Genomic DNA, 57,671 nt, shown 5'->3' on the forward strand with positions numbered 1-57,671 from the left:
GCGAGCGTGTTCCGCACGTCCGTGTCAACCACAATAAGAGTGTGCGCAAGATCCGGCCCAGCGCTCAGTCTGGCGCGGTTTTCCAAGCGGATCAATTCCCTGACGGTGGACCTTCCGTCGGCTGTCACTGAGGAAGGTTTCCGAAGGACTGCATCGAGCAACACACCATCGAAGTAGAGAAGCCTGTAGACGTTGCCGCGTACCTGCTGCTCAACCATAAGATTTCGACCATAGACAGATGCATTTGCCGCCGCACGAACAAGGTCGAATGCCCCGCTAACACCGGTCGTCACGCCTCTTCCACCACCGCCGTTCGCTGGCTTTACGACGCATTTGTTCGCGGAGTTTTCGACAAACGCCGCGGCTTTAGCGATCTCATTGAGCGTGAATTCGCAATAAGGAGGGGTGGGCAATCGAAGTTTAGCCAGTAAACGATGCACCAGCGGCTTGTTGACTGTCACTGCAACATCGATCACACGATCTATGGATGTGGTGTTCTGTTGGACACGCGTGTAGTCCCGGCCAAGCCGAATTTCCAGAATCTCATCTCCCAAGACATTGATGCTGGCTCCATGCCGGGAAGCAGCGTCACGCCATAACTCGGTATAGAAGCGCGATCGATGTTCGAGAGCGAGGCGAGTGTCAGCGCTCCGCACACGGAACGCCTCTCTCAAGCGATATCCAACGTAAAGCATTTTGGCAACACCTGGACGACAGATCAGTTCCATCGAGATCGCTCCTCTTTTTTATGCAGCTACGCTTTCCCCAGCAGGGGTGACGGCACATCCAGCCTGTGTCAGGATTCGATCCACCCAGTCGTTGGAGAAATCTCCACGCTTGACGCTCTCCAGATACGCGGCCTGGTTGATCTTCTGGTTGCGCAGTCTTTTAAGAAGGTTGTCTGTAACTTCCTGCGGAACCACGACTATGCCTGCACCGTCTGCAACGATGACATCACCCGGGTTTACCACAATACCGCCGCAGCAAATGGGGTAATTTATCTCACCAGGTCCGCGATGCAGCGGTCCGATGGACGTGGTACCCCGCGCGAATATTGGAAAGTCCAACTCGAGAATGTCAGGTAAGTCGCGAATAAAACCATCTACGACGAAGCCGGCTATCCCGCGATGCCTAGCCTTGGTTGAAACCAGATCGCCCAACACCGCATTCATGGAAGAAGCGTGGGCATCAATGACCACGATGTCGCCCGGCATGGCCACGTCGAGACTCTTGTGCACCATCAGGTTATCCCCCGGAAACACCTTAACGGTGCAAGCCGCCCCACATAGCTTGTGGTGCGTGCCTGTCAAGCAGGTGATCGCAGAATCCATAGCGTACAGCCGGTTGAGCATGTCAGAGATATCCGGGGTTGGAAACTCTGTGAACTGCTCCATGAAATCGGAGGTTAAGCGACGAAACTCCGCTTTCACGCGAAAGCCCGGCCCGGGAAACATTTCAGCCGAAATTGGTTTTGTGGCTTTGTTTTCCATACTGCCTCCTTGTTGTAAGAAGAAGTTCGATGGTCTTCGATCGCCGCTTGAAACGTGCGGCCCAGCACTCATCGGTGCTCACCAATAAGATGTCATCGTGCGTAGCGTATTCAGCGACACGGCCCTTCATCTCTGAAGCTAGTTGCGTCGCAAGGCGCAGTCGCCGCCGTTCCGCTGCCCATGAACTCTGTTGCTCCAACCACGCCAGGCTGATCAATTCCGTCTCGCCTGATAATCCTCCACATAGTCAGAACAATGATCTTGAAATCAAGCCAAAAGGACTGGTGATCGACATACCAGACGTCCATCACAAATTTGCGATCCCAACTTACAGTGTTTCGACCATTGATCTGAGCCCACCCCGTGATACCAGGAAGCACTTCATGGCGTCGCATCTGAACAGAGGAATAACGATCCAGGTAGCAGGCCAGAAGGGGCCGAGGGCCGACGATGCTCATCTCACCGCGAATGACGTTGATCAGTTCCGGGAGTTCATCCAGACTGCTGCTACGCAGAAGGCGTCCAAACGACGTGATACGGGCACCGTCGCGCACCAATTTATCGCTAACATCGAGAGGCTTCATCATCGTGCGAAATTTCAATAAGGTGAAGAGCTTTCCGTCCAATCCCGGGCGGCGCTGTCGAAAGACAATCGGTTTACCGAGAAATACGAACACGAGCAAACCAATCAACAGCATGAGTGGCGACAAGAGGATGAGCGCAAGGGTCCCAACGCTCAGGTCGAATAGCCGTTTCAGTTTGTAAGTTCGAGCATGTTCTCGTGCGTCCATTGTGATGTGAAGCGTCTTCGTATTGCCGGGCGTCCCTGTTCGAGATCATGCAGCCGTTGACACTGTCGCAGCCACAGCATCGTTCGCGGGTTTCTTGATCAGTTCCTTAGCAGGAATTCCAACCACGGTTGTCCCTGGACTGACATCCTTATTTACTACCGCTCCTGCGCCAATGGTCGCACCGTCGCCAATTTTCACGTACTGCAGAATCTGGGCTCCGGTGCCTACGAGCACGCCGCTTCCCAGTTCAACTCCACCCGATATATTGACCGTTGGGTTGAGCACGCAACCGCGACCGATCACAGCTTCATGTCCGATGGTGCAAGACAGGTTAACCATGCAGAATGGCTCAAACTGAACGTTTACCGTGACGATGTTGCCAGCACAGACGATCACTCCTTCACCGACTTGCATCGTTCGTTGCTGCCATTTCACGTTGGGGTGGACAAGTGCGGGCCATGCGATGTGCGGAAATCTCCGTTTAAGTTCTTCCGCGAGTTTTAGCCTTACGGCCGGAGTGCCAATCCCTATAGCTAGCGCATCGACGCGATTTGATTCAAGCCAGGAGAAGTCTCCTAGGACGGGGCTGTCGTAAGGTCCGATTCGATTTGCGTCGCTCACAAGAAAGCCGACCGTTTCATACCTGGAAGACTCTTGACTGATCGCGGCTGAAATATCTTCCAGCATCCAGGCAAGTTCCCGGGCAAATCCTCCCGCACCTATGATTGCGATACGTTTCATCGAATTTCCTCCAGCCACATTTTGTGCTCTTGCTCAGTTTGCCTTCTTCGCCAGTTGCTCATCAGACTGATATGCGCCGAGATCGGGTGCCAAGCCAGCGGTCCGCGGTCTGCCCTCGAAATCGGTCTCTGGAGCGTCCATAACTCTTCCAGCCTTCAGTGCCGGGCTCGTTCTCTTCAAGTGGTAGTCACCCGTGAAGAAGTTTCCCGTAGGGTTGATAAATCTCGGATTCGCGAAAACAGCCTTGTCGAAGGAGTTACAAGTCGCACCGGATTTTATGCAACCTTGAAGCAAAATATTGCGATCCCGGTTGGCGAAGGACAAATTGTTCGTGTAGACGTTGTGCCGGCCTGCTCTGGAGTACTCCCAGAACCCAATAGTCCTGTTGTGGTACATGATGTTATTGGAGACAACCATATAATCGGCCAAACAGGTTCGATGGCATGGAGAGTCACCAGCTCCAACGAGAATGCCCACATCGTTCTCGAACACGGTGTTGTTGCTGATTGTATTGTTAGTGGCTGCGTGCCATGTGCCGATGCCCTTGGAGGCATTGTGATAGCTGATGTTGTTGACGGCAGTGTCGAACGGCGCTGCTAGATAGATGCCATGATACTTGTTGCAACTTCCGGGGCCGCCTGCACCAACGTTGTGTACCACGTTGGCGATGACCTCCATGTAGCCGCCCTGGTAGTTGCCTTGTTCGATCCCACTGGCGCCATAGCTCGAGCAACCTGTGCGCCCAGGAATATCATGTACATGGTTGCCGATAACGCGCACATGGGTCCCAAGAACCCAGATACCCATGTTGGCGTTACTCGTGACATCGAAATCAACCAGGTCAACATAATTTCCAGCAACGACAATACCCCATCCGAGATGGTTTTCCGGATTTACGTGTCCGACAATTCGCGCTGCCCACTTAGTTTCTGCGACCCATCGTATCCGCGCAGATTCGACTCCGCTCGTGCCAATTCGGATCGTGTTTTGGGCGGTGTAGCCGTTGTACTCTCCTGGCAATACGTGCACCGTGTCTCCAGGCTGCACTACGGAATCTGCTTTTTTGAAGCTCGAAAACGGTGCTTCCTTAGTACCAGGGTTCGAATCGTTGCCGGAAGGCGAGAGGTAGAACTCTGTGACCGGCGTCTCTGTCGCATAGGGTTGTTGCTCTGATGAGGCTCGCATAACTATCGCTGCGCAGAGCAGGGCAAATAGGGTTACAGTGCTTGCCCAGTGAGTTCTCGGTATTAGAAGCACCATGTGCATATATCGGATCCAGGAGAATTCTGCTTTCAGTATTTGCACCAGCACGTACCAACACGCAAAGCGTTCAAGGGTAGCTCGCGAGTTGATGCGTGGCAAACCAGCGATCCAGTTCCATGACATTGCGGTGATCGGGATTGTTTTCAGTATCCCCGGAGTTCAGATGCACCATGATCTCCACATCGTCCGGCGTGGCCGCAAGGATCTCCTGTACATCGGTTGCAGAGCCAAAGTATCGGGTTTTCGCCAGGCCGTATATCCGCAGCCTGACGTTGTAGAGGAATTTGTATAGCAAGTGAGTAAAGCCGATTCCGGGGCCACAGTTTCTAGCCAATCGGACGGCCTTTATCCCATACTGGTGCGCAACAGTAATGACCGCTGCCCCGATGGCCCATTCCGTGTGGACATGATGATGTGAATCCAGGTGGGTAGGATACAGCCCACGATCCAGACATGCCTTGACTTGTGCAGCAATCTCCGTTTCGACCGCAAGCCTCTCCTCCTTCGACAACCGAAGCCGTGTTTGCCGGTTCCTGCTCCGCAGCCTCCCAACGTCATCGCAAAAACGCGGACATCGTCGAATGGGAGCAGACAGTGGATAACCCTCTGTCAGGTTCAGGTGTACTCCGATCTTGCCGAGAAGTCGATGGCTGTGTGTCAACGCACAGGCTTCTTCGAAACCTGGCATATTGGCCATCAGGGTGGCACTTGAGATCACATTCTTCTCGAATGCTTCTACGATGGCCCGGTTGACTTCAGCACTCATCCCGAAGTCGTCAGCATTGACTATGATCTTTCGGGATTTATTGAGTGCGAGCATTTTTCACCTGCAACGTGGCGGTACGATCGACGTCCAAGCTCAGAGTTTCATTCTGTACTTGCTCGGGAAAAGCAAGAGCGCTCTGCAAGACTCGTTCGAGGCGGCGGGCAAGCCCGGAGTAATCGTGGTGCTCCTCTATGTAGCGCCGGCCACGTAATCCCATGTTCCATCTTTCCTCGCTCGACATGGCAGCCAACGTTTCGACCGCGGCTGCAATGGCCTTTGGCTCCTCCGGCGCTACAGTAATTCCAGCGACCGCTTCGACGATGGGATTGTTGTGCGAATTTCCAGCGAAGATCGTTGGACGCGCAGCGGCCATATATTCGTGAAGCTTGTTCGGACTTATACCGTAGCGGTATAAGTCGGTCTTCTTCGCTGTGATGATAAAGGCATCAGCGCCTTGTAATAGCGAGAAGACCTCTCGCCTCGGTACCGGATCAACAAACACAACGTTAGCAATGTTTTCTGTTACTACTTTGTGCTGCAATGCCGGTTTATTCGGGCCGTTTCCGATCAAGCGAAAACAAAAGCGGCCAGGTGCTTGCTTATTCAGAATGGCCGCTGCATCAAGCACCGAATCCAAGGCGTCGGATAAGCCGTGAGACCCTGCGTACATGACAGTAAACTGATTGCCTGGCGCAGGGGCGTGCGGAAGCGGCATGAGTTCCATATCCACACCATTAGGAATCCAGGTAATGTCGTTCGGTCGCGCACCTCGTGGCACCATATATTCCGAAGCGTTTGGCAAGAGAGTAACGATCTTGTCCGCATTGCGATACAGATATCGCTCAATCATTCCGAACCCGACAACTGCCGGGTGGTATGGGCGCATACCCATATCAATGAGCGTCTGCGGCCAAAGGTCACGTATTTCCAACACAAAAGGAACACGTATTCGTCTAGCCAACCGCTCTGCGGCCAAAGCTGCAAGTAAGGTCAGCGATGAGCCGATCACTATATCCGGTTTGGGCATTCTCCGGGTACCCAGACCAAGCCACACTTCAAATGCAAAAACAAACATGTTCCAAAGCCGCGCTAAGTTGTTGCGATACGCGGGTACGCGGAATAGCAGAAAAGGAACCTCGTCAAACTGCTCAAAAGTGCACAGCCTTCGGTGTGCGCAGCTCATCTGCATCCCAGTGGCATGATTGAAACTGGATGCGACAACTGTGACCTCATGTCCCCTGCGAATCAGTTCTCGCGCAAGAGTTGAGTGGCGCGTACCGCCAGGCTCCGACGGCGGAAGAGCGTAGTGATTAATTAGCCACACTCGCATGTGAATTGATCCTCAACTACCGATTGATTACGAGTAGCGTGTCCTTCGCTTCGCACTATGGCGCTAACTCAAAGCTGCGCAATCAGTCTTGGCCGGAACCGATACCTAATAGCCGTCTTGTCTCTAAGCAACCACAATTCATCAGGACGTCGACGATAGATAGATTGCCAACGAATTCACCAAACCGTTGGGTATAACGTGGTTGAGAGAAGGAGGAGTACACAGGCGTAATTCCAGCGTCCTCAAATTTAGAGTCTTCCTGGTACGATTTAGCTCCCGTTCCGGCGAGGTATATCTCTGCCCCGACTGCTTGACATATATCCAACAGCAGGTCGGTTTTGTGACCCGATACATTCAATCTGCTTGCACGTATAAACTCTGTTCTTAGGCCGAGGCAGGTGGCGATTGCGTAGATCACCCCGATATTGAAATCTGCCAGCGAGGTCGTCGTGCCGGTGTCGGCAGAGTACAGCGGCTCAAGCAATGCTTGGATCTCTTTGAAGTAGGGCGCCCTGCTATAGTTGCCCCGCAACGTTGCCAGATGCCGTTTCGCCCACGGGTGAGTATTATCGGTTTCTACTTCACCGATGAGTTGGCCGGATCGGCCGCTCGTAAGCACCGGGATCGTTAGCCATGCCGGACCGGTTGGCGTTTTTATGGAATTTCGATTGACGAAGCTGCCAGATGGATAGACTACAGTGTCCAGAAATACGAACTTGTCAGAATTTGCCATCTTGAAGAAATAACCCAACCAAGGTATGTAATTTGGCTGGTGGATAGCCGCAGTCGTATTCGTGTCGCAGAGTTTGGAATACTCGCGTGTCACGTCCATTGCTGGTTTACTTACCACTTGAGCCTCATCACTTCGAAGGCTTCGGCGTAAGGCGCTTTCACTTGCACTCCGCGAACTCTCGCCAACCCCTCGACAAATTCCAAAGAGAAGTAGGGGCGAGAAAGCTCAAACTGCGACTTATACGCCTGGAGCGCATCCCATTTTGCTTGCAAGTCACAGCGTTCCAGAGTGACAAATGCCTGTGCCGGAAACCCGATGTTGTTCCAGGGTAGTTCGTACCCCCAGACCGTCATATCTTTGAAGCAACGCAAACCTTCGACGTTGAGTACCTGGTGATCCTGGTGCAGGTCGCTGGCAGAGGGGAGAAATACCATGCTTGGATTGACTCGGCTCCTCAGTTTCACTAACTCTTCCAATAGCTCCTGCCGGTGGTAGGACAAGCGACGAACCGGATATCCGAATACTAAGGCTCTTTCAGGTGGGATACCGAGCGTCTGCATCGCAGCCAGAAACTCGTCGCGGAGTCGGGTCGGCGCTGTTCCAGGGGGGAGCGATTCTTCCGCCGTGGAAAAGGCAGCAACGAAAACGTCCTCACCCTCCCTGAGCAATCGTGCAATCGTGCCGCCACAGCCTAGTTCGGCGTCGTCCGTATGTGGAGCAAGCACCAAGACTCGCTGCATGGAACTCATCACCTGTTTGACCATGCTTTGACCTGTGAACTCCTAACTGCAATGGCCTGTCATTTATGCTCCCACGTTGAACAAAGGGGGTCTCTCATCCAGAGGGGCAAGGGTTCGACGGAGGAGCGTTTGTCGCTAAGCACGTTCTTGTATACCTGGCTCAGCACTTTGCTCGCCGCCGGCCAGTTATAGGCTCGAAGAACCGCATCGCGACCGTTGGTTCCCATCTGCTGCCGCAGTACCGGCCGATCGAGCAAGTCCGTGATGGCCGCTGCTGCCCGTTCCGCGTTACATGGATCGATGCAGATTCCACACTGCGCCGCGTCAATAATTTTCCTGAGGTTTGGAAAATCGGAAGAGACCAGCGGAAGTGCGCACCACATATATTCGAATAACTTGAGGGTGTTTTCTCCTGCGTATGCGTAAGCCGGCACGGGCTGAAGAAGCAACAGACCCAGATCGGCTTCAGCAATGTGCTGGTACACCGCGCGCAGGTTTTGATTTCCGAGATACCGGACGTTGGGGACTGCACGGATACGCTTCTCATCCTCGGGGAATGGACATGTTCCCATGAGTTCCAGTTCCACATTGTGATCTCGGAGCAACTCTGCGATCTTCAGCATTACCCCAAGGCCGCGCTCCTCGGACAACCCCCCCACGTAGATTAGTGTGCGCTTGCTGTGCTGCTTGCTCGCAACTCGCTCTACCGAGGTGAGCAGGGGATAATTTGGCACTACGCTGATAGGCAGTCCGGTGAACGTTTTGGTTGAGTAGCAATCTGCCACGAGGACATGGTCCCACAGCGCACTTACCATTCGTTCATAAGCTCCGAAGCCCACACTGATCATAGGGCGCAGCTTTGCTGGAATCCATCGCATGGAAAGAATCTTGTCAGGATAGAATTCTCGGGTATCGTAGATTACCTTCTTGCCAGCCAACTTGAGCAGAAGCCCCGCCGGAATAAGGTCGGGATGGTGAAATTGATATATGTCACCATCCTGCCGTTTGGCCTCCCGGTACATCTTCCAGGAGAGGCCAACCATACGCGAGAGACGCCCTTTCGATGGTGGCAGCGCACGTATCCTGACGCCATCGACGATTTCGTCGCGATCGTGGCAAACAATCTGAGTAACCTCGTACCCCTCTGCAACCTCTGATTTGCACGCTTTCTGAAATATCCGAATGTCGTCGGGGGGATACGTGCTCAGATGCACAATGTGTCGCACTTTCATCGGGTAGATATCCTTGTGGTCGAACACCGCTCTGGCCTACGCTGCCGCGTCGGTATTTTCCAGTTGCCGACGTGCGGCGTCAAATGTTTCTGTAGTCGAGCTAGGCTTCTGTCTCTGCCTGAAATGTTCGGCAATAAGGTCAATCGTGCTATCAAGAGACGTTGAAGGTCGCCATCCGATACACCGTTCGATCTTGGCCGTCGACGGTATTCGACGCGGCATATCTTCGAACCCAGCCTCGTAAGCCTGGTCGTAGGGAATGTAGCTGATCGGAGAACTGCTGCTGAGCTTAGCTTTGATTAGCTTGGCGAGACCTTCAATGGAAATCTCTTCCGAACTACCTATGTTGAACACTTGACCGACGGACTCCGGAGCATCCAGCAATTTCAGAATCGCTGCTACCGTATCTCCTACATAGCAGAAACAGCGGCTTTGTTTGCCTGTTCCAAATACTGTGATCGGCCGGCCCTCCAGAGCCTGCCGAACGAAGTTCGGCACGACCATTCCATATTGCCCCGTCTGCCGCGGCCCTATGGTGTTAAAGAACCTTCCGACAACAACCGGGAGCTTTCTCTCTTTCCAATATGCCAAGGCCAGAAACTCATCCAGGGCCTTCGATGCGGCATAACTCCATCGACCCTTATCCGTCGAACCTAGAACCAGATCGTCCTCTTCGCGGAAGGGAAAGTGCGCACTCTTACCGTAAACCTCCGAGGTCGAAGCGATGAACACCTTTTTCTTTTTCTTGCGTGCTGCCTCCAGCACCAATTCCGTTCCCTTGATGTTGGTCTCAATCGTACGGACCGGGCTCTCGACAATAAGACGCACTCCGACTGCAGCTGCAAGATGCACAACAATATCGCTCTCATCAACCAGTTCGGCCAGCAAAGCCTTGTTCATTACGGAATCGATCCAGTAATTGAGCTTTGGAATGTTTTTAAGATGGCGAATATTCTCCGAGCTACCGGTGGAGAGGTCGTCCATAATTAGAACTTCGTCACCTCGGGACAGCAATGCTTCTGTAAGGTGAGAACCTATAAATCCTGCACCGCCCGTAATGAGAACACGCATGTCATTTCCCCCTATCAGGTTTTCTATTTCGTGCTGACCAGAAATGGTCCCGCGGAAGTGGAATCCGGCCTGCGGGATCCGTTCACATGCCCAACCGCAGCGAAACATAGCTCCTCAAGTATTTCTGCACTACAGGACCAGGAGCAGTGAGCTTCGACAAACCGGCGGCCTTCTGCGGAAAGGCGCGCGCATTCCTCGCCGTGAGTCAAAAGTCTGATGATACCGGCGGCAATCTCTTCGGCGTTTGTGCCGATAATCAATTGCGGTTCGATGCCGCTTACGCACAGTCCAGCCGCTACCACAGGAGTCGTGACGACGGGCACTTCCATCGACATGGCTTCAAGCACCTTGTTCTGCACTCCGGAGGCGAAGCGAAGCGGTGCAACAAATACGTCAGCTCGATCCAGATATGGTCTGATGTCACCGACTGCCCCAGTAACCGTCACATCGGAGAAACGCTGGGCGGCATTTACCAACTCCGGTAAAGGATCACGGCCCACAATCAGAACTTCCAGATCTGAAATGGCTCGCCTTACTAGCGGAAGTATCCTATCCAGTAGAAATACGGCCGCGTCTGCGTTAGGGGAATAGCTCATGACTCCTGAAAACACGATGCAGTTTCTTCCGGAGGGTGGGGAGCTACGTTTCCAGTAGTCATAATCAACGCCCTGTGGCACGACTACGCTTTGGTCGGAAGGTCCCAGGAGATTCTCTCTGTCCCGCGCCGAGATGAAAAACCGGTAAGGCGTTTTGCGCGAGAGTCTTTCTTCCAACCGTCGTTCCCTCACATAATGGAAAAATAGTTTCGGCCAATGCAAGAGAGAAGCTTGTCGCATCTGCTGGAGGACCCGCTCGCAATTGGTGTCGCCGCACTCAACTACGATGGGCACTTCGACTCTCTGTAATAGCGGAATAGCCTCTCGACCATGAAAGAGTACAAGATCGAAGTTTTCCTCCCGCAGCAAACTGAGGGCCACCGCCTTCATCTGTTTCACAGCCCACCGCGTGCCCCAGAGCTCCTGTAGTCGTCTACCAAGAGCGGGTACTCGATCGCACATCCTGAGCCATCTGGGTTCGGGAGCATTGCATCGACTGAAGAACGCAATCCGCTCAGCATACGGACTCAGCGCGACGATCGTTTCCGGCGAAACCTGCTTCAAGTTAGTAAGGCAGATAAAAGTAACGGCGTGGCGTTGCCCTAATACGCGTAAGAGGTGGAAACCTCGCAAATAGCCGCTTGTCAGGGGGTAAGGGAGCTCGGGATATAACCAAAGAATTTTCATTGCGCCGTTTTGCAATCGGTGAAAGCCGCGCTATCGCTTCGCCAGAAAGGAAACCGCCTCTATGGAACCCTGCTATAGATCGCCATGCCAGTAGCAGTCTGGACAATGGCGTCGAGGGTTCGCTTGCCCGCCACTTTCGCGCCACTGGTGGGAACGAAGACTATGTCTTCCGATTGCAGATTGATATCGGGCGATTTTGCGGACAGTATCTTCTTGAGAGAGATGAGTTTCTCCTGGGGATCCCTTTCAGGTCCCGTTTTGCGAATCAACTGTGCTCTGTCGAGAGCGGCGGTGGGATTGGCGCCCTGTGCCATTGCGTATGCTTGGAGAATCGTCATCTGCGAGTTCTCCATGACGAACCCGCCAGGCAGACGAACATCCCCAACGACGTAGACAACTCCCGCTTTAGATACCACTACCGTATCGCCCGGATACACATAGATATTGCTTTGGCCGGAAGACTTACCGTCGTAAGACATGGTTACTACTTCCGACTCTTGCGAGCCGGACCGATGCAACACTGATACAGTATTGCCAGCTCGGGGAGTAGTGCCGCCAGCGGCAGAGAGTGCGTCAAACAGTTTTCGGGGCCCGGGCATCTGATAAACCCCAGGCTTCTGAACCTCACCCAAGACAGAAATGCCCTGCGTACTGAATTCCTTTTCGAGAACGGAAACACGCGGATCAGTGAAGAAGTTGCCGTCGCTGAGACGCTTTGCGATGAGCGCTTCGGCCTGGGCCGGGGTGAAGCCGCCGACTTTGACTGTACCCGCCAGAGGCAGTGTTATCTCACCTATCGAATTAACTCTGACATCCTTGACATAGTCCGGCGCACCGTACACGCTGACCTCAATCAAATCGCCTGCCCCAATCAGGATCTCAAAACCGGTCCCCCCGTTTGCGGTAGACGGAGAAGGCGCAAGAATTTTTCGTTGGCCGGTATCTCCGCTGGTGGCGGGAGCAGAATCCATAAAAGCACCACCACCTGAACCCTGTTTCGATATGTCATGCACTGCCGCGCCATTCTGACCAGGTGCGATCAGAGTTGGTAGAGGCGCAACCCTAATCGGTGAAGTGGGCTCTTGCGTCGTTTGGGCAGCCGATGCAAGCGCTCCAAGTAGCAGAAGTGCCAGGCCCATGCGCAAAGCGTTGGTTGTTGTTCCCGCGATATAGGACATAATCACCTCGATCTCTTCGCAGATTCAAAATCGAACGAGCTGCCGAACTCAGCTTTCGCTTTCAGAAAGGTAGAAAATAGGTTGAAGCCAAAACGCGAAATATGGAATTTGCAGTCGATCACGCGAAACTCTGAGCTCTGATTGAATGTGTGTATGCCCCTGCTTCCTGGGACCCAATCAGGAGTAATGCTCGTGAGCAGGCTTTCTTGATAGTCCGTCTCCGAAAGCACATCCACTCGGTGTAATTGGGCGGCATAGCCATACCCTTTTGAACAATCCTGACCAGGCCTGATCAGTTGTCCGTTGTCGAAATACAAACAACCAGCAGGACGGGCGTGGCAAACATCGAAAACGATAGGGTTCTTTGGGTGAGTCGTCCAAGGTCCCAATGGGGAGTCCGCGAAGAACAGGAACAATGCTTTGTCAGGTGAAGCGTGGTCGAGTACGCCTGCGGTAAACATCCACCATTTATCGTTATGGTGCAGCAGAGTGGAGTCGGTCGCTGCTACGTTTGACATCAAAACCGCTTCGTGAACCCACGAATACGGAAAATCACTTGCCCGATACATTTCAACTGTTCCGTTGTCGCGAGTTTCGGGAATCATGTATATCTCCCCTTGCCATGCGAAGAGGAATGGGTACGAGAGATGGTAGTTGCGCTCCAGCACTACCTGTGGCTCGCTGTAGTTGCCATTACTATCCACAACGCAGCACGAAATCACACCCTTTCGGGATGAGAACCAGTAATCTTCAAAAAAGAGATAGCTGCGCCCACTTTTCTCGAACAAGAATGGATCGGCGTAAAAATGATCCCGAGGCGGGCGCATGACTTTGACGCCGTGATCTGCCTTCGGCACGTCAGCTTTCGTCTGCATAACAATTGACCATTGCTCACGTAACAGGAGTTTCGTAAGTTCATTCCGAAGAGCCCACATAACCCAGCGCGCCAGGAAGCGCGCCATGTGTAGATTGCCGAGGGTGCGATGCTTTGCGTGTTGGCTAACATTGGTTCCGGAGCAAATCTGTGCATTCATCCGCACGCGCGCCGTGTCGGAGAGCTGCGCGATCAGAACGTTAGTTATTTCCCAGTAAGCGGCGTTCTGATTCAGTGCCAGGGAGAGGAAATTGGTGGTAACGTACGAGCAATATACGACGCGAGTCGAATTATGTCTTCGCTCAATTATCTGAAGTCCGTGCAACGTGAAACGATTGCCTTCGTACATATCCCAAAATTGACCCGGGACCTCGCCTGCTTCGCAGAAAGTGTCCTGTTGCACCGACCACGCACCTAAACCGACACACCCTGACAAATCGGCTCCAGGAACGCCATGCCCGAGATATAAGAGCAGATCAAGGTTGGCCCCTTTTATGGCTGCAAGATCGTCATCCAGAAAGGGAGTGTCATTGCACGTTCGGAGCAAGACCGGGGTAGCCCGACGGTTCAAGGGCAAGCGCCACTCCCGCAACCGAAGAGCATCGGTCCTAGACCGACGGATCCAACGATCAAATGCAGCCCAGTACCGAAACAGGATAGGACCACGCCTCGGTGTCTCCTTCGAATCGTCATTCAGGACAATAAAGAAAGGTTCGATGGTGCTGCAATCCGTCAGTTTGTAAACAAGATACTGAATCCAGCCGGGCACCCACAAAGAGTCCACAACCAGCCCGAGTCTTAGCGGAACGGACGACGGTGGGCTGTCTGAGGCAACGACGGCAATGTTGGAGAGTGAAGGCACTTCGTGAACTATCCGGAACGTGCTGCGTTGGAAATCAGAGGTATTGCGCTATCGTGAGCCGGGGTCGCAGAGTTCTTCGTTTTCTCGCTGGACGTGCAAGGCTCCAACGGAGAGAGCCCAGGTGAACCAGAATGCCTTCCGCCAAAGGATGTCGAGCCCAAATCCAGCTGCCAGCATTCCCCAGCACGCCGCTTCGAAGGCTACTAGCCGGGATGAAGCGAAGATATTTCGAGTGACTCGCGGAAACGCCCGCATATGTGAGCGCACCGCGCCAAACAGAAACAACGTTCCAAGGATTCCGAATTCGACCGCTACGGTGAGATAGATGTTGTGGGAAGCGCGCTGATCTCCTGCGAAGAAACGCGAGGAGCCAACGTATCTCTCAAACGCGTTGGAAAAATTGTCCAGTCCCGCCCCGAAAATGCCGTAACTTCTCAGAGAATGTATGCCGATTAGCCAGATATCCTGCCGCCCTGCCATTCTGCTAGTGGAAGCTTCCTGCACGCGCTCGAAGAATAATCGCGGCATGAACAGCAGTGCAGTGCCCGCGACAATTACTGGGAGAAACAGTCGCCAGTTCAGACGCAGGCGGAGCAGAAATACAAATGTAATTACCGCCACAGCAGCGAGGGCCCCTCGCGACATCGTCAGAAACACGGCAAATGCAATCGCGCCAGTACTAGCCAAAAAGAGTACACGGTGTGGCCAGGTACGGCTCGACAGCACACCGCCAAAGGACAGCGACAAAGGCAGGAGAAGAGCGACGGCAAAAAAATTCGGATCCGACTGAGTTGATCCTTCCGCGAGAGAGACACGACCGGGGGCACCCCCTGAATGAGAGAACATATAAACGGAATAGATTGATGCACCCGTTCCTCCCAGGACGGTCAATAGAGAAATCCAGGACAACTCCTTGTCCGTGATTCGCAGTGAAACGACAGCCATGTAGAGGAGCCATAAGCCTACTGCCGTTGGAAGGCGCTTGAGAGCCATTGTTTGATCTATGGCCCATAGACTGGATACCCCGCCCCACAGAATGAACAGCGACCAAAATAGCGCCGTTTGTGGCGGTCGAATAATTCGTTCGCGCAACAAACCGGCGCTCAGAATCACAAATAACGCAAGCAAACCCACGTATCTGAGGAGAGTGTCACTTGGATCGGTACTGTTGCCCAAAGTGGTCATGGTCTCGAACGGGATGAGGAAGGCATACAGTCCCAGAGCCACTTCAATCGGGCGTACGAGCAACAACAACAGGCCAAAAACTCCGACGACAAAGAGCCAATTCTCCGAGGCAATCATCCACCCCAGAGAACATGCGGTGACGGCTAGAACAGTCATCGTCACAAGCAGGTGTGAGCTTCTGGATGGGGAGCTCTGGTAGGAACCGCGAATGGTTGTAGAAAACATGGGAGGTCGCTTCACTGCCTCAAGATTCAGCCACAAACATCGGCCTTGAACACTTCTTCACTGACGGTTTGCGCAACGCTCTACTATAGTTGGCGAGGGCAAAAGCATTGATATAACTCCACCATGCTTCTGGCATGACTGTCTGCCGAGTACCGCTGGTGAATCTCATCGTAGGCGACTTGCGTGAGGTATCCCCGCAAACTGGTATTGCTGTAAAGAGACATGCAGGCGTGGGCTAATTCCTCGGGGTTTTCGGTGGACACGAGTATTCCGTTCACTCCATGCCGAATCACTTCGGGGATGCCACCTATCTTTCGAGAAACTACCGCAACTCCAAGGGCCATAGCTTCGAGCATCACCATTGGAATGCCTTCGTGATCGGAGCAAATCAGCAGAATATCCATTGCGCGCAGAATGTCATAGACATCACTACGCTCTCCAAGCAAAGCCACGCGCCCTTGCAAGCCGGATCCGAGAATCAGCCGACGTAACGGCTCCTCTTGACGCCCGCCACCGGCGATAACGAAATTCGACTTCGGGAGTACCTCGGCCAAACGCTTTGCCGTAGCAATGAACAAATCATGCCGCTTAATGCATTCCAGTCGCGCTGCGATCCCAATGACGAAGCTGTCAGCCTGTAGCCCGAGCCGCTGCTTTGCTTCCATAGGACTCAAGCTGGAACTCACGCGCTCAAGGTCCACTGCATTGCGAAGAATAGTAACCCTTCGCGAATCTACATACCTCTTCCAATACTCGCCAAGATCCGAGCTGACGCTGACGATCCTGGCCGCTGTGTACTTCGCTGCAAGGCGGTCGGCAACTAGCACACCCCAGTGTTTCGGATTACGAAGAACGGAATACGGCTCGGGATGTCCATGCTCGGTCCGGACCAGGTGCGGTACATGGCAAGAACAAGAGATCAATAGCGCTATGAGGTTCTCTTTGTAATTGTGAGAGTGCAAGACCTGGATATTCGTGCCATTCACAAAGTCCGAACATTCAGAGACGAGCCGCAGAAAACTCTTCTGTCTTTCACTAACTACCTGTACGACTACTCCAAAGCTGCGCAGCTCTTGAGCTAGCCGGCCCTCGCGAAGCACGATCGCGTATAGCGCAATTTCAGAACATTTTGAGAGTGCGCGCAACAGAGTTGCAACTTGCACCTCGGCCCCAGCCCAAGCCTCGCCCTCACACACATGACAGACAGAAATCCGGCGATCATACAGGTGCCGTTGTGGGCTGAGCAGATCGGAAGATCCGACAGTCTGCTTGTCTTGACGATTCAGCACGGCTTCGAGCATCTCATCAGCCTCATGGTTGAATGTGGGCAATACTGGTGACACCTGTCCTTGCACACCGTGCTTACATTTCAAGCGAATAGCCTGCCAACAATCGGTAGGCGAAGAATTTCCGGAAAGATATTGGCAATCCTTAAATGTTTCTTGACCAGCCACAACACAAATGTCGAAACCGCAAGGGCGAGTGTCAGTGCGACATAGATGTTATGCGGCGTGAAGACCTGGATCAGGTACAAGCCAACGGCGCTCGAACCAAGCACCAGAAAGAATGAGGCATAGCGCTTCTCGAAGAAGCTGATGCCACCGCCCCAATGCCACAAACAGAACTGTCGAAGCAAATTCTGCATAATCAAACCAGCGGATGTTGCAAGCGCCGCGCCGATAGCTCCGTAGTGCGGGATCGTCAATAGGTTCAATACGACAATGAAGAGAGGAGTCACTAGGTTCAGAACGACCATCACCCGAACCTTGCCGAGGACTTTCAACGTTACGCCATTGAAAGCAAAAACAACATTGAAGAAATAGCCAAGTGAGAGTATCGCCAAAATTGGTGCGGAGGGAGCGTAGCGCGCTCCGTATAGAAAGACCGTGAGCGGATGCGCAAAGCAGGCCGTGGCGAGAAAGATCGGAAATGCCAGCACACTCATCCAGAGCGAGGTCTCCCAGAAGAGATGATTGATGCCAATCGTGTCACCTTTAGCAAACAGCCGGGACGCGAATGGCATATAGAGCGGCATGAAATTGCCAGGGATCATGCCGCAGAGAGCTGCGGCAGGCAGCACAACGCGGTAGTAAGCCACAGTTGATATAGGGTGGAAGTAGCCAAGAAGCAATACTGGTATTGAACTCCCAACCATGCCAAGAATGTTCGACGTCATCAGCGGCACGCTGAAGCTGAATATCTCCCGGAGCGGAAGTCGGATGCACTTCAACTCCTGCAATAGCTCTTGACGGTACAACTCGCGAAGAATCAATCCGCCAAATACAGCCACCGTGATTAACTCGGCCAGCAAGTAGCCATACGCGAGAAACGGAAGTTCAGAGCGTCGAAAGACGACCAACGTGATAACGATCACTCGCAGCATCGGTGGAATGATAAATTTTCCCCAGAAGATCTCCCTCGTTTTTCCGAAACACGCGAACAGGTTCATGATCAAGAGGTCCGTAGTTTCTAGCGGGATCAGAAACATCAAGATCAGCAGAAGGCCTGCCGGTTCTCGCCCTTTCGTCAGAAAAGCCAGTATCGGGCCGGACATCACACCAAAAGTCACGATCAGGAAACTGCTGATGAGAAGGGTTACGGCAAACACTAAAAAAATGCTGCCTAGCACCTTCGAAAGATTGTGCCTGGCGTGGTAGATGGGTACGAAACGGCTCATCGCTTCATTGAAGCCCAGGGCATATGTCTTACCAACTGCAACGAGAGACAGTGCATAAGCTAAATGTCCGAACGCTTCAGTCGTCAAGTAGCGTACGAGCACAAGGTGGGGAAGAAACGTAATCGCCAAAGAAAAGACGTTCCCAATCAGGAACAGGCTAGAGCCACGAATGTGGTCGCGGGCGATGCCCACAGAATCGGCTCCCGTCGTTTCGTTGGAAGCCGGTCCGAGGTCTATTAGTTTGGACGCCATACACTTTCTTCAATCAGCGAACATCTCGCGCTCCTCCGCTGCAGCCAGGAGACGCTCGCCGCTTCCACTACAACGCGACGGCAGGTAGCAGAGGGTGTCGATTTGCAGTCCATTGAAGCGATAGCCGTTCTCGAAAAGCTTGCGATAGAGCCTCTCCAACGTTGCTCGGGCCGTGTGGCAATGTTCAAAGTGGATGATAGTCGGCTTGACCCCGCAGGCCAGAAATTGTTCGACTACTTCGGAATCGTAGCCTTGCACGTCTGTCAGGAGCAGATCAATGTTCGTAATCTGGTGTTTGGAAAGTAGTGTCTTCACCGACAGCGCGGGCACATCCAGCGCCTGTACTTGCACCTGCACCCCGGATGCTTTCGGATTTTTGAGACCGCGAATTAGTGCGTCTTTCTTGAGGCTTGCGAATACTGTCAGATTGGCAGTTGCATCCCGATGATCAGCTACGAACAACTGGGCAGTGCCATCTTTGTCCGCGATGGCGGCGTTCTCAAAAGAGAGTTGCTTCTCCTGCTCATAGCTCGTTAGTAGTTGTTGAAAGACCTGCGGCTGCGGCTCGACTAGAACTCCATGCCAATGATATTTGGTCACAAATTGGCGGAGCGGGTCATCAGTCAACCCATCATTCGCCCCAATTTGGACGAAGAAAAAATCTGGCCGGTGGGCCGCGACTTTAGTGAGTACGAGGTCCAGAACGTCAATGGGCGCGCAGACGGGGTCAGTGCATTTTTCAATACGGTAACCAAAAGCGTTAGCGCATCGTTGGACAAGCACTTTCAGTGTTTCTCCGAAGGCCATGTTACTCTCCGCGGTAAATCCACCTTGGAACGTATATCTTTGCTTCGCTCTGAAACGCAGCTGCCACACCAATCTATCTTCAGGATGCGAGTGCCTCAGACATCTGGATAGAGGCAATGCTCAACACCTTTTCAACCGCTTGAGCGGTGTCCAGCATGTCCTGCTCATTGAGCGTCGGGTGGACGAGGAACATCAGGCTTGTCTCGCCTAGTTGACGTGCGACATCCAATCGTTGTGCGGGGCGCATACTTTCGGGAAAGGCCCTTTCAAGATAGACCTCGCTGCAACTTCCGCAAAAGCATGGAATCCCTTCGGCGACGACCGCCTGTAGAAAACGATCCCGGTTCCACCCAGCCTGCAACCATTCCGGGCGAAGGAACACATAGTATTTGTAATATGCGTGATGGATCTCACGGGGGGGAGCCGTGACTCGGAGGGCCGGTAGAGTACGGAACCGCTGGCTCAGAATATCGGCATTTGTGCGACGGCGTTCCAGTTGGCTGGGAAGCTTCGCCAGTAGGCTGCGTCCGATAGCTGCCTGCATTTCGGTAAGGCGCCAATTCGTTCCGAATGAGTCATGTAACCAACGAAACTCTGAGGAATGATGTTGCTCGTAAGCAGCGTCGTGGTCCTTGCCGTGATCCTTGAAACTCCACGCTCGTCTCCACAGATCATCGTCATTGGTGGTCAACATACCGCCTTCCCCTCCGGTGGACATGATCTTGTCCTGGCAGAACGAGAAAGCAGCAGCATCGCCGAGACATCCAACCGGACGCCCCTTGTAAGTTGCACCGTGTGCCTGAGCGCAATCTTCGATGACCCTGAGCCCATGTTTGCGAGCTAAGTCGATGATTGGATCCATGTCACAGGGCCAACCCGCCAAGTGGACCGCAATAATTGCTTTAGTCCTCGGGGACAACACCTCACTGATACTATCTGCCGTAATCGTTTGGCTAATTGGATCTACGTCCGCGAACACCGGCCTTGCGCCTCGCATGATGGCGCAGCTGGCTGATGCAACGAAGGTGCGGCTGGGTACGATAACCTCGTCGCCTGTTCCAATCTCCAACGCATAAAGCGCCAGTTCGAGAGCCACCGTTCCATTTGCGACTGCAATCGCATGCTGACAACCCGCAAAAGAAGCAAACTCGTTCTCGAACTGTCTAACTTCCTCACCTGTCCAGTAGTTGAGTTTTCCAGACCGCAAGACGTTGCTGACTGCTTGGACTTCGTCCTCCGATAGTGATGGCCACGGCGCCAATGTGCGGGTCCGTACACATTGGCCACCATCGATAGCTAAATTGCACTGAGGTTGTTTCTCGTGCATATCGGCATCCGGGAGAATCATTGTCAAAGGTCTTTCCGGCAGACGAGCGGGCTTCCGCTCTCCAGTAACCACTAAGACCTGGTAGTCAGCCTGCAAGACCGTAGCTGCGGTAGTAGTCGTAGTCCATAGCGGGGCATTCAGCGGCGTTGAGAACAAACTCGACTACTGGAGCTGAGCGCACCCTTCTCAACAGGTCGATGGTGCGCTTCAGGTTTTCGCGCGTGGTCAAGCCACACCGTCCAACCACGATGATCCCATCTGCAAGGGTGGAAAGCGCCCGGCCATCGGAGAATAGGAGCATCGGGGGCGAATCGATAACAATATATTCAAATCGCTGTCTCAGCTTCCCCACCAGGTTCGACATTGCGCCGGATGAGATCAGTTCACCGGGTTCGCCTGGCGCGGAACCTACTGCCAGTACTGACAGGTTTGGTAGTCGCACTGCCGAAACGAGTACCTGGTCAACTTCCATGGTTGCTGACAAGACCTCCCTGATGCCGTGATCTGCAGCGATTCCAAGCGCCTGCGCTACGCCTTCTTTGCGCAGGTCAGCATCCACAATGCAAGTTTTCCCATGCCTTGCGAGCGTGAGGGCAAGGTTGATGGAAAGGGTTGTTTTTCCTTCGCCAGCGAGCGGTGAAGCGATCAGCAATACCTGCGGGTTGTGGGCATTCTGACGAGATAGACGCACAGAGACGCTGATGCTTCGAAGCGCTTCTCCCTCAGGGGAGTTTGGCCGATCGATCTGAAATAAATTGGGCTTTTGCTCCGTATGATGCGGCTGCACCAGCCGCCACGGATGACCCTGTCCAGCCGGGACCCCACTACCGATCACTGGGACTACGGAGACTGATTCCGTTCCAAGGCATTTCTTGAAGTCCCCTGGCGTACGGATACGTGTATCCATACGTTCTCGTACGAATGCGAGAATCACCCCGCCCAAGATACCTGCAAGCAGACCAACCCCCATGTCCTGACTGCGATGTGGGCGCGTAGGTTTATCCAGTACGCGCGCCCGATCCACCACACGGACGTTGCTCGATTTCGTTTCCGCCGCGATGGCCGCCTCCTTGATCTTCTGGTAAAGCGCCTCGTAGAGTTGCGTGTTCGCATCGGATTCCTTCTTGAGAGCGTTGTATTGTGCCAGCATGGTCATCTGCTTACTGGCACCCTGCATTTGCGATTGCATCAGATGCTCACGGGTTTGTGCCGCCGTATAGCTCGTCTGCATGTCTCGGAGGATCTCAGCGCGCTGCGCGTTCAACTGCAGTTGAAGTTCGTCCACCTCGTTCTGAAGCTTCTTGGAATTAGGATGATTGGAGCCATAGATCGCGCGTGTTTCCGAAAGCTCCGCCTTGACTTCCACTAGTCTTTTTGTGAGGTCCTGTACGACAGGGTTGTTATTGATCTGGGGCAATGAACCGCCTGGAATACCATCAAGCTCATCCATGAAGGACTGCAACTGAATACGATCGGCCTGAGCCTGCATCAATTGCCGACTCAGTTCCACGATCTGTTCAGTGAACCGATTCTGGTTGTCCCCAATCGTACTAATGCCGTTGTCCTTCTCGAAGTTGCTCAGTGCGAGATTTGACTCACTCATGCGCTGGCGAATGTCATCCAACTGACTCTGCAGCCACTTCGACGACTGCGAGATGGCGTCGTTTCGCAGCTTGTAGTCTCGCTCGATAAACATATTTACCAGCGTGTTCGTAACCGCTGCCGCCACTATTGGATTGTGCGCTGATACGCTAACCGTGATTAGCCGGCTTGCTACGTCACGCGTGATCTTTCTCGACTGCTTGAACACTGACAGAGCCCTGTTTTCCGCGGGCGTCAAGGGCACGGCAACCTCAGTAGCCGGTTTGGATCCGCCGCTAATTGCATTGGTATCCGCCCCGAAATAGGGGCTCTGATCAAGACGAAGTTTCCGGATCACTTCCAGTGTCAACTCATCATTTTGCAGGTTCTGAGCCTGCGTTTCGATATAGTCGGTCGAAGCCCCGCTATTATTATTGCCTTGCAGCGAAAACACCTCAGCTCCCGGAGGGTCAACTTCCACCCGCGCTTGAGGCTCATACACCGGCTTCATCAACAGTGTTATCGCTGCCACGCTTATCGCGACAGAAACGGCGAAGGCCGCCGACAGGGGCCAGTGCTTTTTGAGAATCTCGACAGCGCGGAACCAGTCTGCGCCTTCTGAGGTATTAGGATGGCTTCGCAGAGAGTAATCAGACCCGTTGAACTCCTTCGAGTACTGAGAGCTCGAGCTCTGCTCCGTCGCCGAACCAAAATGCCGGCGCATTGCTTCAGCTCGTCGCGAGACTGTCGCGTCCCATCGTTCAGGTGGCGTCCATAGTTCAGAATTCCTGCTCATTGTCTCTCCGTTCTGCCGCACTCGCGACTGGAAACGGTTGTTTTCACTTTGTTCCCCGATCAACGCTGCTGTTCATAACCTTGCTGCGCCGGTGCGGGAACTTGCGCAGGTACAAGCTGATTAGGCAAGTGGCTCGCCGAGTACCAAAGCTGCCCCCGAGCGCGCCGATACACCAGCGCCATGTCGTGACGATCTACTTCACACAAGGCACGAATCTCCTCTCCCGGCTTATATTCAGGCACAATACGCTGGAAGGTCTGTATCAACCCGTGCACGCTCTTCGCTTCTACGAGCGCCGAAAGTTCATCAAGCCATAGCTGAACCTGATCAAAGCTGACGGGGCCGCCATCGAGTACCCGGATCTTGGGATGAGACGTCGGTTTGAGGCCTTCTCCATCCAACATGAGTTCTTCAGACAACTTCTCGCCAGGACGTAGGCCCGTAAATATGACGGGAATATCCTGGTCTGGCTCCAGACCGGAAAGGCGAATCAAATTTCGAGCCATGTCCGCAATGCGGATCTGCTTACCCATTTCCAGTACGAAAATATCGCTCGCGTCCCCCATGGTCGAAGCCTGTAATACAAGTTGGATCGCTTCTGGGATCGTCATGAAATACCGCCGCGCCTCAGGATGAGTCACAGTGACAGGCCCGCCGGCTGCGATCTGCTGTTGAAAAATTGGTACTACGCTGCCGTTGCTACCGAGGACGTTTCCGAAACGCACCGCAACGTAGCGTGTGTGCTCGTGCTGCAAACCCAGGATGATCAACTCGGCGATCCGCTTCGTTACGCCCATGACATTCGTCGGATTCACAGCTTTATCCGAGGAAATCATGACAAAGGTCTTGCAGCCGAACTGCCGTGCGACAAGCGCTACATTGTAAGTGCCGAAAATATTGTTGGCCACTGCTTGGAAACAGCTCTGTTCCATCAAGGGCACATGCTTATATGCTGCTGCATGGAACACAATATCGGGCCGATGCAAGGCAAATATCTCGCGCATGGCGCCTGCATCCTGGATATCGGCGATCACAGGTACAAAGTGTTGTTGCGGCCGGTTGGTGCTGAGATCCAAACTAAGTTGGAAAAGAAAATTCTCCGAACGATCAACGAGTATCACCTCGCGTGGCGCAAAATCACAAACCTGCCGGCTTAGCTCCGAGCCGATCGACCCGCCGGCACCCGTAATCAGCAACACCTTGCCTTCGAGCTGATCTCGTATCGTTGCCAAATCGGTTTGGACTGGCTGTCGGCCGAGAAGATCTTCCAGTCGCGCATTGCGCAGATTGGCAATGGATGCGCGCCCCCCGTTGATATGGCGACTGAGCGGAGGAAGAATCTTGAAATCGACCTTACATTGACGACACTTCGCGATAATTTGTTCTATTTGACTTCCACTGGCGGAAGGAATGGCGATGAGCACACACCGGATATTCATCCGGCGGTGAATCTTCGGGATGTCGTCGCTTGAGCCCAACACCCTCGAGCCTTGAATGCGAATACCGCGCTTAGTGGGATCGTCGTCAACGAACCCAACCGGCTTTAAATTTAGTTGCGAGTTACGCTTTAGCTCACGTGCAATAGTGCTTCCCGCCCGCCCGGCCCCAACGATCAGGGTGTTGAGCTCAGCCGCTCCGCGCTGCGCGCTCTCCGTGTACGCTCGAACAGCAAAGCGCGTCCCCCCAACAAATAACACGATAAGCACAAGATCAATTGCAAGTATCGACCGAGGATACCCATCCACTTTGAGAATCTGCTCGATCAGCAAATATAAGACAGCCGTACCAATCAACGATGCTTCGCAAATGTCCAACGCATCGCTCATGCCTGCATAACGCCACCATCCGCTGAGAAGACCAAAGGCATAGAAGACGAGGATCTCAATTGCAACAACCAACGGCAACGTTCGTAAGAACAGCAATTGATAAGTATCACTGAGATGAAAATCTAACCGAAGCAGAAAGCTCGCATAGTAGCTCATCGCTAACAGGCATATCTGCGAAGATAGGATGAGCATCCGTCTATAGTTCAACAGGCGATTCACGGTATCCCTCCTATGCTTTTGTAAAGTGATCCAGAACGCACGCCTGGAACGCTATCTACCGGAGTTACTAGCGCTAATTCGATGGTGTCGATATTTTATGTACGGCGGCCAACACATCCCTGCCGCCACAACCTAGCAATGTTCTATGCTGCAATGGTTGAAGTATGTACGCGTTCGTGGACATAGCCGTTCTCAAAGAGATAACTGCGGCCACAACTTCCGCATGCCGTGTTGCTTGCTTCACGCAGGTGTTCTCCGCACACGCACATCCAACCAGCTTGCACCGCGGGAACCCCCATCACAAGCGCGTAGTCTGGAACATCGCTGGTAACTACGGCGCCGGCGGCCACAAAGCAATACTGGCCTAATACCACGCCACAAACTATCGTTGCATTCGCCCCAATGGATGCGCCTCGTCGCACCAGGGTTCGCTTGTATTCGTGCTTTCGTTCGACGTGACTGCGAGGGTTGATCACGTTCGTGAAGACCATGGATGGACCGCAAAATACATCGTCTTCAAGCTCTACTCCGGTAAAAACCGAGACATTATTCTGAATCTTTACGCGGTCGCCGATCATGACCCCAGGACTGATAACCACGTTCTGACCGAGATTGCAGTAGCATCCAATCCGCGAGCCGGACATTACATGGCTGAAATGCCATATCTTGGTGCCAAGCCCAATTTCGCTGCCGGGGTCGATGACTGCCGTTGGATCGGCGAAATACTTCGTCGCCGTTTCGTGAATCTCAACGGATATCGCCTGTCCGTGCAACGACCGCTCGCAAGCATCCAGCACCTCCAGCACTTGCACACCATTTCTGCCATCGGTACGCGGAGTTCTGCGGGTGACGATGCTTTCAATGAAGTGCTCACATTCTTTTCTGAGAGGCTCCTCCGAGGGAAGAGACACTATCTCGCCTTCTCCTTTAAGTGCTATGGGCATCCGGTCGCGCCAATCTATGCTGTGCGAGTAGATGACAAGCTTGTTCTCTCTTTCCACATCGTCGAATACAGCCATTTTCTGGGTGCCGACGATAACCAATCGCTGTTCCTTGAAAGGATGGAGCCAACTTACGAAGATATGTGCCTTAGCGCCACTGTGAAATTCGCAGGCCGTCAGGGTTGTGTCGTAAATTTGAGAATTTATGTAAGATCCGCCGGAGGCATTTACACTGGTTGGCATCTCGTTCAGAAGGTAGAGTATGGCCGAGATATCGTGCGGAGCAAAACTCCACAGGATGTTCTCCTCTGACCGCAGCTTTCCCCAGTTGAGACGTGACGAGTAAATGTACTGAATGCGCCCGAGCGCGCCCGAGCTGATTAGCTCCTTGAGCTTCAAAATTGCCGGGTGATATTGCAAGATGTGGCCGACCATAAGCATGCGTTGTCCCGCTTCCGCGATCTCGACGAGCTCCTGTCCCTCGCCAACCCGCATTGACAGCGGTTTCTCTACATACACATCCTTCCCTGCGAGCAGGCATTCCTTAGCCAGCCGATAGTGCTGTACAGCGGGCGCCGCGATCGCCACTCCCTGGATCTCCGAATCATTCAGGAGTACTTTCAGTGAGGAGCAAGTATCCGCGCCAAACTGATCATGCGCCTCTTGGAGGGCTTCGTTGCGCGAGTCGCAAACGCATTTCAGCACACCAAGTGCATGAAAATTTCTCACCAGGTTTCTTCCCCAGTATCCATTTCCAATTACCGCAATCTTCGGGAGCATCTCTTCTCCTTTTAATTCCAATGCTGGTAGAAACGCGCTATTGTCGCAACGATCCGGCGCTGCTGGTCGAGCGTCAATTCGGGGTAAATCGGGAGTGAAAGCACTTCGTGACACGCCAACTCGGCATTCGGAAAATCGCCGATGCGGTAGCCCAGGTATGCAAACGCCGGCTCGACATGAAGCGGGCTAGGATAATAGACCTCGGTCGCAATTCCCCAGATGCGAAGATATTCCTGCAATTCATCTCGGTGCGGAGCGCGAATCGAAAATTGGTTGTACACATGAAAACTGGTTTCCGGCGCAAACGGTAGCGCCACTCGTTCCGACAGATGATATTCCGCGAATAGTTCGTGGTACGTCTCAGCGTTTCGTCGGCGGCTCGCTGTCCAACTGTTCAGATAGTGGAGTTTTACTCTCAGGATTGCCGCCTGCATGGCGTCGATTCGGCTGTTGATCCCCAACAACTCATATCGGTATTTGTCAGGGGCCCCGTGGACCCGTAGTATGCGCAGACGCTGTGCAAGGTGAGGATCATTCGTGGTGATCATGCCACCGTCGCCCGCCCCGCCCAGATTTTTAGAAGGGAAAAAACTAAAGCAGCCGCAAGTCCCTAGACTTCCGATGTCTTTCTCCTTCCAGCGTGAGCCGATTGCCTGTGCTGCATCTTCAATCACGACAAGATGGTATCTGCGAGCGATCTCCAGAACGCCATCCATCATGGCTGGCAAACCAAACAGATGTACCGGCATAATAGCGCGGCTGCGCCGTGTAATCGCTGCCTCGAGTTGCCGCTCATCAAGGTTGAATGTGTCCGGATGGATGTCCACAAACACTGGACGAGCCTTCAACCGCGCAATGGAACCCGCTGTCGCGCCAAAGGTAAATGGTGAGGTAATAATCTCATCATCCGGTTCAATGCCAATCGCCATTTGGGCCAGCAGAAGCGCATCGGATCCAGACGCGCACCCGATCGCAAACTCTACCCCTGCATACTCGGCTACTTCGTGTTCCAAAGCATCGACTTCAGGGCCAAGAATAAAATGTTGAGATTCAAGAACCCGAGTAACTGCCTCTAGAAGCTCATCGCGGATCTTTCCGAACTGTGCCTTGAGATCCAGAAATGGAATGCTTGCGGCCGAATGTTCAGCAAGGGCTGGCGGCACTGGCGGCGCCGGTCGAACTAACGCACTATGGGGCACACAGATTTCTCCTTCAAATAGCAGCAAGCTGCCTGTAAAGTGAATGCGCGTTCTCGCAGAAGATCGCTTGGACAGCGATCGTTAGGATATGCTTCGCGGATCACTCCAGCAGTGGTGTGAATGGAAACGGAATGAGTGGCCGGGGATCGCTAGCTACGAGATTAGCCGATGACCTACCAGACTACCGGGCGAGCATAGGATCATGACAATTTGTCGCGAGACAAGGCTTCGCCAGCCTTAGCGCATGTGGAATACTCTAATAAAGTCAACAGGATCAATCGCTTACTGGGCTATGCTAGTCACATGCAGACCTTGACTAATATGGCCTCAGATTCCACAAAAGAAGGTTTGAAGGAGCCTATTTCCAGAGCGAACAATTCAGGGTCGCGTGCTCGCCGGAGCCGCAGTATCTCTCGAACCTGGCAAGGCAGAGCGCTAAGTTCAACAAAATGATTCATAACGTCCCTTTACATAACGTTCGGAACAAAAGTCAAATTAGCCAGTCCGTTAAAAGAAGTCGGTACGACAGCACACATAGATGACAATTTAATTACGTGGTCTTGTTACAAGGTCTCAGTCCCTACGTAATTTCATGTGGATTGTAATCCAGTATCCGAATTGAAATTACAAGGTGTAACTATCATCTATGCCAAGAGATATGCCGCTTGGAGAGCGACATCGAAAGGTATTGATGTTACTTCAATAATCGGATGTCTGGACTTTTAGGCATCGTGCTGTGTTACTGAATCCGAGACGCTTCATGCCGTAGAACAGGCAATGGTCGCCGGTCGATAATTTCTCCTAGCATACGGTTGGCTATTTGGATTAGAGTGTCGGTTTCGGTATTGGATTAATCACTAGACTGTTCCTCACAGCCATTACTGCGATTGGAGCTAGCACGAAAACACTACTAAGCCGAGCTTGGCGTTGGAGTCATCGATGCTCAAAGCCTTGGGGACACAAGAGTATTCCGAAAACCGTCTTTTACGGTCTCTCTCTGCGGAAGAGCGCGTTCGCCTTTGTTCGAGTATAAAACGCGTCACTCTTGCCCTTGGACAGGTGGTATATGAATGCGGTGAACGAATAGATTATGTCTATTTTCCTACGACTTGTGTTGTGTCACTTCTCTACACGACACGCGACGGCGCGACGGCCGAAATTGCTCTCACGGGGAATGATGGAATTATCGGCGTCGCCTTGTTTCTCGGAGGCGGCAATATTCCACATCGGGCCGTGGCGCAGATTGGCGGACACGCTCTGAAAATGCCAGCCAGGGTACTGCAAGAGGAGTTCATGCGTGGCGGTCCACTCCAGCACATCCTGCTGCGCTACACGCAGGCGCTTATTACACAGATTTCACAAACGGCTGTCTGCAACCGTCTCCACCCGCTGGAACAGCGGCTATGCCGATGGCTGCTTTTGTGCCATGACCGATTGGACGGCTCCGAAATTCTGATGACGCAAGAGTTTATTGCCAACATGCTGGGCGGCAGGCGAGAGAGCGTAACCGTAGCGGCTGGACGCCTGCAAGACGCAGGCCTAATTCATTATTCCCGAGGACATATTAGAGTTCTTGATCGGGAGGGCTTGGAAACTATGGCTTGTGAATGCTACAAGATCGTCAGCGACGAGTTGAATCGATTGGTTGGTGCACCTCAACGAAACGAGATCAAGAAGAAGGCACTCTACAGAGAAGCCGATGGAGAAGCACTCTAAGCTGGTTAAAGTTGTCAGGCCGTGTTACGTAGACATTCTTGCTCACCTCCATCACGGTGCCTTGTGGGATCGTCGGAATACAAAAGATTACAATCGCAACGTCTTGTCTGAGCTCCGCTTGTCGGCGTATTCGATGGGCGACTGCAAGAAGTCGCTCGGGGCCGAGGCCTAAGCTCATCAGAATCAAGTCTGGAGATTGAGAGCGGCCCCTCGCGATCGCATCTTCTTCAGTCCTCGCCAGAGATACGCAGTAGCCGTTTCCTTGCAGCATCTTCTTGGTCAGGTACGCTGTCTCCTCGATGTCGTCCAACACCAAGATGATCTGACGTTGCTGCTGTTCTGGGACCATAATGATTTTAACCGGCACTGCAATGTGGTCACTGCATTTGACATGGGTTCTGCTCGGATATCTTGCTATATACCGATGCACCGGCCATCGCGTCTGTGCTCTGAACCACACAAATAGAAGTTGGTGGCGTCATGACGCGAAATACCCTTAGTTCGTAGATGGTTGTCATCGTGTGCATGGGGCTAGCGCCACAGCTAACTCTGCTCTGGAGAAAACTTTCTTGCATATGTGCGCCACCACACTGATGTATCTGTGCGAAATCATTAACTTTGTGTATCCCAGTTCGCTGAGAAGTAATCTGGCGGGTTCGACAACTAACACCCTGGCGAGCGTGCTCTTTCGGTATTTCGAGGCTGGCGGGTAAGTTTCTGGGCTAAATGAGTAAGATGCTGTTACGCATAAGTAAACTGCGACTGTTTACGAAAGCGCTAACTTCAGATCATATTATTTCTACATCCGCATGGAAGATGTGCGGACGACCGTCGATCGAGTGCCTATTCCGGCTAGAAAGGAGAGGCCATGGAAACAATAGACATCGGAAGAAATATTGATGGGCCACGCTGGTATGCAGCCTATACGTTGCCGAGGCACGAAAAAGCTGTCGCAGGTCGGCTTACCCAGCAAAAAGTAGAGTCGTACCTGCCTCTCTACTCTGCCGTGCGCAGTTGGAATCATCGCAGAATCGAAGTCGAGCTTCCTCTATTTCCCGGATATGTATTCGTCAAGATGCGTCTCGCAGATAGGGCTCGCGTACTCTCACGCCCCGGAATCATCCGTCTCGTGAGCTTTAATGGCAACCCTGCCGTGCTACCCGACGAGGAAATGAAAAGGCTACAGTTATCGTTGGTGCTTTGGAAGGCAAAGCCCTATCCATTCTTAATTGCCGGTAAGCAAGTACGGATCAAGTCTGGACCTTTTGCGGGGTTGGAGGGCCGAATCCTTCGCCGGAAGGGCGCCATGCGACTGCTTATCACTTTGGATCTTATCCAAAGTGCAATGCTCCTTGAGCTGGATGCTGCCGAAGCGCAGTTAGCCGGCTGATCCAGCGTTCTGCCGTTCGACGAACAAGGCGGATGGATCTTGCGTTTCCTAGAAACCGGATGCAATATCACTCCTACGAATTTGGGCCCTTCAACTCACCACACATCTAACGTGAAGAATAAGGACACAATATGCAAACTGCTATATCAACACGTCCATCCCTTCCACGAAGTGCAACGCTCTTGAAAGAAGAGGCTGTCGCCCGGTTCAGGTCGAAAACGGCAAACATAGGCGTGATTGGATTGGGATATGTTGGCCTTCCTCTATCACTATTGTTTAGTGAAGAAGGATTTCGGGTGACGGGGTTTGACATCGATAGCTCCAAGATCGACATGCTTACTTCTTCACGGTCCTACATCTGTCGCATTCCCGAAACTGAGATAGCTCTTGCCAGAGATCAAGGATTTCAAGCAACTACAGATTTCAGGCGCATCTCTGAGATGGATGCCATCGTGATCTGTGTGCCGACGCCTTTAACTGAATATCACGAACCTGATCTTAGCTTCGTAACCGAGACCGCGAAATCGATAGCGCCGCACCTGAAAGCCGGTCAACTCGTCGTGCTCGAGAGCACGACGTACCCTGGGACGACGGATCAGGTGGTGCTGCCATTGCTGGAGAATGGAAATCCACTGAAGCTATCGGTTTCGCATAACAATTCTCAAGCCGAAAGCGTTTTCTTCCTGGCGTTTTCTCCAGAGCGCGAAGACCCGGGAAATAACACCATCGCACGCAGCGATATTCCAAAGATAGTCGGGGGTGTCGATGGTTATGCCAGCGAAATTGCAACAGCGCTTTATTCATCGATTTTCCGCCGGGCGATATCGGTATCAAGCCCGACTGTCGCAGAGATGACAAAACTGCTCGAGAATATCTACCGTTGCGTAAACATTGCGCTGGTTAATGAATTGAAACTACTCTGCCTGCGAATGGATATTGACATTTGGGAGGTCATTGCAGCCGCGGCAACTAAACCATTCGGATTCAAGCCCTTCTATCCTGGGCCAGGTCTGGGTGGACACTGCATTCCCGTGGATCCTTTCTATCTTTCATGGAAAGCCAGGGAATTTGATTTCGCTACGCGCTTTATCGAACTCGCTGGCGAAATCAACATGGCCATGCCTTACCACATCGTCGAATTCATAGCGGAGGCCCTGAACGCTCGAAGAAAGGCGCTAAGGGGTTCAAAGATCCTAATACTGGGAGTTTCCTATAAGAAGGATATCGATGACCTCCGGGAATCGCCGGCGATCACGATCATCGAGGCCCTGCGGAAGCAAGGCGCGTTGGTCTATTACAACGATCCCTATTTTCCAAAGATAGGAAAGGGGCGCAAGTACAATCTCCAAATGCAATGCGTGCCGCTGGAGGCTCTCGGCCAATACGACTGCGTTGTTATCGTCACGGATCATTCCGATTACGACTACCAGCAGATCGTCGAGGAAGCCCAACTAATCGTCGACACACGCAACGCAACGGTTGGGATCTGTTCACCACGAATAGTTAGGTGCTAGCTGCCCAGGTTTAGATACTCTGCGCCCGGCATCCAGGCAAACATACGATCTATGCCTGAAAGGGCGAAGTACGGCGGCACTCATGTGAGCGAAGCAGAAGAGGTCAATCATCCGCGCGATGAGAACGCGCGGATGAAGAAGCTAGTCGCGGATCTGAGTCTGTGACCTGCCCCCCCCCGTATCCGCACATCAGCAAGTATGATTTCGGGTTCAGGAGAGGAGGTCAGCAGATCAGTGGGTGGTGTCCAGTTCTTATTGAGTGTTTGGGGCTCATTTAGAAGTAAACACAAATGCAGCTGCTTGATAGTCACCGCTCAGGCTGATGTCAATTCCGTGGTGCATCCAAAAGCTACCGCTTGCCGTGGTGGGAGTGCCCGCGATTGTTGTACCGGAGATGGCTTTGATTGTGTATTCGGCATTTGGATCGAGACCCTGAAGAAAGAGGCGCGGGTAGGGGTAACGGAATTGGCTGGCATGGAGATAAGCAAAGAGCACAGCCTGCTTCTTATTGCGTGAGACATTCATGCTTGACGAGTACGGGCTTCCATTCGCTGGCGAGACAAGGCGGTAGAGGTTTCCATGCTGCACTGTTTCGCGAATCTTCTTGTACTCCGCAACCATTTTTTTGGCCAGGGCAAAGTCGTCCGGTGTCCACCGGTTGAGATTCGCTCCGACGCCGAGGCCCCCCTGCATGGAAGCGAGGAAACGGTAATCAAGCGACTCCGCGCGATGCTTGCCGTCAGACGGGACGTCCGTCACCCAGGCCATCATGACGCCCGGCGTGTACGCCTGGGTGAAGCCGTTCTGTATCGTCAGGCGATCGAACGCATCGGTGTTATCCGAGGTCCAGACTTCTTCGGTATAACGCAGGATGCCGAGATCAACCCTGCCTCCTCCTGAAGAGCACGACTCAATCTCAAGCTTTGGGTGCTTCGCGCGCAGGTCGTGAAGGATGGAATAGAGGTTGTCTACAAAGGCAACATAAACTTTTTTCTGGTCTTCGGTTGCGGCCTGGGGCCAGCCTGGCTCAGACCAGGGTCTGTTGTAGTCCCACTTCAGGAAGGCGATGTCGTTATTCGTAACAAGATCGTCGAGAACGTGAAAGATGTAAGCGCGCACTTCAGGCAAGGCAAGGTTGAGCACAAGCTGATTTCGTCCCTCGGTCTGCGGGCGCCCATTGAAGTGAAGGATCCAATCGGGATGGGCGCGATAGAGATCGCTGTCTTTATTCACCATCTCCGGTTCAACCCAGATGCCGAAGTCCATATTCAACGCGTGAACACGGTCGATCAGCGGCTTCAGCCCATGTGGAAACTTCTGCTTATTGACGTACCAATCGCCAAGCCCGGCATGGTCGTCTTTGCGTTGGCCGAACCATCCGTCATCCATGACGAAACGTTCTACTCCCAGGGACGCCGCCTTTTCTGCAAGCGCAATCTGTCCTGCCTCTGTGACATCGAAGGTCGTTGCTTCCCAGGAGTTATAAAGGACCGGACGCGCCTTTGGTGCTGGGTGTCCGGGAAGAATACTTCCGAGTTGAAAACGATGCAGCAGGCGCGAGGCTTCACCATAGCCGCCGCTCGTATGCCCAGCATAAAAGACGGGTGTCTCCAGCGATTCGCCGGGGGCGAGAACGTAACTGAAGTCGAACGGGTTGTAGCCGCCGGTGATGCGTACCTGCTGCATGCTGTCCTGCTCGACGACGATGCGCCAGGAACCCGACCAGCCAAGTTCGCCGAACCAGACGTCCCCGGACTCTTCGCTTGTGGAAGAAGCGTTGGAGATGGCGAACCATGGGTTCTCCTTGTGTGAGGTCGCCCCTGCACGACTCTCAAGAACAGTTGAGCCAGTTGTGATGGCGCGGGACTGAAGCTGCCACTCTCCTGACCAGCGGCCTGTGAGATAGCGGAGGTTATAGTCTGTGCCGCGAGGAAGATTCCACGTTGCCGCGGCCGCCTGTTCGACGGTCAGCTTTTGCGGCGTGCGGTTGGTGATGGTTGCAGAACGGGCGAGGATACCGCTGACTGCATCGATGCTGTAATGAAGCGTTACGAGGACGTCGCGGTCGATGTCCTTGACCACAATATCGACGCCTGATTCCGTTATGGTGTGTGAGACATAGTGCAGAACGAGGTCGCGGTTGCCATCGGGGAATGTGACCTTAAGAGCAGGCTCGTAATCAAGCCCCTGTCCCCACCCGCCGAACTCCTGTGGCGATTCGCTCTCGGTAGATTCATGAGCGGTGAGTTCATGGATGGCGCGCGCCGGTGCAAACTTGTCTGTCGCGGCCAGGGCTGAACCCCAGTACAGGGGTTGAAGTTCGCTGCGCTCATTGATGCCGAAAACATACGTTGTCGTGGGGCTGTCAATGCGGAATATCCTGGATGAAGCATCGAATGTTGCTGTTTGTGAGAGGGCCGTGATGGGCAGAAATGTAAGGAAGAGCGCTGCTCGAGCAAATGGTTGGAACATTCATTCTCCTGTCGTTAGAAAGAGTAGCAAATGCGAAAGCCGAAAAGACGGGGCTCTTCGGCTTTCGCACTTCACTTTTATGAAGGTGTAGTTGCTAGATGACTTGTGTGGCGTTGGCGTTCTTTCTGGTGACCGGTCGAAGCAGGAGATAAATAGCGAAAGCGACCGCGAAGGAGTAGAAGCTCGCGGGGTTATCCATCTTGACCCAGCTTGCGGGAATAATGGTGATCTTGTCGGCGACTCCGACCAGAAAGCCGATGAGCCACGCGATGCAACCGGCCCAGTTAATTCCTGCAACAGGGCCACTCCATTTTCTTCCCGCAAGCAGATAGTCAGCAGCCATGGCTCCACAGATTGGAGCGAACGATGCCCCGACGATTCCGAAGAAGCCAACCAGGTTATTGGCCACTCCAGTTACCGCCATTACGACGCTGATGGTCAGACCCACAAGCGTCGAGGTCTTTCTCGATACCTGCGGAATCATCGTTGCAAAGCTATTTGACGCAATAAAGGACGAGAAGCAGGTGGGAACAAACGAAGCGAGCGCGAACAGCAGGAACATGAGCGGCGCGAGCGCACCCACGCTGGCTACCGTTGCGGTGTAGTCAAAGCTGCCTGGGCCGCCTCCGCTCCCGAGGTATCCGGCTACAGAAAGCAAGGGAAGTCCACCGGCTATCACGGCTCCAAACACAATGCCGAAGATCCCCCCCAAGGCAATATCCTTGTCGCTGCGATTGCTCATCCCAAAGTCTGTGCCGGCCGCTCCTGCTGTCGCAAAGTATCCGATGACGACGGTGAGCATATTCACAAATGCGGTCATCGGTTGTGAATCTGAAGGCCGATAGTTCGATATACCCGCGCTGTTATGCAGGAATACGACGACAATCATAATCAGCGGAACCCAGTTCAGAATCTTCGCCACCCGAGCAACATGATGGATGCCCTTGATGGCGATCCATCCCAGGCCATAGATCCACACAATCGCGATTGCGATAAACAACCCGTGAGACGTCTGATGAATTCCTTTCATGATGAAATCTGCCGCGACGGAGCCAATGACAGCAACCCATCCGAGTTGCAGCAAACCCATTAGAAGTCCTGGGATAATATATCCGCCTGTTGTTCCGAACGTCGATGTGGCGACGACATAGAGCGGCAGTCCAGTTTTTCTGCCGAGCGAGGCGGGAGCATAGTAGAAGAGCACAAAACAAAGCAATGCCGCAACGATTAATCCTGCAATGCAAACTCCAATGCTGCCGAACCGTAGCGTCGTCCCGGCTATCTGAAGATAGAAGCCGACCCAGAGAAAGATTCCGGCATATGTGGGAAAGGTGCTCTTATACCAAGGGACACGATTGGCTTGAGCGACCGGCACAGCGCGCGTGACATAGTTTGGGAGGGCAGGCTTCATGCAGGACACCGTGCTATCTATATGGATTGGAATGCGTGGACTTTGTAGCCGGTACAACAAGCCTCAATCTGAGGCCAAAGCTGCTGGTGAAGTTCCGTCGCAACCCATCTCTGCTGAAGGTCGCGGTTCTCAAAGACGATGACCAGTAGGCAAACCCCATTGTCTTCGCAGGATTGTAGGAGGTCGACCGTCACAAATCCCGGCTGAGTCGAGATGGCATGAACAAAGGTTTCCTTGTAGATACTCTTGAGAGCGACCAGCAAATTTGGATTGACCGCCAGATTCACATGTACGTTGAACATTGTTGGAATCACCATTTCAGCTTGAAGACATCAATTGCGGTCAGACCCATGACCTTGTCGTAGATCTCGGGCTCAAGATCGAGCGCTTTATATTTGGCTACTTCAACGGGGACATTGCTGGGAAGATCGGCCCCCATCATGACGCGATCAGCACCGATCGTATTGATCATCCACCGGATGTCTTCGCCGATGCACCATGACGTTTCCAGAAACATATTGCCGCAGACGGAGGCTGCAACCTGTGCCTCGGCTGAGAACACAGCAAACCCCGCGTGTGCAAGAATGATGTTCAGTCCAGGGTATTTCTTTGCCGCCGGAATGCAGAGTGATGGCAGGGCGAAGGGAACGCCAGGGCCGGTGTGCACCATTGCGGGGACCCCGAACTCATGCGCCGCGGCGAAGACGCGATCTCCATCGTCAGAAAGAGGATTGACGGCGTGGCCGATGGTATGCAGCTTGACGCCGACGAAGTTAAGTTCCTTGACGCAGCGCTCCACCTCGCGCTCATAAACAACACCTTCGTTGTGCGGACTCAAACTTGCCAGCCCGAAGAAGCGCCCCGGATGCCTTGCACACAGATCCGCAATCTGGTCATGAGTCTTCTTGGCCTCTTTCGCTCCAGGATACGGCTGCACGATCGTAGCGTCGATCTTGCACTCGTCCATACGCCGAAGCATCTCTTCCTCTGTGCTCAATAAACCAAAGACGCAGCATTCGCCGAGGTGAGCGTGTGTATCAATTCTCTTTGTCATTCAAGACTCCATCAGGTTGTGGTTCGTTATTTGAACTTCGGCATCAACTACCGCGCGTTCGCGCCTAGTTCTGTATCGAGCGCATTCTTCTGCGTTGAAATCCCGACGATCATCAGTTCCAGGCCGCCAGTGCCGCTTCCAAGAAAGGAGTGCGGCTCGTTATAGCGGATCGGCACGGCGTCGCCTTTGTGAATGGCTGCTGTCTCGTCACCAACCCTTACGGTGCCTTCACCATTCAGAACGTAGTAGATCTCCTCAACACCACGGTGGAAATGCGTTCCTTCTGAAGCTCCGGCAGGGATAAGCAGATGGTCGACGTAGGCCCAGTTCGTGAGAAAAACATCAGGCGTCAATGCGCGCCTGTACTGAACGGTTCCCGTGCCGCCGCGATAGTTCGAAACAGGAGCCAGCAGTTTGCGGTCAAGGTGCATCGTCATGAAAGTGGGGATAGCATCCTTCGCCACTCCAACGCGTGCATCGTCAAGATTGAATGCGTCGTAGTGCCCCTTGATGGAGGCGACGTTGATGTTCATAAACTCAACAGGCTTGTCGGAGGGATTGTAGATTGCGTGAGAATGCCCCATGCGGACGGGCGCGCCCACCGTTCCGCTGAGCACAGAAGTCCGGCCGTCGATGGTGAACTCCGCCTGACCGTCGAAGACGATGAACATCTCTTCAGTCGAATTGTGGAAGTGGTGTCCGACGCCGCCGCCCGGCATGATCTGGCACCGGTGCATAAAGTTGAGATTAATGTCGAGAGCGGACGGCGGCACCAGCAGCTCGCAAGCCATGTCTCCCGCGCTGTTATGCGAGCGGCTCCGCTTGTACTTGCTCGGATCGGTATGACCTATCCGTTGTTCGAGACTGTTCTGGGCTTTCAAGGGAGCAGGTACGAGGATCGTTGAGACGACGAACGTGGCAAGAAGAAAGAACGGTGTATTTCGCATGGAGTTCCAAGTCCTCTGAAGCCGCATTGCAGAAAGATTGAGCGGCCTGATTTGGCAGTTCGATTTGGCGGGCTAAGCATAAAGTTCGGATGTTTGACTGTCAATGAATAAAATGAAATATAAAGAAAAATATGAAATATGATTCAAAATCATTCGATTCGCAGCTATTCTGGCTGCTGCGAGGCGAATACGGGTTCTAGGCGATAAGGAGATAGATCAATGAAGGTTCAGCTCGATGGCCAGGTAGCGATCGTTACAGGGGCGGCAACAGGGATCGGCGAAGCGATTGCGCGCCGTCTTGCGCATGAGGGTGCAACTGTCGTGATTGCCGACAGAAATCTGTCCGGAGCGGAGCGAGTAGCTGCGGCGATTGGCGACGGCGCGTTTGCGGCAGAGGTGGATGTGTCCGATGTAGCTTCGATTCAGAGCGCAGTCGCGTCTGTCGTTGCTCGCACAGGAAGGATCGACATCCTCGTCAACAATGCAGGAATTTCAGGGCCTGCGGCACCTGTATGGGAACAGACATACGAGGACTGGCAGCGGAACATCGCCATCAACCTGACAGGAGTCTTTGCTTTTTGCCGCACGGTGGTGCCTCATATGCGGGCGCAAAAGTATGGCCGGATCGTCAACATTGCTTCCATTGCCGGAAAAGAGGGGAACCCGAACATGACACCCTATTCGGCAACGAAGGGAGGAGTGATCGCGCTGACAAAGTCGCTGGGAAAAGAGCTGGCAACGGAGGGAATCTGCGTCAATGCAGTCTCCCCTGCAGTTGTAAAGACGGAGATTCTGGAACAGCTGACTCCGGAACAGGTCGCGTACATGACAGAGAAAATCCCGATGAAACGCACCGGACGTCCCGAGGAGGTAGCTGCTGTCGTCTATTTCCTCTCGAGCCCTGAATGCTCTTTTGTCACTGGCCAGTGCTACGACGTAAGTGGAGGCCGAGCAACATATTGAAGCATTCAAGCGGATCGCATGATGTCAAACGTTCTGGAGGCCGGCAGACAGTTCCGCCGAAGCCTCTCGCAAGAGCGTTATGATCTGCTCTTCGTGCTCGCGGTCGCGCAGGCGGGTCTTCGGCATCGACATGCTGATCGCGGCAGAGACGTTCCCGTTGTTGCCGAAAACAGGAACACAAAAACAAATTCCGTCATAGGCGCACTCTTCACGGTCGACGGCGAATTTGTTGAGCTGTATCTGTTCGTACTCCTGGTTCAGGTCTTTCTGGTCGGTGATCGTGTGCTTGGTGAAGCTGTATGTTCCGAAGCTGCGAAGCAGCTTTTCGCGTATAGCGGGCGGCTGAAATGCAGTAATGGCCTTTCCCAGAGAACTGGCATTGGGGGGAAGAATGTGCCCGATGACATTGCTCATGCGGATGACATGCGTGCTCTCGATGACATCGACGACCTCGATGCGATTGTCGAAGAGCGCCGCGAGGCTGACCGTTTCGCCAAGCTCGCTGCTAAGCGCCCGCAGGTGAGGATTTGCCGTGCGCAACAGCTTGCTGAGCCACTGTGTCGGTGTCACTGCATGGATCCCAGAGGCGAGTTTGTACTGACCGCGGCCGTCCATGGTGACTGATCCGAGGGCCTGAAGCGTCTTCAGCAGCCTGAACGCCGAGGTCTTCGAGAGCTGAATCCGCTGTGAGACCTCATTGATCGTCATCGGGCCGGACTCACCTTGCAGCAGCTCCAGTACCTCCAGGGCTTTACCTACAGCACGTGAAAAATACTGATCGCGGCCGCCGGCATTCTTATCGCCGCCGGTCTTGGACTTCGCTGGCCGCCCAGGCTTTCCGGTTCTGACGCGGGAGTCTTTCGGTGCTTCAGTTTTTAGCGAGGAGGTTCTGCGTTTTGCCATAAATGATCGATATTCCCCAACGTTCGCGTGACTACAGTCTTATTCATGATACTCGGCCATCTGCCTGCCCTGATGTCGAAGAATATTCATATTTTTGAAATAAATAAATAAAAATGAAATTAAATTCAAAAATATATTGCGTTACGTCATTTTACGGTGATATAGGTTTTGACCGACGAAATTGTCGGGGGTGATGAGTGTTCAATCGAACGGTAACAAGAGTTGTGAGATGGTCGACGCTGTTCCTGTGCATTGCAGTAATACAAGACGTTCCGCGGGCAGCGGCCCAGGTCGCCTCCGCTGAATTGAGCGGAACTGTTCTTGACGGATCGGGAGCTGTTGTTCCCGACGCCAAGGTGACGGTAAGAAATGTCGACACCAACATCACCCGCACTGCATCTACGGGGAAGAGCGGCGACTATGTCATTACGGCCCTCGCAGCCGGAAACTACAGCGTCAGCGCCGATGCTGCGGGCTTCAGAACGCTGGTACAGAGCGGTGTCGTCCTCCAAGTCAATCAACAGGCGAAGCTCGATTTGACGCTTCAGGTGGGGCAGGCCTCGGAGACGGTTGAGGTTACCGGTACGGCTCCCTTGCTGGAGTCTGAATCCTCCTCTCTTGGCACGGTCGTCAACAGCAAGCTGGTCAACCAGCTTCCGCTCAACGGCCGCAATTTTGTTCAGTTGGCGACGTTGACTCCGGGCGTCAATGGTCTTGGATACTCAGCATCCGGAACGATCATGGGTGGCTCGCGTCCAGATGACCGGCGCCCCGGGTCGAACATCTTCTCCAATGGCAATCGCGAAGGAAGCAATAACTTTCTCTACGACGGCATCGACGACAATGAGCGTCTGACGCTATCGATCACGCTGCGGCCGGCGGTTGAGGCTGTGCAGGAGTTCAAGATTCAGACCAACCTTTACAGCGCCGATGTCGGACGCAACTCCGGCGCCGTAGTCGACGTCATTACCAAGTCCGGAACCAACAATCTGCATGGGAGCCTGTTCGAGTTCATTCGCAACTCGGCGGTCGACGCGCGCTCATACTTCAACAAGGCGGGAACGGCTTATCCGTCCTTCCGTCTCAATCAGTTCGGCGGATCGCTGGGCGGGCCGGTGGTGATTCCAAAGGTCTATAACGGCAGGAACCGCACGTTCTTCTTCATGGACTACGAAGGGTATCGCAACAGCAGCCAGATCTTCATTCTTGGCAACGTTCCTACCCTCAAGATGCGCCAGGGAGACTTCAGCGAGGCTGCGACGATCTACGATCCGTTGACCACACGTCCCGGGCCGTCCGGGGGAACGACGTTGCAGCGTACGCCGTTCCTCAACAACCAGATTCCTTCCAGCCGCTGGGACCCCGTCTCCTACAAGATGATCAATGCATATCCGCTACCGACAGGTTCCGGCAGGTTCAACAACTACTCATCCAACCGCATTCAGACGCAGAGCTGGAATCAGGGCGACATTCGCATCGACGAGCAGCTCACGCAGAAGGATGCGATCTTTGGCCGCTATGCGATTCAGAACACCCAATCGGTTTCGCCGAGCACCTATCCCACGACGACGATACCCGGCATATCTCAACCGGTGAATCTCAGTGATGAAGGGTCGTTTGCAGGAACTTCCTCGCAGCCCGTCCAACATTTTGTCGCAAGCTATACGCGGACAATTACTCCAACTATTCTTAATGATTTCCGCATAGGGTTTAATCGTTACCGTCTGGACTATGTCCCTGTCGATTTCAAAACAAACGGCGCTCTCGGCAACCAGCTTGGTGTGGCAAACTCCAACGTCACGCCGCGCGAGCAAAATCTGCCGATCTTTTCGCCGTCCAGCTATCTCGGCATCGGCCAGACGCGTTCACTGCCTATCTATCGTCGTGAAAATACCTTCCAGGAGCTGGACAACCTCACGATGACACGCGGCCTGCATACCTTCAAGATGGGAATTGACTTCCGTCGCAGGCAGTTGACCATCTATCAGACCAACCTGGGTAACGGGCGCTTTAATTTCTCTCCTGCACTCACAGACTCGCGCAGTCCCGCCGGTACTGGTGGAGACAGCATGGCGAGCTTCCTGCTTGGATATCCGACACTGGCAGGACACGACTACAACTTCGTCTTCCCCGGCATTCGCCTGAACGAGCTTGGAACCTACTTCGCCGACGACTGGCGCCTCAATCGCAAACTGACTATCAACTATGGCATTCGTTGGGACTACTTCAGCCCGCCGGATGAATCGCAGAACCGGTGGTCGAACTTCAACGCCTCGACCGGAAAGATGGATATCGCCGGGCGCAACGGAGTCGACATCAACGCGGGTGTACAGCGTCACTGGCCCAACTTCGGTCCGCGACTCGGGTTCGCCTTTCAGGCCGCGCCACACACAGTTCTTCGTGGCGGGTTCGGCATCTTCTATAACGCCGCAGGCAGCGAAGCGGGAACCATGCGTCTAGCGCGCAACATCCCCTTCGGCCTGACCAGCCAGATTACGCCCGGCGACATCAACCCCGGCCCGATCGTAAGCAATGGTTTTGCTCCGCTGCCTCCTGTTGATCTCACGCTTGCCGATAACCCAAGTGGAGTCGTCTACCAGGTCGATCGCAAGTTCCGTCCCTCGTATGCGGAGCAGTTCAATCTCGTTCTGGAGCAGGAGGTTGCTCCCTTGCAGATGTTGATCAAAGTGGCAGGCGTTGGCAACCTTGGGCGTCATCTTTACAACACCTACAATAACAATCAGCCCATCCCTGGCGCGGCGCCGCTCGCCACCCGGCGGCCGCTTTACGCCATCAATCCAAACCTGAGCGATGTGAACTACTTCCTCTCCAACGGCGTCAGTTCTTACACGGCGCTCCAGGTTACGGCCGACAAGCGCTTTAGCCACGGCGTCAGCATATTACTTGGATATGCCTGGTCGCACGCGCTCGACAACGTGCCGCTGGAGTTCGGCGGTGGTGCACTTGGCCCGTCTCCGCAGGACCCGCGCAACCTGAGCGCTGAGTACAGTAACTCGGCAATAGACATGCGTCATCGCCTTACGCTCAGCTATCTATGGGCGCTGCCGTTCGGAAGAGGCAAGGCGTTCCTTAATTATGGTGGCTTCGCCAATCAGATCGTTGGCGGATGGCAGCTCAACGGCATCCTTACAACGCAGAGCGGACTATGGTTCTCTCCTGTACTCCAAACCTCGACCACGAACGGCACATCGAGCCGACCTGACAGGGTGGGACCAGTTTCCTATCCAAAGACGCTCGCGCGTTGGTTCGACCCATCGCCATCGACGTTCGCAACCCCCAAGCCGTATACCTACGGCAACGCTGGTCGCGACTCATTGCTTGGGCCGGGAAGGACCAACTGGGACTCGTCGCTCTTCAAGGAGTTTCCGGTCCGCGAGCAGATGCTCTTCCAGCTCCGGTTTGAGGCCTACAATGCGCTCAACCATCCGCAATTTGGCTATCCCAATGCGAGCATCGGCAACGCACAGGCAGGACAGATCACAAGCATCGTAGGCAATCCGCGGAACCTTCAGGCGTCTCTACGGTTCCAGTTCTAAGAGCGTTGAAGACAATTGGCCATGAACAAGGAGAATGAGGTGCAAATGGTAACTCGGAAAAGCTGGCAGGTACGTTACAGAATGCGCCTCATCTCGAGCCTTCTCTTTGCAGTCGTCATGTATATTGCAACTCCCAAAGTCTTGGCTGCTGGCGGTACGCTCGATGTGTACTTTATCGACGTGGAGGGTGGTCAGGCGACTTTGTTCGTCACACCTGCCAAGCAGTCGTTGCTGATCGATGCCGGCTGGCCCGACAATACGGGGCGCGATGCCGATCGTATTGTTACGGCAGCAAAGCTCGCTGGCCTCAAGAAGATCGACTTCGTTCTATTGACCCACTATCACGACGACCATAGCGGAGGTGTGCCGCAACTGGTCGAGCGTATTCCCGTCGGCACCTTTATCGACCACGGCCCTAACACCGAGATCCGTCCAAACGGCAAGAGCCAGCAGATAGAAGCGGCGTACAAAAGCGTTCTTGCGACAGGGAAGTACAAGCATATCGTTCCGCGTCCCGGCGATGTACTGCCGATTCCCGGTATGAAGGTGACGGTCATCAGCAGCGATGGAAATGTCATCGATCATCCTCTGCCCGGCGCTGGGCAGGCCAACGAGTATTGCAGCATCAAGGAAGACAAGCCAATGGATCGCAGCGAGAATCCTCACTCGCTCGGCGTGCTCATTACGTTTGGCAAGACGAAGATTCTGGACCTGGGCGATCTGACCTGGGACAAGGAGCACGACTTCATGTGCCCCAACAATCGTCTCGGCAAGGTCGATGTTCTTGTTGTCTCGCATCATGGATTCAGGCCAAGTTCCAGTCATGCGCTCGTCGATGCAATTCATTCGAGGGTGGCGATCATGGACAACGCACAAACCAAGGGAGGCGACGTGCAGGTGCTTGACGTTGTGAGAAAAGCCCCTGGGCTTGAGGCGTTCTTTCAACTTCATTACTCTGAGGCTGGTGGTGCGGAGCACAACACTCCGCTCGACTACATTGCAAATCCTCAGGGGCCGGACCAGGGAAACTACTTTCTCTTGAAGGTCTCGCCGAAGGGTAGCCTGAGCATCTTCAACTCCGGAACCGGGACGACGAAGAGTTATGCGATGCAATGATGTAGCGCTTTGCAGCAAACATGTCTACGCACGGTAAGTTCTGCGCAGAGATAAAACATGAAAATTAGACCGCAGGGAGCGTATGCCGTGATTGCCGTCGATTGGGGTACAAGTAATTTCCGGGCATTCCGGCTTGGTGAAGATGGGAGGATATTGGACCGGCGTTCCTTGCCGCTCGGAATCCTTCGCATGGGCAGCGCAGGGTTTACCGAGACACTGCGTTCTCAGGTGGCACCCTGGCTTCAGGCGGGCGAAAAACGAATCCTGTTGTGCGGCATGGTGGGCAGCAGACAGGGGTGGGTGGAGGCTCCGTATCTTCCGTGCCCGGTCGGGCTCGCGGACCTGGCGGCTGCGGTGGTCAAGGTTCCCTTCGATGGCGCTGAGGTTCTGCTGGTTCCCGGAGTTGCTGGGGCAAACTCTGACGGCGTGCCTGAGGTGATGCGCGGAGAAGAGACGGAGGCCATGGGAATTATGGATAGGTGCGACGGCGAAGGGATGGTGTGCTTTCCCGGCACGCACACAAAGTGGATTCAACTGCACGATCGTAAGCTTGTCGGTTTTATCACCTGCATGACGGGCGAGCTTTATGAGGCATTGAGGATGAGTACGATCCTGAAGCGTACGATGTCGGCGAACGCTCCGTTCGATGAAGCGGCATTCTTGCGTGGAATCGAGCGGTCGGCAAGCTCCGGCGGCCTGCTGCATCATCTCTTCGGAGTCAGAACGCTCACGCTGATGAACCAGCTGGATGAGGAGGCATCGCCATCGTATCTCTCCGGCTTATTGATCGGCCATGAAGTGCGCTCTGCCCTGTCACAGCCCTCGTTGGTTCATCTGGTTGGAGCTGCCGGGCTTTGCTCGTACTATGAACTGGCCATCAAAGCCTGCGGAGGATCGGCGACGGTAGAGGATGAAGATGCCGCTGCACGCGGCCTTGCGGCAATTGGCAGGAGTCTGTGATGAACTTGCGGCAGTGGCTTGAGCGGTCCCCTCTAATTGCAATTCTCCGTGGCGTGAAGCCTTCGGAGGCCGAGGCAATCTGTGTTGCGCTGGAAGAATCCGGAATCAGGATCGTTGAAGTTCCTCTGAACTCTCCCGAGCCACTGAAGAGCATCGAAATACTCGCACGCAGCTTCGGCGATCGCATGCTTATCGGCGCCGGAACTTTGACCAGTGTCTCTGAAGTTGAAAGCGTGGCATCGGCCGGCGGCGAACTGATCGTAACCCCACATGCCGACGTCTCGATCGTTCGTGCAGCGAAGGTTGCGGAACTGATCGCAGTCCCCGGATTTTTCAATCCGACGGAGGCGTTCGCTCTGCTTCAGGCGGGAGCGGATGCCATCAAGCTCTTTCCTGCCGATGTGCTTGGGCCAAACATGCTCAAGGCAATGCGCGCGGTTCTGCCGAAGGGTGCCATTGTTATCCCAGTCGGTGGAGTGGGAGTGGCGCAGATTCCGCCCTGGCTTAATGCAGGAGCGCGGGGCTTCGGTCTGGGCTCGTCGCTGTACAAGCCAGGCGACAGCCCCGCAGCGGTAAAGACAAAGGCGCAGGCGCTGATCGCGGCACTCCATCAGAACTAACCGGCGTTCCTATCTCATGGCTTTTATCCAACTCGATCTACAAGGAGCATCTCCTCGATGAAAAGAAGAACCTTCCTCCGCAGCATGGCGGCCACAGCAGCTCTCGGATCGACGAATGTCATGCGCGCCTTCGCTCCGTTGCCGAAGATGAAGATTACCCGCGTCCGCGCGTATGCTCCTCCCAATCCCAACCCGCTCTTCAATCAGAGCGACACGGTCGTCACGATTGAGACGGATGCTGGGATCACAGGTATCGGCGAGGGCGGCTTTAAAGATACGCTTGCGCAATCTGCAGGAAGGTTGATCGGCCGCGATCCGCAGCACATCGAAGCGCTGTGGCAGGACATGAACCGGGCGTTTTTCTATCCAGCAGGACGCGAGAAGACAGACGCAATTGGCGCGCTCGATCTAGCGTTGTGGGACATCAAGGGCAAGGTGCTCGGCATGCCAGTCCACCAGATTCTCGGTGGAGCGGTGCGCAACTTCTGCGAGTGCTACAACACGGCGGGAATCATCCCAGGCATCACTCCAGGTATGAGCATCAAGGACCGTGCAAGGATAACAATCGAAGCCGGCTATCGCGCATTTCGTTTCGGAGCGGTGGATAAGCCCGCGAACACGACCTTCAATACTCGCGAGCGGATCACGCATCTCCGTGAAGAGTGCGAACAGGTACGCGAGGGCGTCGGAAAGGACGGAGACTGGTGTATCGACTTCCATCAGCGATTCGACCTATCGGAAGCTATTCGCGGATGCAATGAGATTGAGAGCCTCGCTCCGTTCTTTGTCGAAGATCCGGTTCGCACAGAGGCGTTCCTGCAGGACATCCCCATCCTGCGCAACAAGGTAAACGTTCCTCTCGCGGCGGGCGAGGAGTGGGGCAATCGATGGGACTTCAACAAACTTGTAGAGGATCACTCGATCGATTACGTACGCGCTACGCTTCCGAATGTTGGCGGCATCACCGAGATGATGAAGATCGCCGCAATCTGCGAGACGCACTTTGTGGGCATCGTTCCGCACTTTACAGGGCCGATTGCGACCGCGGCGCTGGTGAACTGCCTCAGCACGTTCCCGGGACAGGTCCTGATGGAGTACAACTACCAGGGCCGCACACTGGAACATCTTCCCGTATGTCTCGACTTCAAGAATGGAAAGCTGTATCCGAACGAGCGCCCGGGGCTCGGTGTCGAGCTCGACTACAAGAAGCTTACGAAGTTTGCCGAGATTACTGAGCCGGTCACGGCACGCGCGCAGACGTACTTCCGGCCCGACGGCTCGATCACTAACTGGTAAATACAATCGTTCGTCTGAACTGGTATAAAAATGGCGCGCAGAGCATAAACATCTCTGCGCGCTATTTGTAACAGAAGGGAATACGAGTTCTTGATGCTATCTTCATTCAGGTTGCCCATCCGCGCGGTACTGATCTTCTGGATGTTTCTTCTCAGCGCGCTGGCCTATCTGGACAGAACGAACATCTCAATCGCTGGACCCCAGATCAGCCGCGAATTCGGGCTTGGTAATGTCAAGCTCGGCTGGGTCTTCAGCGCTTTTCTCATTGGCTATGCGCTCGCGCAGGTCCCCGCGGGATGGCTGGCGGTGCGGTACGGGCCGCGCTGGAGCCTGACCTTCGGTGTGGCTTGGTGGGGAGTGTTCACAGCCCTCACCGCAGTAGTGCCTCCAAAGATGCGCGGTGCGATGCTTGTCCTGATCGCCGTCCGTTTCTGTCTCGGAGCCGGTGAGGCGACGGTGTATCCGGCATCCAACCAGCTTGTCGCTCGATGGATTCCTCTCGAAGAACGCGGCAAGGCCAACGGTTCGATCTTCGCCGGTGTTGGCGCCGGCGCGGGGCTTACGCCTCCTTTGCTTGCATGGATTATTGCGCACTATGGCTGGCGCATGTCGTTCTGGTTTAGCGCAGTGGTTGGCACGCTGGCAGGGGTTGTCTGGTTCTTTATTGCACGCGATCATCCAGCGGAGCACCCGCTGATCTCCCAGGCGGAGTTGCGTCATATCGAAGAGGGCATCGCCGAGCCGCAAGCGGTGAGCGTCACCTCGGAAGAAAAAGCTGTGGTGCCATGGACGGCGATGTTCAGGAGCAGGACCCTGTTTGCGCTGACGCTAAGCTACTTCAGCTTCGGCTATGTTGCCTGGGTGTTCTTCGCGTGGTTCTACATCTATCTTGCCGAAGCGAGGGGGCTCGATCTCAAGGCGAGCGCGATTTATTCCATGTTTCCTTTTCTTGCGATGACAATTTGTTCGCCGCTTGGCGGTATCGCCAACGACTGGATCTCGCGGCGGTTTGGCCTGCGCTGGGGCAGATGCGGCGTTGGAGTTGCCGCGCTGGCGACAGCGGCAGTTTTGCTATGGTTCGGTCCAGCCGTGTCGAGTACGCAACTGGCAAGCCTGATTCTCGCAGGTGGAGCAGGGACGCTTTACTTCGCGCAGAGCTCCTATTGGTCGGTGACAGTCGACATTGCGGACAGCGGATCGGGTATTGTCTCGGGGGTGATGAATATGGGGGCGCAGGTTGGAGGAGCCGTGACGGCATCGCTCACACCTGTCATTGCAGCGCGCTATGGCTGGAACGCGTCGTTCCGTCTGTCGGCGATGCTCGCGCTTGCCGGTGCTGTCGCGTGGGTGATCGTCGATCCGGCCAAAAAACTGGGCCGGGAGAGAGCGGTTTCGTAAGGATTGCGCGAGGTAGCTATCCGCTGTGCACCATCACGCGGTTCTTGCCTGCGCGCTTGGCTGCGTACAGAGCTTCGTCGGCCAGCTCTACCAGTTGATAGCCGTTGACGAGGGACTCATTCATCGCGGCCATTCCCATGCTGATGGTGACCGGCTCATTCTCCCACTCCTCGGCTGCGACGCGCTGCATCACGCGGCGGGCAAGACCCATCGCGCTCTCTTCGCCGCTCTCAGGAAGAAGGACGACGAACTCCTCGCCGCCGTAACGAGCAGGAAGGTCAGGCAGACGAACGGTCGTTCGCAGGATCATTCCCAGGCGGCGCAGCACCTCGTCGCCCGCAGCGTGACCATATTTGTCATTGGTCATCTTGAAGTTGTCGACATCGATCAGCAGTACAGCCAACTCGCGCTTGCGCCTGCGTGCCATCGAGAACTCCATCACCAGCCGCTCTTCAAAGGCCCTGCGATTGCGCAGGCCCGTCAATTCGTCGGTGACGGCGAGGCGGCGAAGCTGGTCGTTCGCCTCCTCCAGTTCGCGATGATAGCGCTCCAGCTCGGCCTTGTGCGCGACCTCTTCAGAGATATCGACAGCTACGCCTGCGAGAAGGACATTTCCAGCCGAATCGTTGCAAGGAAACTTGAATGAGCGGAGTGAACTCAAAGTGCCGTCCGTTCCGCGAATGTGTTCTTCGGTCTCCACCATGCGGCCGCCAGCCATCACCTCAAGGTCGTGGGTGCGGACGGACTTCGACAGCTTGCGGGACCAGAGCTGTTCGTCGGTGCGCCCCAGCCAGGCGTACTCGCTCACGCCGAATCTCTGTGCAAAGGCGCGGTTGTAGAAGAGCAGCCGTCCTGCCGCGTCTTTGATATAGCTGAGGAACGGGCTGGCGTTCATAAAGGCGCGGAAGAGCTCCTCACTTGCGCGAAGCGCGCCTGTTGTTCTTTCCTTGTCGGTCAGCGCCTGTTCCAGCGCGACACGCTGCATACGCAGCTCAAGTCTTGCGCTTACCTGGCGGGAGAGTACCTCCAGAGCATTTGCCTGTTCTGCGCTCAGGATCCGGGGCGTCGTATCCACCACGCACAGCGTCCCCAGAACGTGGCCGTCGGGAGTTGCCAGCGCAACTCCGGCGAAGAAGCGGAGCGGAGGATCGGCGGCGACAAGCGGGTTGTTAACAAACCTGCTGTCCAGCAGAGAGTCTTTGACGACGAACAGTCCCTGCTGACGCACTGCATGCGCGCAGAAGGCAATCTCGCGCGGAGTATCGCCCAGCTTCAGCACTTCGGAAGCACGGAACCACTGCTGGCGCTCGTCCAGCAGCGTCACCAGGCCCAGCGAGGTTCCGCACAGCGAGGCTGCAAGCCGTGTCAGCTCTTCACAGTCCTGTTCCGGTTGGGAGTCCAGAAGGTCCCTCACCCACGACGCCCACAGCCGGGCGTTATCGCTCTCAGCTCTTCTCAAGTTCATCAATCACCGTGGGGAGGTATTACGTAGAATACCCGCACGAAAGGCACTAGACCATTGGTTTTTGCAGTTTCTACAACTCTAGTTGTAGGAAAGGAGGATTTGGCCCCTGCCTTGCACCGCCCAATCCCCCAGGAAAGCTCTTCTGTCACCTATCAGGCACCGGGAAGGTGGTATCGGTCAATCACACAAAACTGCCATCGGGAGACAGTAGGAAACTCAAGCTGCCTCAGCAACATGGCGCATATCATGCGTTGTTCTTTGCGCAGGTCTTTTAGTGCTTGATGAGCCACATCAACCAGCTCGCGGCGACGGTCCCACCGACGAAGATGGCAAAGCAGAAGGCCCCGAACCGGACCATCATGCGGGGCTCCGACCGCTGGGTGATACCGAAGACAATCGACGTAAACAGCGAAAACAGAAGAACAGCGCCAAAGTGCGAGATGGTCACGAGGCTTTCCTCCCGGTGGCGAGAGAGTGCGCATCGACGGCCGCGATGATATTCAGCAGGCCGGCCACAACGATGAACTTCGTCCCGTAGTCCGCGATGGCGACCTGCACGGCAGACTGTCCGAGATCGAAAGCACGCGCAGCTATATATAGAAGGCCTGCGCCAATGTCGCCTGCAAAGTTCAGCATATCGAGCAATTCGGCCGTATTTGGGGCGTAGATTTTGCCCTTCAGTGCCAGGCCGATGCCAAACATGGCCACGATGGAGACAAAGAGCAGAAGCCCGCGAGTCCACTTCTTGAGCAGAAGGTGTCCCGCGCCAGGAATGAGCCAGCCCGCAATGAGAATCAGCGCCGGTGGCAGAGAGGTCGCCTTCTGCACGTTTGTTTCCTGCGCCTGAACGTTCGTCGTCATCAACCCCGATGATACCAGTTGCTTAGCAGGCCGTCAGCTTTCGCTCAGTCAGATTCTCACCAGCTCGGTCTGAATGCGGCCGGTGACTTCGGCCTTGCCTGGGAGGGCGATCATGTCGATCTCGCTGCGAACCCCGAACTCGCCCGGGAAGTAGAGGCCCGGCTCGACGGAGAAGCAGGTCTTTGGCAGAATCAGGCGCTCGTCGTGGGTCTCCAGATTGTCGAGGTTGGCGCCGTTGCCGTGCAGCTCGGCGCCGATGTTGTGCCCGGTGCGGTGGGTGAACCAGTCGTTGAATCCTGCGGCTGCGATGACGTTGCGCGAGGCGTCGTCGGCTTGCCAGCCTGCGATTGGAGTGTTGGAGGCGAAGGCCTCTTTGACGGTGTCGATAGCGGCGTCGCGGGCGTTGCGGACGGTCTCGAAGATGAGCTGCTCTTTGGCGGTGGGTTCGCGGCCAACGACGCCCGTCCAGGTGATGTCGTAGAAGCAGGCGTCGGGGTGGTCGACCTTGCCCCAGATGTCGATGAGGACGAAGTCGCCTTTGCGGATGCGTTTTGAGCTTGCTGCTGTCGGCTCGTAGTGCGAGTCGGCGGAGTTGGCGCCGGAGCTTACGTTGGGCCCGTGCTCCCAGACGAGGTTTTCGCGGGCCATCGCTTCAGAGAGCCACTCGACCATGGCGAACTCGTGGGTTCCTCCGGAAGCGACGCGGCGGCTGATCTCCTGCCAGGCGGCGGCGAGGATGGTGTCGATCTTTTCCTGAGCGACGTAGTGCGTGGCGATCTGATCGCCGGTGAGGACGGCCTCGAACTGGCTGACGAGGTTGGCGGAGGTGACGACCTCTTTGCCGAGCGAGCGGATAAGCTCGACGGTTCCTGCGTCGACGAGCGAGACGTACATGATCGCGTTGTTGGGCGAGTACTGCATGGCGATCTTCGTCGCGCCATCGGTCATAGCGGCGATCTGCGCGGCCAGTTCCTGCCAGGAGGAGTAGACGGCTTTTGTGCCGGGCAGCGTGTCGAGGCGTCCTGACTCGATGCGGTGGACAAGTTTTCTCGGTTCGCCGTTAGCCGGGATGAAGTAGAACCAGCGGCGGGTGACGTGAAGCCCTTCGCCCAGACCGAGGATGCGGTAGGCGAGCGGGTCTCGGTAGTGGTGGTCGTAGAAGAGCCAGCCGTCTAAATGCTGGTCGCGGAGTGCGCTCTGAATTGCTGCCAGATCCATGATCGCCATGTTAACGCCGGGCTGAGGCAGGTCAGATACCCCCCCCATACCTTTTTTGCGCAAATTCTTGATTTATCGATGGTTAGCGGTGGACTATTCCCGCAAAATCCTCAAAATAAATAAATTGCGGTTAAAGTCTTGATTCCTGGATGCTTAGGTGATGAAACGGGGCCATTTTGCAATGGCACATCTTGTATTCACTATTTTAATTCTACCGTGCGGAACATGAGAATCGGCACTTTTGGTGTTCGTTCTATCTCTTTTGTTTTGTGATGCTTGCTGCTCGTTGTCGCATAGAGGGGGCTTGACATGATTTGTTCAGCGTATTTCGGGGTCGCGGGGTCAGTTCAATTACCGGCCTGGGGCATCATTTCTGATGTCTTGCCGCGCCGAGAGAGGAAAACTACAGGGATTCTTCGCCTGCGGCTTAGGATGACGGCCCTACTACGAAACTGACGGCCCTACTACGAAACTGACGGCTCTACTACCAACGCTATTTTTCCTTGAAGACGAGATAGGTTGTGGAGGTTCCGGGTGCGAGTTTGACCCAGTGGGGAACGCCGGCGGGGATGTGGACGGTATCTCCGGTGTGAAGGACAATCTCCTTGCCTCCCTCGATGGAAGGGCCACGGACTTCGCCGGGTTGGTTGGGCACGGTGTGACTGCCTTTGATAGTTCCGCCGGTGACGAGGATGGCGCTGCCCTTTGTGATGATCATCTGGTCGGCCCAGCCCTCGTGGAGTTCGGCGTCGCCGGTGTGGACGCGGACGATGTAGAGGGTGCGGGCGGAGCCGAAGTCGTCGAGGGTCTCCATCGCGAAGCCAGTTGGGGTGGCTTTGGCGGTGGTAGTGAGTTTCGCTTCGAGCTTCGCGAGGTCGGCAGCGGTGTGGAGCGTGGGGCCGGATTGGGCGAGAAGGGGAGCGGCGGCGAGAAGAATGAGGCTGGCTAAGCGCATGGACTTCCTCGGGGGTGGGACGGGGGAATTGTACTTGTGTGTGTTATGCAGATGCTTCTGGTTAGGCCAAACCTTCAGGTTTGGCGCTCTCTGAAGAGAGCATATACCCCAGGGGCTGAAGCTCTTTTTCCGCGGGGTCGATAGAGATGGCCAAGCCTGAAGGCTTGGCGTACCTAGAAGCAGTTCGCGCTTTTGCGCGAATGCTCCCACTCATGCGATGGGACTGCATGAAGAGGACACCCGGCTACTTCTCAATTCTTACTTCCGTTACGCATTTCTGCTCTGCGCCGGCGGTCCATGAATCAGGCTTGGACTGTTGAAGTACATAATCGATTTCAATCTTTGTCCCGGCTCTGTAGAGCGAATCCGATGCCGCGTCATTCATCTCACGTGTCCATTGAGAGAGCGCTCCATCATCACTCAGCACCTCGCACATGGGCCAATCGTTATGGCCAGCCATGAAAGCGCTCTTGATGACACCGCGTACTGTATACAAGCGCAGTTTCCCATCCCTGATGTTGTCCCACCATTCGGGACTGCCAAAGAGGCCATGCGTCTGCTGTATGCCGTACTCCTTGGTTGTGAGCGTGGCCCGCTGAACTAATTCGATATGTCTATGATCGAAGCGAAGCTGATAGATAGGTTGTAGCAAAGGATTAATCCAAAAATCTTTTGGCGATGCCTTCATACGCGTCGATGCGGCGATCGCGGAGGAAGGGCCAGTGCTGGCGGGTGATTTCGATGAGTTTGGGGTCGAGGTCGGCGATCAGGGTTTCTTCCTTGTCATGGCTGGCCTGGGCGATGATGCGGCCGAAGGGGTCGGCGATGAAGCTTCCTCCCCAGAACTCGAGGCCTGAGTTTGGGGTGTGGTCGCCGGGGCCATGGAGTTCGACGGTGGCGGGGTTGCCGTCGGCGGCGGTGGTCTTGAACTTGACGTCGCCGTGCTCGTGGCCTACGCGGTTGACGGCGCAGGCGAAGACTCCGTTGGCGATGGCGTGGGCGCGCTGGGCGGTCTGCCAGGCTTCGTATTGGGCGGTGCCGAACTCCTCTTTCTCGGAGGGGTGCCAGCCGATGGCGGTGGGGAAGAAGAGGACTTCGGCTCCGCGGAGTGCGGTGAGTCGGGCGCCTTCGGGATACCACTGGTCCCAGCAGACGAGGGTGCCGACGGGGCCCTGCGAGGTCTGTGTGGCCTTGAAGCCGAGGTCGCCGGGGGTGAAGTAGAACTTCTCGTAATAGAGGGGGTCGTCGGGGATGTGCATCTTGCGGTAGACGTCGGCGATGCGGCCGTCCTTTTCGATGGTGACGGCGGTGTTGTGGTAGAGGCCGGGGGCTCGGCGCTCGAAGAGGGAGGCGACGAGGACGACGCCGGTCTCCTGGCAGACGCGGGTGAGCGTGTCGGTGGAGGGGCCGGGGATGGATTCGGCGAGGCCGAACAGATCGTGGTCCTCGCGCTGGCAGAAGTACTGGGCGCGGAAGAGCTCCGGCAGGCAGACGAGGTTGGCTCCCTGGCGGGCGGCCTCGTAGACGCGCTCGGCGGCCTTGTCGAGGTTGACGCGGGTGTCGGAGTCCATGGACATCTGGATGAGGGCGACGCGCTTGATGCCGCTGGGGGCGCTGGATTTGCTGGTGTTTTTCGTCATGGCAGTCAGTGCTTATTTTATAGGTATGTGAAAGGCGCGGAGGTTTTGCCCGCGTTTTGGCGTGAATGGCTCTTGCCGCGCGTGAATTTTCTGTTAGGTTTGAGGTATAGGAAATTCTGCCCACGCCGCCAGGACATCCTCGAATCCACCTACAATTTCTGTGTTAGCCGACCACGCCAGTCGTGTATCTCATTGCTGAAGGAGCAAGACGTTGAGCGAATTACGTGAGTTTCTGGAACTTTCCTACTCTGAACTAGAAGACCTGAACCTGGCTGCAAAAGAGCAACGTAAGAAGCGCGTCGCCGCGGACGTGATCCAGGAAGAGCGGCTGAAGTATCTGACCGACGAGCGCCGCATTAAGGCTGTGACGGTTCTGTTCAGCGATCTCGAAGGCCGGCTGCACATGCTGGACTACGACAAGAAGTTTCTGGTGAAGAGCTACGACAATCTGACGTTCGACGGCTCGTCGATCCGCGGCTTTACGGCGCAGCGCGAAAGCGACCTTCGCCTCGGCATCGATTGGAGCGCGTTCTACTGGGCGCCTGCCGATGTGTTTGGCCCCGGCAAGGTACTGGTCTTCGGCGAGGTGATCGACAAGAACGGCGGCACCTACTCGGCCGACCTGCGCGGTGTGCTGAAGAAGTTTGCCAATGAGCAGTACGCGAAGAACGGCTACACGCTGAATGCGGCGAATGAGATTGAAGGCTTCCTGTTCGAGGGCCTCGACGCCGAGCGCAGCTACCACGAGACGGGCAAGTTCGAGTATGTCAACAAGGGTGGCTACTACCACTCGCTGCCGGGCGACCCGCTGCGTGAGTTCATCGATACGACCGCTGAGGTCCAGCGCGCGATGGGCTTCGAGAATGAGAAGGACCATCCAGAGGTTGCGCCCTCGCAGTTCGAGATCAACTATACCTACGGCGATGTTGTGGCCGCGGCCGACCAGATTCAGCTCTATAAGCTGATCTGCCGCCAGGTGGCGACGCAGATGGGCATGACGGCAAGCTTTCTTCCGAAGCCGGTGGTCGGCGTGAACGGATCGGGCATGCACACCAATGTGTCGATCACGAAGGGCGGCAAGAACCTGTTCTGGGACCCGAAGGGCGAAGAGAAGATCTCGAAGATGGCGTGGCAGTTCACGGACCGTATTCTGACGCACGGCAACGACATCTGCCTGCTGCTGAATGCGAGCGTGAATGCGTATCGCCGTCTGGACCCTCACTTTGAGGCCCCGAACCAGATCAAGGCTTCAGCGACGGACCGCGGCTCGATGGTGCGCATCCCGATCGGGAACGAGAAGTCGGCGCGCGTTGAGGTGCGTTCGGTTGGACCGGATGCGAATCCGTACATGGTGCTGTACTCGATCTTCAAGAGCGGCCTGGACGGCGATCTGGCGAAGATCAAGAACCTTCGCCAGGCGGAGCGCTACCTGCCGGACAACGTCTACACGGCAATTGAGAACTTCCGCAATGCAGAGTGGACGACGAAGCTGCTGGGCGCCGATGTGAAGGGTCGCTATGCCGACCTGAAGCAGGCCTCGGCCGATCGCTGCCCGCGCCTGCTGGGCACGATCGTGAAGGCGCCAGAGGTTCAGTTCCACCACGATGTTTATAACCAGCTGCTCTGGAACATCTTCTAAGGATCCGGTTGAGAGGGAACAGGGGCTGGCGATTTTTCGTCAGCCCGTTCTTTTTAATAGCCCGTGTTTTGGCGGCATGTTAGATTTTCCTCGAAGTGACGATAGATATGAAGATATCGGGCCTTGGACTGTTTGCAATATGTGCGGGATTTCTGCTTGGGGGTTGCGGTAGCAGTCCTTCGCCGGTGAGCGCACCAGCACCGATGGCGAGTTCGCTGGCGGGAAACTGGTTGATCGTGGGACCGATGCCGACCATTGCGCCGGGGATAGCGCCACCCCCGGAACGTTTTCGTCTGGCCGTGACGATGGATGCAGTGGGCGACAACGTGGTCGCGGCCGGTTTCGGAAATCACGTTTGCCCGGGTTTTACTGAATCGTTTTCTATCGGCAGCGTACTTTCGGGAGCG

The 57,671-nt window shown here is 54.7% G+C and carries 47 protein-coding genes (2 of these 47 cut by a window edge); 12 read left to right on the forward strand and 35 right to left on the reverse strand.

The window, feature by feature from the left end; all coding sequences use genetic code 11:
* The 23 genes from JSS95_17665 to JSS95_17775 all read right to left on the reverse strand — a co-directional run.
* Positions 1 to 728, reverse strand: the 5' portion of a protein-coding gene (locus JSS95_17665; protein MBS1801642.1) for a hypothetical protein. Its footprint begins 364 nt before the window's first position; only the first 728 of its 1,092 coding nucleotides appear in the window; the start codon lies at positions 726 to 728; its stop codon lies beyond the left edge, outside the window.
* An 18-nt stretch (positions 729 to 746) separates the two neighbouring features.
* Positions 747 to 1,490, reverse strand: coding sequence for an RraA family protein (locus JSS95_17670; protein ID MBS1801643.1), 744 nt, complete (start codon positions 1,488 to 1,490; stop codon positions 747 to 749).
* 110 nt (positions 1,491 to 1,600) lie between these two features.
* Positions 1,601 to 2,281 (reverse strand): sugar transferase, encoded by a 681-nt coding sequence (locus JSS95_17675; protein MBS1801644.1) that lies wholly within the window; start codon positions 2,279 to 2,281, stop codon positions 1,601 to 1,603.
* A gap of 45 nt (positions 2,282 to 2,326) precedes the next feature.
* On the reverse strand, positions 2,327 to 3,022 hold the full coding sequence (locus JSS95_17680) for an acetyltransferase (GenBank protein ID MBS1801645.1): 696 nt from the start codon (positions 3,020 to 3,022) through the stop codon (positions 2,327 to 2,329).
* Between the two features lie 33 nt (positions 3,023 to 3,055).
* The gene (locus JSS95_17685; protein ID MBS1801646.1) at positions 3,056 to 4,207 is read right to left on the reverse strand and encodes a right-handed parallel beta-helix repeat-containing protein; all 1,152 of its coding nucleotides are present in this window, start codon (positions 4,205 to 4,207) and stop codon (positions 3,056 to 3,058) included.
* Between the two features lie 145 nt (positions 4,208 to 4,352).
* Positions 4,353 to 5,105, reverse strand: coding sequence for a ChbG/HpnK family deacetylase (locus JSS95_17690; protein MBS1801647.1), 753 nt, complete (start codon positions 5,103 to 5,105; stop codon positions 4,353 to 4,355).
* Positions 5,089 to 6,381, reverse strand: coding sequence for a glycosyltransferase family 4 protein (locus JSS95_17695; GenBank protein ID MBS1801648.1), 1,293 nt, complete (start codon positions 6,379 to 6,381; stop codon positions 5,089 to 5,091). The genes JSS95_17690 and JSS95_17695 overlap by 17 nt, the downstream gene beginning before the upstream one ends.
* Positions 6,382 to 6,463: 82 nt before the next feature.
* On the reverse strand, positions 6,464 to 7,213 hold the full coding sequence (locus tag JSS95_17700) for a WbqC family protein (protein MBS1801649.1): 750 nt from the start codon (positions 7,211 to 7,213) through the stop codon (positions 6,464 to 6,466).
* A gap of 11 nt (positions 7,214 to 7,224) precedes the next feature.
* The gene (locus JSS95_17705) at positions 7,225 to 7,863 is read right to left on the reverse strand and encodes a PIG-L family deacetylase (protein ID MBS1801650.1); all 639 of its coding nucleotides are present in this window, start codon (positions 7,861 to 7,863) and stop codon (positions 7,225 to 7,227) included.
* 50 nt (positions 7,864 to 7,913) lie between these two features.
* The gene (locus JSS95_17710; GenBank protein MBS1801651.1) at positions 7,914 to 9,086 is read right to left on the reverse strand and encodes a glycosyltransferase family 4 protein; all 1,173 of its coding nucleotides are present in this window, start codon (positions 9,084 to 9,086) and stop codon (positions 7,914 to 7,916) included.
* Between the two features lie 36 nt (positions 9,087 to 9,122).
* Complete coding sequence (locus tag JSS95_17715; protein MBS1801652.1) at positions 9,123 to 10,157, reverse strand: GDP-mannose 4,6-dehydratase; 1,035 nt, start codon at positions 10,155 to 10,157, stop codon at positions 9,123 to 9,125.
* 23 nt (positions 10,158 to 10,180) lie between these two features.
* A complete protein-coding gene (locus JSS95_17720; protein MBS1801653.1) occupies positions 10,181 to 11,143 on the reverse strand; it encodes a glycosyltransferase in 963 nt (320 codons plus the stop codon).
* A gap of 356 nt (positions 11,144 to 11,499) precedes the next feature.
* On the reverse strand, positions 11,500 to 12,618 hold the full coding sequence (locus JSS95_17725) for a polysaccharide biosynthesis/export family protein (protein MBS1801654.1): 1,119 nt from the start codon (positions 12,616 to 12,618) through the stop codon (positions 11,500 to 11,502).
* A gap of 2 nt (positions 12,619 to 12,620) precedes the next feature.
* The gene (locus tag JSS95_17730) at positions 12,621 to 14,069 is read right to left on the reverse strand and encodes a hypothetical protein (GenBank protein ID MBS1801655.1); all 1,449 of its coding nucleotides are present in this window, start codon (positions 14,067 to 14,069) and stop codon (positions 12,621 to 12,623) included.
* Between the two features lie 333 nt (positions 14,070 to 14,402).
* Positions 14,403 to 15,701 carry an O-antigen ligase family protein gene (locus tag JSS95_17735; protein ID MBS1801656.1) on the reverse strand — a complete coding sequence of 433 codons (1,299 nt, stop codon included), beginning with the start codon at positions 15,699 to 15,701 and terminating at the stop codon, positions 14,403 to 14,405.
* A gap of 146 nt (positions 15,702 to 15,847) precedes the next feature.
* Positions 15,848 to 17,065 (reverse strand): glycosyltransferase family 4 protein, encoded by a 1,218-nt coding sequence (locus tag JSS95_17740; GenBank protein ID MBS1801657.1) that lies wholly within the window; start codon positions 17,063 to 17,065, stop codon positions 15,848 to 15,850.
* A gap of 68 nt (positions 17,066 to 17,133) precedes the next feature.
* Positions 17,134 to 18,693 carry a flippase gene (locus JSS95_17745; protein MBS1801658.1) on the reverse strand — a complete coding sequence of 520 codons (1,560 nt, stop codon included), beginning with the start codon at positions 18,691 to 18,693 and terminating at the stop codon, positions 17,134 to 17,136.
* Between the two features lie 9 nt (positions 18,694 to 18,702).
* Positions 18,703 to 19,500: an FkbM family methyltransferase gene (locus JSS95_17750; GenBank protein MBS1801659.1), complete on the reverse strand. Its 798-nt coding sequence runs from the start codon at positions 19,498 to 19,500 to the stop codon at positions 18,703 to 18,705.
* A gap of 79 nt (positions 19,501 to 19,579) precedes the next feature.
* On the reverse strand, positions 19,580 to 20,827 hold the full coding sequence (locus tag JSS95_17755) for a DegT/DnrJ/EryC1/StrS family aminotransferase (protein MBS1801660.1): 1,248 nt from the start codon (positions 20,825 to 20,827) through the stop codon (positions 19,580 to 19,582).
* Between the two features lie 85 nt (positions 20,828 to 20,912).
* Complete coding sequence (locus tag JSS95_17760) at positions 20,913 to 23,132, reverse strand: polysaccharide biosynthesis tyrosine autokinase (protein MBS1801661.1); 2,220 nt, start codon at positions 23,130 to 23,132, stop codon at positions 20,913 to 20,915.
* Between the two features lie 131 nt (positions 23,133 to 23,263).
* On the reverse strand, positions 23,264 to 25,249 hold the full coding sequence (locus JSS95_17765) for a polysaccharide biosynthesis protein (GenBank protein ID MBS1801662.1): 1,986 nt from the start codon (positions 25,247 to 25,249) through the stop codon (positions 23,264 to 23,266).
* A gap of 143 nt (positions 25,250 to 25,392) precedes the next feature.
* The gene (locus JSS95_17770; protein ID MBS1801663.1) at positions 25,393 to 26,970 is read right to left on the reverse strand and encodes a Gfo/Idh/MocA family oxidoreductase; all 1,578 of its coding nucleotides are present in this window, start codon (positions 26,968 to 26,970) and stop codon (positions 25,393 to 25,395) included.
* An 11-nt stretch (positions 26,971 to 26,981) separates the two neighbouring features.
* Positions 26,982 to 28,133 carry a DegT/DnrJ/EryC1/StrS family aminotransferase gene (locus JSS95_17775; protein ID MBS1801664.1) on the reverse strand — a complete coding sequence of 384 codons (1,152 nt, stop codon included), beginning with the start codon at positions 28,131 to 28,133 and terminating at the stop codon, positions 26,982 to 26,984.
* Positions 28,134 to 29,108: 975 nt separating this feature from the next.
* Here JSS95_17775 and JSS95_17780 point away from each other — a divergent pair.
* The 3 genes from JSS95_17780 (at position 29,109) to JSS95_17790 (ending at position 32,789) form a co-directional block, all read left to right on the forward strand.
* Positions 29,109 to 29,885 carry a Crp/Fnr family transcriptional regulator gene (locus JSS95_17780; GenBank protein ID MBS1801665.1) on the forward strand — a complete coding sequence of 259 codons (777 nt, stop codon included), beginning with the start codon at positions 29,109 to 29,111 and terminating at the stop codon, positions 29,883 to 29,885.
* Between the two features lie 868 nt (positions 29,886 to 30,753).
* A complete protein-coding gene (locus JSS95_17785; GenBank protein ID MBS1801666.1) occupies positions 30,754 to 31,275 on the forward strand; it encodes a UpxY family transcription antiterminator in 522 nt (173 codons plus the stop codon).
* A 131-nt stretch (positions 31,276 to 31,406) separates the two neighbouring features.
* The gene (locus JSS95_17790; protein MBS1801667.1) at positions 31,407 to 32,789 is read left to right on the forward strand and encodes a nucleotide sugar dehydrogenase; all 1,383 of its coding nucleotides are present in this window, start codon (positions 31,407 to 31,409) and stop codon (positions 32,787 to 32,789) included.
* Positions 32,790 to 33,059: 270 nt separating this feature from the next.
* Here JSS95_17790 and JSS95_17795 read toward each other — a convergent pair whose 3' ends face one another.
* The 4 genes from JSS95_17795 to JSS95_17810 all read right to left on the reverse strand — a co-directional run bounded on the left by JSS95_17795 (position 33,060) and on the right by JSS95_17810 (position 38,673).
* Positions 33,060 to 35,261 (reverse strand): alpha-galactosidase, encoded by a 2,202-nt coding sequence (locus JSS95_17795; protein ID MBS1801668.1) that lies wholly within the window; start codon positions 35,259 to 35,261, stop codon positions 33,060 to 33,062.
* Between the two features lie 94 nt (positions 35,262 to 35,355).
* Positions 35,356 to 36,672 carry a cytosine permease gene (locus JSS95_17800; protein MBS1801669.1) on the reverse strand — a complete coding sequence of 439 codons (1,317 nt, stop codon included), beginning with the start codon at positions 36,670 to 36,672 and terminating at the stop codon, positions 35,356 to 35,358.
* A gap of 310 nt (positions 36,673 to 36,982) precedes the next feature.
* Positions 36,983 to 37,726: an amidohydrolase family protein gene (locus JSS95_17805; GenBank protein ID MBS1801670.1), complete on the reverse strand. Its 744-nt coding sequence runs from the start codon at positions 37,724 to 37,726 to the stop codon at positions 36,983 to 36,985.
* 47 nt (positions 37,727 to 37,773) lie between these two features.
* Positions 37,774 to 38,673, reverse strand: coding sequence for a cupin domain-containing protein (locus JSS95_17810; protein MBS1801671.1), 900 nt, complete (start codon positions 38,671 to 38,673; stop codon positions 37,774 to 37,776).
* A 219-nt stretch (positions 38,674 to 38,892) separates the two neighbouring features.
* On the opposite strand from JSS95_17810, the gene JSS95_17815 reads away from it, so the two are divergent.
* On the forward strand, positions 38,893 to 39,636 hold the full coding sequence (locus JSS95_17815; protein ID MBS1801672.1) for an SDR family oxidoreductase: 744 nt from the start codon (positions 38,893 to 38,895) through the stop codon (positions 39,634 to 39,636).
* Between the two features lie 24 nt (positions 39,637 to 39,660).
* Here the strand turns inward: JSS95_17815 and JSS95_17820 are convergent, their stop codons facing one another.
* Positions 39,661 to 40,539, reverse strand: coding sequence for an IclR family transcriptional regulator (locus JSS95_17820; GenBank protein ID MBS1801673.1), 879 nt, complete (start codon positions 40,537 to 40,539; stop codon positions 39,661 to 39,663).
* A gap of 239 nt (positions 40,540 to 40,778) precedes the next feature.
* On the opposite strand from JSS95_17820, the gene JSS95_17825 reads away from it, so the two are divergent.
* The 6 genes from JSS95_17825 (at position 40,779) to JSS95_17850 (ending at position 49,486) form a co-directional block, all read left to right on the forward strand.
* The gene (locus tag JSS95_17825) at positions 40,779 to 44,096 is read left to right on the forward strand and encodes a carboxypeptidase regulatory-like domain-containing protein (GenBank protein MBS1801674.1); all 3,318 of its coding nucleotides are present in this window, start codon (positions 40,779 to 40,781) and stop codon (positions 44,094 to 44,096) included.
* 117 nt (positions 44,097 to 44,213) lie between these two features.
* Positions 44,214 to 45,212 (forward strand): MBL fold metallo-hydrolase, encoded by a 999-nt coding sequence (locus JSS95_17830; protein MBS1801675.1) that lies wholly within the window; start codon positions 44,214 to 44,216, stop codon positions 45,210 to 45,212.
* Positions 45,213 to 45,299: 87 nt separating this feature from the next.
* Entirely contained in the window at positions 45,300 to 46,172 is an 873-nt protein-coding gene (locus JSS95_17835) for a 2-dehydro-3-deoxygalactonokinase (GenBank protein MBS1801676.1), read from the forward strand.
* Positions 46,172 to 46,792, forward strand: coding sequence for a 2-dehydro-3-deoxy-6-phosphogalactonate aldolase (locus JSS95_17840; GenBank protein MBS1801677.1), 621 nt, complete (start codon positions 46,172 to 46,174; stop codon positions 46,790 to 46,792). The genes JSS95_17835 and JSS95_17840 overlap by 1 nt, the downstream gene beginning before the upstream one ends.
* 84 nt (positions 46,793 to 46,876) lie before the next feature.
* Positions 46,877 to 48,088 carry a mandelate racemase/muconate lactonizing enzyme family protein gene (locus JSS95_17845; protein ID MBS1801678.1) on the forward strand — a complete coding sequence of 404 codons (1,212 nt, stop codon included), beginning with the start codon at positions 46,877 to 46,879 and terminating at the stop codon, positions 48,086 to 48,088.
* Positions 48,089 to 48,181: 93 nt separating this feature from the next.
* Positions 48,182 to 49,486: an MFS transporter gene (locus tag JSS95_17850; protein ID MBS1801679.1), complete on the forward strand. Its 1,305-nt coding sequence runs from the start codon at positions 48,182 to 48,184 to the stop codon at positions 49,484 to 49,486.
* A gap of 16 nt (positions 49,487 to 49,502) precedes the next feature.
* Here the strand turns inward: JSS95_17850 and JSS95_17855 are convergent, their stop codons facing one another.
* From JSS95_17855 to JSS95_17885, 7 genes are all read right to left on the reverse strand, one after another.
* Entirely contained in the window at positions 49,503 to 50,951 is a 1,449-nt protein-coding gene (locus JSS95_17855; protein MBS1801680.1) for a diguanylate cyclase, read from the reverse strand.
* A gap of 271 nt (positions 50,952 to 51,222) precedes the next feature.
* Entirely contained in the window at positions 51,223 to 51,399 is a 177-nt protein-coding gene (locus JSS95_17860; protein ID MBS1801681.1) for a hypothetical protein, read from the reverse strand.
* Positions 51,396 to 51,812 carry a hypothetical protein gene (locus tag JSS95_17865; protein ID MBS1801682.1) on the reverse strand — a complete coding sequence of 139 codons (417 nt, stop codon included), beginning with the start codon at positions 51,810 to 51,812 and terminating at the stop codon, positions 51,396 to 51,398. Before JSS95_17865 ends, JSS95_17860 begins: the two co-directional genes overlap by 4 nt.
* A 48-nt stretch (positions 51,813 to 51,860) precedes the next feature.
* A complete protein-coding gene (locus tag JSS95_17870; protein MBS1801683.1) occupies positions 51,861 to 53,030 on the reverse strand; it encodes an aminopeptidase P family protein in 1,170 nt (389 codons plus the stop codon).
* A gap of 493 nt (positions 53,031 to 53,523) precedes the next feature.
* Positions 53,524 to 53,985 (reverse strand): hypothetical protein, encoded by a 462-nt coding sequence (locus JSS95_17875; GenBank protein ID MBS1801684.1) that lies wholly within the window; start codon positions 53,983 to 53,985, stop codon positions 53,524 to 53,526.
* A 244-nt stretch (positions 53,986 to 54,229) separates the two neighbouring features.
* Positions 54,230 to 54,673, reverse strand: a complete 444-nt coding sequence (locus tag JSS95_17880; protein MBS1801685.1) for a hypothetical protein — start codon at positions 54,671 to 54,673, stop codon at positions 54,230 to 54,232.
* Positions 54,642 to 55,625: a carbon-nitrogen hydrolase gene (locus tag JSS95_17885; protein MBS1801686.1), complete on the reverse strand. Its 984-nt coding sequence runs from the start codon at positions 55,623 to 55,625 to the stop codon at positions 54,642 to 54,644. The genes JSS95_17880 and JSS95_17885 overlap by 32 nt, the downstream gene beginning before the upstream one ends.
* Positions 55,626 to 55,836: 211 nt before the next feature.
* On the opposite strand from JSS95_17885, the gene JSS95_17890 reads away from it, so the two are divergent.
* Positions 55,837 to 57,264 (forward strand): glutamine synthetase, encoded by a 1,428-nt coding sequence (locus JSS95_17890; GenBank protein MBS1801687.1) that lies wholly within the window; start codon positions 55,837 to 55,839, stop codon positions 57,262 to 57,264.
* A gap of 185 nt (positions 57,265 to 57,449) precedes the next feature.
* Positions 57,450 to 57,671, forward strand: partial view of a hypothetical protein gene (locus JSS95_17895; protein ID MBS1801688.1) — the beginning only. The gene runs 612 nt beyond the window's last position; the window shows 222 of its 834 coding nt (coding positions 1-222); it begins with the start codon at positions 57,450 to 57,452; the stop codon falls past the right edge of the window.

The sequence above is a fragment of the Acidobacteriota bacterium genome (assembly GCA_018268895.1).
In the GTDB taxonomy this organism is placed as follows: Bacteria; Acidobacteriota; Terriglobia; order Terriglobales; family Acidobacteriaceae; genus Edaphobacter.

Coding starts and splice junctions, on each gene's coding strand:
- JSS95_17750 (MBS1801659.1), bottom strand. CDS start 19,500: ATGGCCTTCGGAGAAACACTGAAAGTGCTTGTCCAACGATGCGCTAAC.
- JSS95_17820 (MBS1801673.1), bottom strand. CDS start 40,539: ATGGCAAAACGCAGAACCTCCTCGCTAAAAACTGAAGCACCGAAAGAC.
- JSS95_17695 (MBS1801648.1), bottom strand. CDS start 6,381: ATGCGAGTGTGGCTAATTAATCACTACGCTCTTCCGCCGTCGGAGCCT.
- JSS95_17675 (MBS1801644.1), bottom strand. CDS start 2,281: ATGGACGCACGAGAACATGCTCGAACTTACAAACTGAAACGGCTATTC.
- JSS95_17850 (MBS1801679.1), top strand. CDS start 48,182: ATGCTATCTTCATTCAGGTTGCCCATCCGCGCGGTACTGATCTTCTGG.
- JSS95_17845 (MBS1801678.1), top strand. CDS start 46,877: ATGGCGGCCACAGCAGCTCTCGGATCGACGAATGTCATGCGCGCCTTC.
- JSS95_17805 (MBS1801670.1), bottom strand. CDS start 37,726: ATGACAAAGAGAATTGATACACACGCTCACCTCGGCGAATGCTGCGTC.
- JSS95_17870 (MBS1801683.1), bottom strand. CDS start 53,030: ATGGATCTGGCAGCAATTCAGAGCGCACTCCGCGACCAGCATTTAGAC.
- JSS95_17885 (MBS1801686.1), bottom strand. CDS start 55,625: ATGACGAAAAACACCAGCAAATCCAGCGCCCCCAGCGGCATCAAGCGC.
- JSS95_17855 (MBS1801680.1), bottom strand. CDS start 50,951: ATGAACTTGAGAAGAGCTGAGAGCGATAACGCCCGGCTGTGGGCGTCG.
- JSS95_17815 (MBS1801672.1), top strand. CDS start 38,893: ATGAAGGTTCAGCTCGATGGCCAGGTAGCGATCGTTACAGGGGCGGCA.
- JSS95_17865 (MBS1801682.1), bottom strand. CDS start 51,812: ATGACGACGAACGTTCAGGCGCAGGAAACAAACGTGCAGAAGGCGACC.
- JSS95_17690 (MBS1801647.1), bottom strand. CDS start 5,105: ATGCTCGCACTCAATAAATCCCGAAAGATCATAGTCAATGCTGACGAC.
- JSS95_17740 (MBS1801657.1), bottom strand. CDS start 17,065: ATGCTCGAAGCCGTGCTGAATCGTCAAGACAAGCAGACTGTCGGATCT.
- JSS95_17670 (MBS1801643.1), bottom strand. CDS start 1,490: ATGGAAAACAAAGCCACAAAACCAATTTCGGCTGAAATGTTTCCCGGG.
- JSS95_17710 (MBS1801651.1), bottom strand. CDS start 9,086: ATGAAAGTGCGACACATTGTGCATCTGAGCACGTATCCCCCCGACGAC.
- JSS95_17715 (MBS1801652.1), bottom strand. CDS start 10,157: ATGCGTGTTCTCATTACGGGCGGTGCAGGATTTATAGGTTCTCACCTT.
- JSS95_17840 (MBS1801677.1), top strand. CDS start 46,172: ATGAACTTGCGGCAGTGGCTTGAGCGGTCCCCTCTAATTGCAATTCTC.
- JSS95_17790 (MBS1801667.1), top strand. CDS start 31,407: ATGCAAACTGCTATATCAACACGTCCATCCCTTCCACGAAGTGCAACG.
- JSS95_17725 (MBS1801654.1), bottom strand. CDS start 12,618: ATGTCCTATATCGCGGGAACAACAACCAACGCTTTGCGCATGGGCCTG.
- JSS95_17705 (MBS1801650.1), bottom strand. CDS start 7,863: ATGAGTTCCATGCAGCGAGTCTTGGTGCTTGCTCCACATACGGACGAC.
- JSS95_17755 (MBS1801660.1), bottom strand. CDS start 20,827: ATGCACGAGAAACAACCTCAGTGCAATTTAGCTATCGATGGTGGCCAA.
- JSS95_17700 (MBS1801649.1), bottom strand. CDS start 7,213: ATGGACGTGACACGCGAGTATTCCAAACTCTGCGACACGAATACGACT.
- JSS95_17760 (MBS1801661.1), bottom strand. CDS start 23,132: ATGCGCCGGCATTTTGGTTCGGCGACGGAGCAGAGCTCGAGCTCTCAG.
- JSS95_17795 (MBS1801668.1), bottom strand. CDS start 35,261: ATGTTCCAACCATTTGCTCGAGCAGCGCTCTTCCTTACATTTCTGCCC.
- JSS95_17785 (MBS1801666.1), top strand. CDS start 30,754: ATGGAAACAATAGACATCGGAAGAAATATTGATGGGCCACGCTGGTAT.
- JSS95_17780 (MBS1801665.1), top strand. CDS start 29,109: ATGCTCAAAGCCTTGGGGACACAAGAGTATTCCGAAAACCGTCTTTTA.
- JSS95_17880 (MBS1801685.1), bottom strand. CDS start 54,673: ATGAAGGCATCGCCAAAAGATTTTTGGATTAATCCTTTGCTACAACCT.
- JSS95_17720 (MBS1801653.1), bottom strand. CDS start 11,143: ATGAAGGCGGTGGCCCTCAGTTTGCTGCGGGAGGAAAACTTCGATCTT.
- JSS95_17810 (MBS1801671.1), bottom strand. CDS start 38,673: ATGCGAAATACACCGTTCTTTCTTCTTGCCACGTTCGTCGTCTCAACG.
- JSS95_17770 (MBS1801663.1), bottom strand. CDS start 26,970: ATGCTCCCGAAGATTGCGGTAATTGGAAATGGATACTGGGGAAGAAAC.
- JSS95_17680 (MBS1801645.1), bottom strand. CDS start 3,022: ATGAAACGTATCGCAATCATAGGTGCGGGAGGATTTGCCCGGGAACTT.
- JSS95_17800 (MBS1801669.1), bottom strand. CDS start 36,672: ATGAAGCCTGCCCTCCCAAACTATGTCACGCGCGCTGTGCCGGTCGCT.
- JSS95_17875 (MBS1801684.1), bottom strand. CDS start 53,985: ATGCGCTTAGCCAGCCTCATTCTTCTCGCCGCCGCTCCCCTTCTCGCC.
- JSS95_17830 (MBS1801675.1), top strand. CDS start 44,214: ATGTATATTGCAACTCCCAAAGTCTTGGCTGCTGGCGGTACGCTCGAT.
- JSS95_17685 (MBS1801646.1), bottom strand. CDS start 4,207: ATGCGAGCCTCATCAGAGCAACAACCCTATGCGACAGAGACGCCGGTC.
- JSS95_17745 (MBS1801658.1), bottom strand. CDS start 18,693: ATGGCGTCCAAACTAATAGACCTCGGACCGGCTTCCAACGAAACGACG.